Source organism: Moraxella sp. CTOTU47915, from assembly GCF_031986685.1.
Taxonomy (GTDB): domain Bacteria; phylum Pseudomonadota; class Gammaproteobacteria; order Pseudomonadales; family Moraxellaceae; genus Faucicola; species Faucicola tetraodonis.
This window is the reverse complement of sequence record NZ_DAMAAE010000009.1, coordinates 57,672-110,735: the sequence shown is the minus strand read 5'-3', so window position 1 is coordinate 110,735 and position 53,064 is coordinate 57,672. Positions and strand designations below refer to the sequence as shown.

General features: G+C 42.6%; 52 protein-coding genes and 1 tRNA gene (1 of these 53 cut by a window edge). 34 read left to right on the top strand and 19 right to left on the bottom strand.

Going from position 1 to position 53,064, the window contains the following annotated elements:
* Nucleotides 1–268 precede the first annotated feature (268 nt).
* Nucleotides 269–2,365 carry a catalase gene (locus RTL34_RS08730; RefSeq protein ID WP_312116247.1) on the top strand — a complete coding sequence of 699 codons (2,097 nt, stop codon included), beginning with the start codon at nt 269–271 and terminating at the stop codon, nt 2,363–2,365.
* A 57-nt stretch (nt 2,366–2,422) separates the two neighbouring features.
* Here RTL34_RS08730 and RTL34_RS08725 read toward each other — a convergent pair.
* A tRNA-Ser gene (locus RTL34_RS08725) sits at nt 2,423–2,513 on the bottom strand.
* Between the two features lie 126 nt (nt 2,514–2,639).
* Here RTL34_RS08725 and RTL34_RS08720 point away from each other — a divergent pair.
* Nucleotides 2,640–3,575: a DNA/RNA non-specific endonuclease gene (locus RTL34_RS08720; protein ID WP_312116245.1), complete on the top strand. Its 936-nt coding sequence runs from the start codon at nt 2,640–2,642 to the stop codon at nt 3,573–3,575.
* Between the two features lie 200 nt (nt 3,576–3,775).
* Nucleotides 3,776–4,207: a DUF2147 domain-containing protein gene (locus tag RTL34_RS08715; RefSeq protein WP_253852211.1), complete on the top strand. Its 432-nt coding sequence runs from the start codon at nt 3,776–3,778 to the stop codon at nt 4,205–4,207.
* 144 nt (nt 4,208–4,351) lie between these two features.
* On the opposite strand, the gene RTL34_RS08710 is transcribed toward RTL34_RS08715, so the two are convergent.
* Nucleotides 4,352–5,677: an ammonium transporter gene (locus RTL34_RS08710; RefSeq protein ID WP_076775469.1), complete on the bottom strand. Its 1,326-nt coding sequence runs from the start codon at nt 5,675–5,677 to the stop codon at nt 4,352–4,354.
* 122 nt (nt 5,678–5,799) lie between these two features.
* Nucleotides 5,800–6,138 carry a P-II family nitrogen regulator gene (locus RTL34_RS08705; RefSeq protein WP_007115809.1) on the bottom strand — a complete coding sequence of 113 codons (339 nt, stop codon included), beginning with the start codon at nt 6,136–6,138 and terminating at the stop codon, nt 5,800–5,802.
* Between the two features lie 727 nt (nt 6,139–6,865).
* Between RTL34_RS08705 and murD the strand changes: the two genes are divergently transcribed.
* Both murD and ftsW read left to right on the top strand, forming a co-directional pair.
* Nucleotides 6,866–8,251 carry a UDP-N-acetylmuramoyl-L-alanine--D-glutamate ligase gene (gene murD, locus RTL34_RS08700; RefSeq protein WP_312116250.1) on the top strand — a complete coding sequence of 462 codons (1,386 nt, stop codon included), beginning with the start codon at nt 6,866–6,868 and terminating at the stop codon, nt 8,249–8,251.
* Between the two features lie 37 nt (nt 8,252–8,288).
* The gene (gene ftsW, locus RTL34_RS08695) at nt 8,289–9,497 is read left to right on the top strand and encodes a putative lipid II flippase FtsW (RefSeq protein WP_203171267.1); all 1,209 of its coding nucleotides are present in this window, start codon (nt 8,289–8,291) and stop codon (nt 9,495–9,497) included.
* Here ftsW and gluQRS read toward each other — a convergent pair.
* The 4 genes from gluQRS to RTL34_RS08675 form a co-directional block, all read right to left on the bottom strand.
* Nucleotides 9,494–10,456 (bottom strand): tRNA glutamyl-Q(34) synthetase GluQRS, encoded by a 963-nt coding sequence (gluQRS, locus tag RTL34_RS08690; protein ID WP_312116239.1) that lies wholly within the window; start codon nt 10,454–10,456, stop codon nt 9,494–9,496. The genes ftsW and gluQRS overlap by 4 nt on opposite strands.
* Complete coding sequence (gene dksA / locus RTL34_RS08685) at nt 10,449–10,886, bottom strand: RNA polymerase-binding protein DksA (RefSeq protein WP_007115815.1); 438 nt, start codon at nt 10,884–10,886, stop codon at nt 10,449–10,451. The genes gluQRS and dksA overlap by 8 nt, the downstream gene beginning before the upstream one ends.
* A 225-nt stretch (nt 10,887–11,111) precedes the next feature.
* Nucleotides 11,112–11,939, bottom strand: coding sequence for a metallophosphoesterase (locus RTL34_RS08680; protein WP_312116237.1), 828 nt, complete (start codon nt 11,937–11,939; stop codon nt 11,112–11,114).
* A 181-nt stretch (nt 11,940–12,120) separates the two neighbouring features.
* On the bottom strand, nt 12,121–12,660 hold the full coding sequence (locus RTL34_RS08675) for a Fur family transcriptional regulator (protein ID WP_312116235.1): 540 nt from the start codon (nt 12,658–12,660) through the stop codon (nt 12,121–12,123).
* Between the two features lie 244 nt (nt 12,661–12,904).
* Between RTL34_RS08675 and RTL34_RS08670 the strand changes: the two genes are divergently transcribed.
* From RTL34_RS08670 to RTL34_RS08615, 12 genes are all read left to right on the top strand, one after another.
* Entirely contained in the window at nt 12,905–13,306 is a 402-nt protein-coding gene (locus RTL34_RS08670) for an ATP synthase subunit I (RefSeq protein ID WP_312116233.1), read from the top strand.
* Between the two features lie 467 nt (nt 13,307–13,773).
* Entirely contained in the window at nt 13,774–14,649 is an 876-nt protein-coding gene (gene atpB / locus RTL34_RS08665) for a F0F1 ATP synthase subunit A (protein ID WP_007115819.1), read from the top strand.
* A 27-nt stretch (nt 14,650–14,676) separates the two neighbouring features.
* Nucleotides 14,677–14,919, top strand: a complete 243-nt coding sequence (gene atpE, locus RTL34_RS08660) for a F0F1 ATP synthase subunit C (protein ID WP_007115820.1) — start codon at nt 14,677–14,679, stop codon at nt 14,917–14,919.
* 79 nt (nt 14,920–14,998) lie between these two features.
* On the top strand, nt 14,999–15,469 hold the full coding sequence (locus tag RTL34_RS08655) for a F0F1 ATP synthase subunit B (protein WP_036594652.1): 471 nt from the start codon (nt 14,999–15,001) through the stop codon (nt 15,467–15,469).
* Between the two features lie 25 nt (nt 15,470–15,494).
* Nucleotides 15,495–16,097, top strand: coding sequence for a F0F1 ATP synthase subunit delta (locus RTL34_RS08650; RefSeq protein ID WP_076775457.1), 603 nt, complete (start codon nt 15,495–15,497; stop codon nt 16,095–16,097).
* 47 nt (nt 16,098–16,144) lie between these two features.
* Nucleotides 16,145–17,689 (top strand): F0F1 ATP synthase subunit alpha, encoded by a 1,545-nt coding sequence (atpA, locus tag RTL34_RS08645; protein WP_144918688.1) that lies wholly within the window; start codon nt 16,145–16,147, stop codon nt 17,687–17,689.
* 141 nt (nt 17,690–17,830) lie between these two features.
* Entirely contained in the window at nt 17,831–18,709 is an 879-nt protein-coding gene (gene atpG, locus RTL34_RS08640) for a F0F1 ATP synthase subunit gamma (protein WP_284034977.1), read from the top strand.
* A 25-nt stretch (nt 18,710–18,734) separates the two neighbouring features.
* Nucleotides 18,735–20,135 carry a F0F1 ATP synthase subunit beta gene (atpD, locus tag RTL34_RS08635; RefSeq protein WP_007115825.1) on the top strand — a complete coding sequence of 467 codons (1,401 nt, stop codon included), beginning with the start codon at nt 18,735–18,737 and terminating at the stop codon, nt 20,133–20,135.
* An 81-nt stretch (nt 20,136–20,216) separates the two neighbouring features.
* Entirely contained in the window at nt 20,217–20,633 is a 417-nt protein-coding gene (locus RTL34_RS08630; RefSeq protein WP_065253551.1) for a F0F1 ATP synthase subunit epsilon, read from the top strand.
* Nucleotides 20,634–21,018: 385 nt separating this feature from the next.
* A complete protein-coding gene (locus tag RTL34_RS08625) occupies nt 21,019–21,726 on the top strand; it encodes a response regulator (RefSeq protein WP_007115827.1) in 708 nt (235 codons plus the stop codon).
* 208 nt (nt 21,727–21,934) lie between these two features.
* Nucleotides 21,935–23,629: an ATP-binding protein gene (locus tag RTL34_RS08620; RefSeq protein WP_312116223.1), complete on the top strand. Its 1,695-nt coding sequence runs from the start codon at nt 21,935–21,937 to the stop codon at nt 23,627–23,629.
* A gap of 97 nt (nt 23,630–23,726) precedes the next feature.
* Nucleotides 23,727–23,936, top strand: coding sequence for a hypothetical protein (locus RTL34_RS08615; RefSeq protein WP_312116221.1), 210 nt, complete (start codon nt 23,727–23,729; stop codon nt 23,934–23,936).
* 110 nt (nt 23,937–24,046) lie between these two features.
* On the opposite strand, the gene RTL34_RS08610 is transcribed toward RTL34_RS08615, so the two are convergent.
* Nucleotides 24,047–25,423 (bottom strand): ATP-binding protein, encoded by a 1,377-nt coding sequence (locus RTL34_RS08610; RefSeq protein ID WP_312116219.1) that lies wholly within the window; start codon nt 25,421–25,423, stop codon nt 24,047–24,049.
* A gap of 104 nt (nt 25,424–25,527) precedes the next feature.
* Between RTL34_RS08610 and RTL34_RS08605 the strand changes: the two genes are divergently transcribed.
* From RTL34_RS08605 to RTL34_RS08595, 3 genes are read left to right on the top strand one after another with little or no spacing between them, the layout of a single operon-like run.
* Nucleotides 25,528–26,862: a valine--pyruvate transaminase gene (locus RTL34_RS08605; RefSeq protein WP_312116217.1), complete on the top strand. Its 1,335-nt coding sequence runs from the start codon at nt 25,528–25,530 to the stop codon at nt 26,860–26,862.
* Nucleotides 26,863–26,922: 60 nt separating this feature from the next.
* Complete coding sequence (locus RTL34_RS08600; protein WP_203171275.1) at nt 26,923–27,939, top strand: AAA family ATPase; 1,017 nt, start codon at nt 26,923–26,925, stop codon at nt 27,937–27,939.
* A gap of 6 nt (nt 27,940–27,945) precedes the next feature.
* Nucleotides 27,946–28,449: a hypothetical protein gene (locus RTL34_RS08595; protein ID WP_282842149.1), complete on the top strand. Its 504-nt coding sequence runs from the start codon at nt 27,946–27,948 to the stop codon at nt 28,447–28,449.
* Between the two features lie 22 nt (nt 28,450–28,471).
* On the opposite strand, the gene hisH is transcribed toward RTL34_RS08595, so the two are convergent.
* Nucleotides 28,472–29,107, bottom strand: coding sequence for an imidazole glycerol phosphate synthase subunit HisH (gene hisH, locus RTL34_RS08590; protein WP_312116214.1), 636 nt, complete (start codon nt 29,105–29,107; stop codon nt 28,472–28,474).
* Between the two features lie 175 nt (nt 29,108–29,282).
* Here hisH and RTL34_RS08585 point away from each other — a divergent pair, with 175 nt between their 5' ends.
* On the top strand, nt 29,283–30,299 hold the full coding sequence (locus RTL34_RS08585) for a DnaJ C-terminal domain-containing protein (protein WP_312116212.1): 1,017 nt from the start codon (nt 29,283–29,285) through the stop codon (nt 30,297–30,299).
* A gap of 112 nt (nt 30,300–30,411) precedes the next feature.
* A complete protein-coding gene (locus RTL34_RS08580) occupies nt 30,412–30,738 on the top strand; it encodes a chaperone modulator CbpM (RefSeq protein ID WP_007115835.1) in 327 nt (108 codons plus the stop codon).
* 100 nt (nt 30,739–30,838) lie between these two features.
* On the opposite strand, the gene RTL34_RS08575 is transcribed toward RTL34_RS08580, so the two are convergent.
* The 4 genes from RTL34_RS08575 to lptF all read right to left on the bottom strand — a co-directional run bounded on the left by RTL34_RS08575 (nt 30,839) and on the right by lptF (nt 34,717).
* Nucleotides 30,839–31,660 carry a DUF305 domain-containing protein gene (locus RTL34_RS08575; RefSeq protein ID WP_138017841.1) on the bottom strand — a complete coding sequence of 274 codons (822 nt, stop codon included), beginning with the start codon at nt 31,658–31,660 and terminating at the stop codon, nt 30,839–30,841.
* Between the two features lie 204 nt (nt 31,661–31,864).
* On the bottom strand, nt 31,865–32,530 hold the full coding sequence (locus RTL34_RS08570; protein ID WP_312116207.1) for a DNA glycosylase: 666 nt from the start codon (nt 32,528–32,530) through the stop codon (nt 31,865–31,867).
* Nucleotide 32,531: 1 nt separating this feature from the next.
* Nucleotides 32,532–33,605, bottom strand: a complete 1,074-nt coding sequence (lptG, locus tag RTL34_RS08565) for an LPS export ABC transporter permease LptG (RefSeq protein ID WP_312116205.1) — start codon at nt 33,603–33,605, stop codon at nt 32,532–32,534.
* Nucleotides 33,602–34,717, bottom strand: a complete 1,116-nt coding sequence (gene lptF, locus RTL34_RS08560; RefSeq protein WP_409455451.1) for an LPS export ABC transporter permease LptF — start codon at nt 34,715–34,717, stop codon at nt 33,602–33,604. The genes lptG and lptF overlap by 4 nt, the downstream gene beginning before the upstream one ends.
* Nucleotides 34,718–35,085: 368 nt before the next feature.
* On the opposite strand from lptF, the gene RTL34_RS08555 reads away from it, so the two are divergent.
* The 3 genes from RTL34_RS08555 (at nt 35,086) to sstT (ending at nt 38,453) form a co-directional block, all read left to right on the top strand.
* Entirely contained in the window at nt 35,086–36,600 is a 1,515-nt protein-coding gene (locus RTL34_RS08555) for a leucyl aminopeptidase (RefSeq protein WP_007115840.1), read from the top strand.
* A 21-nt stretch (nt 36,601–36,621) separates the two neighbouring features.
* Entirely contained in the window at nt 36,622–37,089 is a 468-nt protein-coding gene (locus RTL34_RS08550) for a DNA polymerase III subunit chi (RefSeq protein WP_312116198.1), read from the top strand.
* Between the two features lie 125 nt (nt 37,090–37,214).
* Complete coding sequence (gene sstT, locus RTL34_RS08545) at nt 37,215–38,453, top strand: serine/threonine transporter SstT (protein ID WP_312116196.1); 1,239 nt, start codon at nt 37,215–37,217, stop codon at nt 38,451–38,453.
* A 307-nt stretch (nt 38,454–38,760) separates the two neighbouring features.
* Here sstT and RTL34_RS08540 read toward each other — a convergent pair whose 3' ends face one another.
* Nucleotides 38,761–39,114: a hypothetical protein gene (locus tag RTL34_RS08540; RefSeq protein WP_065253561.1), complete on the bottom strand. Its 354-nt coding sequence runs from the start codon at nt 39,112–39,114 to the stop codon at nt 38,761–38,763.
* Between the two features lie 566 nt (nt 39,115–39,680).
* On the opposite strand from RTL34_RS08540, the gene RTL34_RS08535 reads away from it, so the two are divergent.
* Nucleotides 39,681–39,836, top strand: coding sequence for a DUF1328 domain-containing protein (locus RTL34_RS08535; RefSeq protein WP_309593769.1), 156 nt, complete (start codon nt 39,681–39,683; stop codon nt 39,834–39,836).
* 119 nt (nt 39,837–39,955) lie between these two features.
* On the opposite strand, the gene RTL34_RS08530 is transcribed toward RTL34_RS08535, so the two are convergent.
* Both RTL34_RS08530 and RTL34_RS08525 read right to left on the bottom strand, forming a co-directional pair.
* Entirely contained in the window at nt 39,956–40,942 is a 987-nt protein-coding gene (locus tag RTL34_RS08530; protein ID WP_095356450.1) for a putative bifunctional lysylphosphatidylglycerol flippase/synthetase, read from the bottom strand.
* A gap of 39 nt (nt 40,943–40,981) precedes the next feature.
* Nucleotides 40,982–41,287 carry a DUF1289 domain-containing protein gene (locus tag RTL34_RS08525; RefSeq protein ID WP_309593768.1) on the bottom strand — a complete coding sequence of 102 codons (306 nt, stop codon included), beginning with the start codon at nt 41,285–41,287 and terminating at the stop codon, nt 40,982–40,984.
* A gap of 234 nt (nt 41,288–41,521) precedes the next feature.
* Here RTL34_RS08525 and RTL34_RS08520 point away from each other — a divergent pair, with 234 nt between their 5' ends.
* From RTL34_RS08520 to RTL34_RS08495, 6 genes are all read left to right on the top strand, one after another.
* Nucleotides 41,522–42,151, top strand: a complete 630-nt coding sequence (locus RTL34_RS08520) for a YqiA/YcfP family alpha/beta fold hydrolase (protein WP_312116191.1) — start codon at nt 41,522–41,524, stop codon at nt 42,149–42,151.
* A 120-nt stretch (nt 42,152–42,271) separates the two neighbouring features.
* Nucleotides 42,272–44,161 (top strand): DNA topoisomerase IV subunit B, encoded by a 1,890-nt coding sequence (gene parE, locus RTL34_RS08515; RefSeq protein ID WP_312116190.1) that lies wholly within the window; start codon nt 42,272–42,274, stop codon nt 44,159–44,161.
* Nucleotides 44,162–44,363: 202 nt separating this feature from the next.
* Nucleotides 44,364–44,702 carry a YnfA family protein gene (locus RTL34_RS08510; protein ID WP_065253566.1) on the top strand — a complete coding sequence of 113 codons (339 nt, stop codon included), beginning with the start codon at nt 44,364–44,366 and terminating at the stop codon, nt 44,700–44,702.
* 101 nt (nt 44,703–44,803) lie between these two features.
* Nucleotides 44,804–45,439, top strand: a complete 636-nt coding sequence (locus RTL34_RS08505; RefSeq protein ID WP_312116187.1) for a lysophospholipid acyltransferase family protein — start codon at nt 44,804–44,806, stop codon at nt 45,437–45,439.
* A gap of 362 nt (nt 45,440–45,801) precedes the next feature.
* Nucleotides 45,802–46,647 carry a BamJ family beta-barrel-assembly machinery protein gene (locus tag RTL34_RS08500; RefSeq protein WP_309596472.1) on the top strand — a complete coding sequence of 282 codons (846 nt, stop codon included), beginning with the start codon at nt 45,802–45,804 and terminating at the stop codon, nt 46,645–46,647.
* 100 nt (nt 46,648–46,747) lie between these two features.
* Nucleotides 46,748–47,542, top strand: a complete 795-nt coding sequence (locus tag RTL34_RS08495) for a BamJ family beta-barrel-assembly machinery protein (protein WP_135889361.1) — start codon at nt 46,748–46,750, stop codon at nt 47,540–47,542.
* 97 nt (nt 47,543–47,639) lie between these two features.
* Here RTL34_RS08495 and argA read toward each other — a convergent pair whose 3' ends face one another.
* Nucleotides 47,640–48,998, bottom strand: a complete 1,359-nt coding sequence (argA, locus tag RTL34_RS08490; RefSeq protein WP_065253583.1) for an amino-acid N-acetyltransferase — start codon at nt 48,996–48,998, stop codon at nt 47,640–47,642.
* A 516-nt stretch (nt 48,999–49,514) separates the two neighbouring features.
* Here argA and RTL34_RS08485 point away from each other — a divergent pair.
* Nucleotides 49,515–50,048 (top strand): hypothetical protein, encoded by a 534-nt coding sequence (locus tag RTL34_RS08485; protein WP_065253570.1) that lies wholly within the window; start codon nt 49,515–49,517, stop codon nt 50,046–50,048.
* A gap of 49 nt (nt 50,049–50,097) precedes the next feature.
* Here RTL34_RS08485 and RTL34_RS08480 read toward each other — a convergent pair whose 3' ends face one another.
* Both RTL34_RS08480 and RTL34_RS08475 read right to left on the bottom strand, forming a co-directional pair.
* Nucleotides 50,098–50,994, bottom strand: a complete 897-nt coding sequence (locus tag RTL34_RS08480; protein ID WP_099807409.1) for a patatin-like phospholipase family protein — start codon at nt 50,992–50,994, stop codon at nt 50,098–50,100.
* A 7-nt stretch (nt 50,995–51,001) separates the two neighbouring features.
* Nucleotides 51,002–52,087: an NYN domain-containing protein gene (locus RTL34_RS08475; RefSeq protein ID WP_007115858.1), complete on the bottom strand. Its 1,086-nt coding sequence runs from the start codon at nt 52,085–52,087 to the stop codon at nt 51,002–51,004.
* Nucleotides 52,088–52,184: 97 nt separating this feature from the next.
* On the opposite strand from RTL34_RS08475, the gene recG reads away from it, so the two are divergent.
* Nucleotides 52,185–53,064, top strand: partial view of an ATP-dependent DNA helicase RecG gene (gene recG, locus RTL34_RS08470; RefSeq protein WP_312116179.1) — the beginning only. The gene runs 1,274 nt beyond the window's last position; 880 of the gene's 2,154 nt are visible here — the first part of the coding sequence; its start codon is at nt 52,185–52,187; the stop codon falls past the right edge of the window.

Genomic DNA, 53,064 nt, shown 5'->3' with positions numbered 1-53,064 from the left:
TCAGCTCCCTATTCCAAACCACCCTCTTTATTCGTTTAAAGGGGGTGTTTTTTTGTCAAAATAACATGCAGTATTAAGATGTTAATTTTATTCTTTTTATATATGCTGCATTAATAACCTACTTGTTACATAGCTTTACGCATTTTCACACTGTAAATTTTTGAATCCTATATACTAATTACATCAATGTCGATCCTTTTTTAACCTTAGGCGAACATTTGATGTTTTCTAAAAAATTACAAATATAATTAAATATCTAGGATAAAAAATGACACAAAAGCCCGTTAAACCAGAGCCAAATATGAATATTCAGCAAGGCAATGCTGGTGAAACTCATCAGCAGGCTGATAATAATTCAACCAATTTGACTACGCAGCAAGGTATTGTTATTGCAGATAATCAGAATTCGCTAAAGGCAGGTCGCCGGGGTCCTGCATTGCTGGAAGATTTTATTTTACGTGAGAAAATTACCCATTTTGACCATGAACGTATTCCTGAGCGTGTTGTACATGCTCGTGGTACGGCAGCCCATGGTTATTTTGAATTAACCAAATCATTAGAGCAATTTACCACAGCTAAGGTATTAACAGAGGTGGGCAAGCAAATCCCATTATTTGCTCGTTTTTCAACGGTAGCCGGTGGTGCGGGATCGATTGATACGCCGCGTGATATTCGCGGTTTTGCCGTCAAAATCTATACAGAGGAAGGTAACTGGGATTTAGTGGGTAACAACACCCCTGTGTTCTTTATCCAAGATGCGATTAAATTTCCCGATATTATTCATGCTGTAAAAATGGAGCCTGATCGTGGTTTCCCACAAGCGGCATCAGCGCATGATACCTTTTATGATTTTATCTCGTTAAACCCTGAAACCTTACATAACTACCTATGGGCGATGAGTGATCGCGCTATTCCTCGCAGTTTACGCATGATTGAGGGCTTTGGTATCCATAGCTATCGCTTTATTAATACCCAAGGCGAAAGTGTGTTCTTCCGTTATCACTGGCGTCCACGTTTGCAGCTTCAATCACATGTGTGGGATGAAGCTGTGAAAGTTGCCGGTGCTGATCCAGACTATCATCGTCGTGATTTATTTGAAACCTTGTTTGAAAATGGTGACGAAGTTGTTTGGGACTTTGGTGTGCAGATCTTTACCCAAGAACAAGCAGAAAAATTCCCATTTGATCATTTGGATGCAACCAAATTAATTCCAGAAGAATTAGTCCCTGTTGAAATCGTGGGTAAAATGGTATTAAACCGTTATCCCGATAACTTCTTTGCGGAAACAGAGCAAGTGGCTTTCTGCCCAGCGAACATCGTCCCAGGTATTGACTTTAGTAATGACCCATTATTACAAGGCCGTTTATTTAGTTACCTAGATACCCAGTTGTCACGTTTGGGCTCACCAAATTTTGCCCAGCTGCCAATTAATGCGCCAAAATGTCCATTCCATAATATGCAACGTGATGGCCATATGCAGATGCAAATTCCTAAAGGTCGGGTCGCTTATGAACCACAAAGTTTAGAATCAGAAAAACCGCGTGAAAATCCGTCAATTGGGTTTAAATCATTTACAGATGATTTAACTCAAAATAACGATGCGGTTAAAGGTCGTATCCGTGCAGAAAGCTTTGCAGACTTTTATAGTCAGCCGCGTATGTTCTATCGTAGTCAAGCCCCTATTGAGCAGGCGCATATCGCTTCAGCGATTGTGTTTGAGCTTTCAAAAGTTGAAACACCCTATATCCGTGAACGCATGGTTGCGCAGTTGTTAACGGTTGATGAAACATTGGGTAAACGCGTGGTCGATGGTTTAGGCATGAAACCAGTGCCAAAACCGATTGAGCCGACGGTTCCGGTGCAAGATTTGCCATTATCGCCGGCTTTGCAGTTGATTGGCAAAGCCAAGCCAACGCTTGAAGGTCGTAAAGTCGCTATTTTAGTCGCAGATGATTCAAATGCAGAAATGCTTGAAAAATATAAAGCAGCGATTACCGCAGCAAAGGCAACACCCTTTATAGTAGCGCCAAAAATTAATATTACGTTAAACAATGGTGAAACCATTGCAGCTGACGGTCAATTGGCGGGTTCGCCTTCTGTCTTGTTTGATGCAATCGTTAGTATCATTATGCCGGAGCAAGCGAAAAAGTTAGCCAAAGTGAGTGAGGCGATTGCGTGGTTTAAAGACGCGCATGCCCATCTAAAAGCGATTGCTTATTGTGGTGCGACGGATGAATTTATCCTGATTCCCCAGCACATTGAGAAAGATGCCAGTGTGGTGGCTTTAAAGGAAATAGATACCTTTATCGAGAAGGCCAAATCGCGTGAATGGGATCGTGAACCTCATGTGCGTGATTTAGCATAACTCATCAACCTAGCAACAAAAAAGCTAGCTTAATAATAAGCTAGCTTTTTATTTGTTTGGCGGAAACGGAGGGATTCGAACCCTCGATACGCTATTAACGTATACACACTTTCCAGGCGTGCGCTTTCGACCACTCAGCCACGTTTCCAATCGAGTTGCAACTCCAAAATATAGGGAATCGCAAAACGGACGCCTATTTTACCCAAAATAATGCCAAATGTCATGTATAATTAATCAATTTTCATCGATGGCTAGAGTTGGTAAGTTATAGCGTATGAGTTGTTATCAGCGTTTTTCCCACAAATCACTGTCACAGAAACTAGTAGCGATGGGTTTATCCCTATTGCCGTTATGGGCACATTCAAGCACCGCTTTAGATTATCGCAAACAGCACCTCAATCAATGCGGCAATACCTATGCTAACCAACAAAGTCCGCAGCCACTCTCCAATCAACCACTTGAGATTTATTATCTATGTCTAAATGGCTTTGCTGTGGGCTATTCGTCACTGAGTAAAACCGCTTTATGGTCAGCGGAGTATTTGACGCGAGCGCGTATTGAAAAAGCGAGTGAACTAGCTAGGGTTGATAATTTTCACGAGGAAAGTCAGCTGCCTAATCGGGTTAAAGGCTATTTAGCTGATTATCGTAACGTACCTTATGATCGTGGGCATCTAGCGCCGAATGCAGATATGAGTACGCTTGAGTCACAATATGACAGTTTTAGCCTTGCCAACATTGTACCGCAAAATCCTGTTAATAATCGTAGCACTTGGCGAGACATTGAGTCCCGTACCCGTTATCTAGCAATCAAACACAACCGTATCTACGTGGTGACAGGGGTGGCTTTTATCAGTAATCGGGTTAAGAAAATCAATAACAATATATTAGTACCTAGTCATCTGTATAAAGCGATTTATATTCCAAGTCTACAACAAGCAGGGGTTTATTTTGTCCCTAATGATGATAGTCAGCGAGTGGAAATCATTAGTCTGGATGAACTTGCGGTAAGAATAGGCGTGGATGCCATGCCAGGGTTATCAGGGAAGGTACAAAAAACGGCAATGACGCTGCCTATTGATGATTATTCACCAGCTACAAAAAATAAAAACACGCCAAAATCAGAGCCCGATAACCAGCAAATTTTATTAGTCTTAGTTAATTTAGTCTTGACTATTTTTGAATGGATAATCAGCCTATTTAAGTCCTAAAAATGGCAATTATACACAAATGACTGATTAGTCATTTTGAGCTTTTGGAATTTTTTAAAAAAATAATTACTTAAAAATCAGTAACTTAAAATTAAAAAAATGGATAATTTTACCCTGTAAGGATGTAGAAAACTATTAGCAACTTTTGTGTATCAAAAAATATCTTTACCTCAAAACCATTTTGGCTATAATGATTGTCAATGGCACTGCATCTCACTTCCCTTACTTTTTTGCAGTGCGCTACAGAAGGAACTGTTATGAAAATTTCTCTTAAATCAATCAGCGTTGGTGTTGCTCTTTCTACTTTAAGTGTTGCTGCTATGGCTGCCGATCCAATCGTGGGTACCTGGCAAACTTATGAAGACAATCAACCAAAAGCGCAAGTTCAAATCTCACAAACAGGTGCTACTTTCACCGGTAAAATCGTTGCGGGCAATACTGAAAAAGCAAAATCTTTTGTTGGTAAAACTGTGTTAACAGGCGTTAAAGCAGCGGGTAATGGCAAATATTCAGGTAAAGCCAAAGACCCACGTTGGGGCTTTGGGTTAGGTGCAGATATTTCATTAAGCGGTTCAACCTTGACTTTATCTGTTCCAGTCAAAGGCAGCCAAACTTGGAAAAAAATTAAATAATCGTTACTGATTTGAAATCTCAAAAAAGCTAGATATGACTATCTAGCTTTTTTATTTGTCCAATCGCAAGTTTTGTAGAGTCTTTTAGTACGGTTAAATAAAAAAATAGGCTGATTGAATCAGCCTATTTTTATTATTGTTTATCTATTCGATACGTTCACCATGTACAGCCAAATCAAGACCTGTGTATTCATCTTCATCAGTGACACGTAAGCCCATGGTTAATTGAATCACTTTGGCAATAATGAAAGTCACAATCGCGCAGTAGATGATAACCGCGAACACGCCTTCTAATTGCACCCACACTTGACCCATAGTCGATAAAGCCAGTGGTTTGCCAGTGATAGCAGGACTCACAAAGACACCTGTCAATATGGCACCGACGATACCACCAACGCCATGCAATCCAAACGCATCCAAGCTATCGTCGATTTTTAACAGACGTTTGAGATAGTTGACTGCATAAAAGCAAACCAATGAGGTGATGATGCCAATCGCTAATGCGCCTGCTACCGTCACAAAACCTGCCGCTGGGGTAATACCGACTAAACCCGCCACTGCGCCTGATGCACCGCCTAATACAGAGGCTTTACCACGGACTAATTTTTCGATGGCAAACCAAGTCAATGCCCCTGCCGCTGCGGCTACTTGCGTGACGAGTAGGGCATTACCTGCCAATGCATTTGCCGCTAACGCACTACCGCCATTAAAGCCAAACCAACCTACCCAAATCAAACCCGTACCAATTAAGGTTAAAGCCAAGTTTGAAGGTGCCATTGGATCACGGTTATAGCCATTACGTTTACCTAAAACAGCCGCCAACACAATACCTGCTACACCTGCATTAATGTGCACGACCGTACCGCCTGCAAAGTCTAGCGCACCATCTGCCATCAACCAGCCGCCGCCCCAAACCCAGTGACAAATCGGTGCATACACCAATAATACCCAAAGGGCAGTAAACACCATGAAGCTACTAAATTTAATACGTTCAGCAATCGAGCCTGCTAAGATTGCCACAGTGATAATGGCAAAGGTCATTTGAAAAGTGACAAATAACAGGGTGGGTACGGTACCGGTTAAATCACCTAACCCAATATTAGATAACAGGGCATTATCAAAACCGCCAATAAATTGATTAAAATCGCTACTACCAAACGCCAGCGAATAACCCAACACAATCCAAATGATAGATACTAACGCCGTGGCACCATAGCTGTGTGCCATCGTCCCTAAAATATTCTTTTTGCGCACCATACCTGAGTAAAACAACGCCAACCCTGGAATAGTCATTAGGAGCACTAATGCAGTCGAAATTAATACCCAAGCCGTGTCGCCTGCATTTAGCGTAGGCGTGTCAGCAGCATGAGCCACCAATGGAGATAACAACAATAATGATAAAATTGATTTAGTAGATACTAGTGGCTGTGAAAATTTGGCAAAAGCTGCCCTTGTAATGACGGCATTCATCGTAACCCCCTTAAAATTATTTGAGATAGTCGTTAAGCTGCTTGATAGGTCTACGTTAATGTTTAAAGGATGGTCGACTTTAAAATTTAACAAGCGCTGCGGCAACGACAGTCATGATAGTGTTAGATAGCATTAGCGCCCGTTTCACCCGTACGGATACGAATCACTTGTTCTAATGGTGATACAAAGATTTTGCCATCACCGATTTTGCCCGTGCTAGCCACGCGAGTGATAGCTTCAATCGCTGCATCAACCATTTCGTCAGTCACTGCAATTTCTAACTTAACTTTGGGCAGGAAATCAACCACATACTCAGCGCCGCGGTACAATTCAGTATGACCTTTTTGACGACCAAAACCTTTTACTTCGGTAACTGTGATACCTTGAACGCCAATCTCAGAGAGTGACTCACGCACATCGTCTAGCTTGAACGGTTTTAAGATAGCCGTAATTAATTTCATAATAATTTCCTTTTAAGTGCCGCTTATGGTTGGGTTAGTTACTAGCTGCTGTAGTGGCTTAATAGCGGTTACCCTAAACAGCATTCGTAAAGCATGTTGAAAATGGTAGTTTCGATAATTCAAAAGCTATGCCAACTTTCATAAATGTCCTATTTTTAAGGGGGTAAAAAATACAACCTATTGAAAATAAAGCAAAAACTTTTTTGTGGTTTCAATGCGACCATCACACAGAAAACGTAATTTTATTATAACCAAAAAATAAAAATTCCTCTAATGTAAATCAGCTATTGCACCAAAAAGGTTATTTGGGTGCCATTAACGATTTTGTAGATAAATTTTAGAATTATTTTAATAATTAGCGATAAAAACAAAATAATTGCACCAAAAAAGTGCATTTTACTGCCTAAAATCGTTAAATTTGTTGGGTAATACAAATAAAAAGTATATCCGCATCGCAAAAATCATAGCATTTAAACTGCCTTTTATTGCAGCAACTACAAAACATGAAAACTCACATTTAATCGCAAAACTTTTTGTCATAAAATGGTATGATAGAAAACGTTTTTTAGCTTATGCGGCAAGTATGGTTATTGCCTTAGTTAGCGGTACCTTTATTTAAGTGTTACAAGTTTAAGTGTTACAAGGAATTCTCGTGAGCCAACTCTCTGCCACCCAATCACCCGTTTCACCTGCTTCAACCAACCAAAGCATGCCATCAGCATCAAGCATGATTCAACGTGGCAATGGATTACAAGTGGTGGTTGGACTTGGCAAATCAGGCTTGTCGGCAGTCAACTATTTACACGCGCTTGGCTACCCCGTAGCTGTCACCGATGCCGGTCTGCCCAAACTTGCCGAGCATTTGCCAACCGATATAGTGACCAAGTTTGGCGCATTAGATGGCGAGCTGTTGGCAGTGGCAGATCGCATTATTATCAGTCCTGGTATCGACCCTTATTTGCCGGTGTTTGATGGCGCACGTGCGAAAAAAATCGCGATTGTCAGTGATATTCAATTGTTCCATGAAGTAGCTAAACAGCGAGATATTCCGATTATTGCGATTACCGGCTCTAATGCCAAAAGCACCGTCACCACCCTAGTTGGCGAGATGGTCAAAAATGCGGGGTTAAAAGTCGGTGTCGGTGGTAACTTGGGAACGCCCGCGCTTGATTTGCTACTTGAGCCCATACAGATGGCGGTGCTTGAGTTATCCAGCTTTCAACTACAGACCACCACCAATTTGGCCGCTAAAGTAGCCACTGTGCTTAACATGTCGCCTGACCATCTAGATCGCCATGGCAATATGCTTGGCTATCACCAAGCCAAACACCGAATCTTCCAAGGCGTGCAATCCATTGTGGTCAACCGCGAGGACTTGCTTAGTCGCCCGTTGGTAGCCGATGATATGCCCACCCTTACCTTTGGTAGTAACGCACCGGATATGAATCAGTACGGATTGATAAAAGATAGCGATGGTGAAATCTGGTTAGCCCGGGGTCGTGAGCGGTTGCTCAATGAAAAAGACGTGCCGATCAAAGGTGAACATAATTTGGTGAATGCGCTGTCAGCCTTAGCAATTGGCGAGTTGGCGGGTCTGCCGTTAGAGAGTATGTTGACAACATTAAAAAACTTTGTCGGGCTGCCACATCGCTGTGAATTTATCACAACTACTCATCAGCTTGATTGTTTTGACGACTCTAAAGGCACTAACATTGGCTCGACCATCGCGGCAATTTTGGGGCTAGGTAAAGTATATGCACCCAAAGGCAAAAAACTTGCAGTGATTTTGGGCGGGCAAGGTAAAGGTCAAAACTTTGCTGAACTGGCAAAATCCCTGATGGCTTATGCGCAAGTGGTGTACTTTATCGGTGAAGATGCCGATAAAATCGCGGCTGATTTGGCATCAGCCGGTCTAGATACTCAAAATTCTGCAGGGATTGTGTTAACCAAATGCCAAACTATGGAACAAGCGGTCAAGCAAGCTTGGCAAGACCAGTCAACATTCCCCGCTTTAGGCGTATTATTGCTATCACCTGCTTGTGCAAGTTTTGATCAGTTTAGTGGCTATGTGGAACGTGGACAAGTTTTTCAACGCTTAGTCAAACCACAATAATCATTCGCTAGTGTATTTTTAATATTTAGGTTGTGTTATGCCCGCGCCCCATTCGACTTCTTCGTCACTTTCTTCATCCCTCTCAGCTAACATCGCTTCTACTAAGAAAAGCCGGCAGTGGATTCCGCCCATCAATTCGGTGCTATTAACCACGGTGGCAACCATTATGGTATTTAGTCTGTTGATGGTGGCGTCCGCATCAATACCTTTTGCACAAACCAAAAAACTGGGTGATTTTTACTTTTTTTATCACCAACTGGCGTATATGGGAATCGGTGCAGTTCTTGGTTTACTGGTATATTTTATCCCGCTTCGCAAGACGTTTCGCTTAGATTTTATTATGTACGCGCTGTTGGCTTGTCTGTTGCTGATTATTTATACTCTAATCGGTGGGTCAGTGATTAACGGTAGTAAACGTTGGATTGAATTGGGTGGTATCAATTTTCAGCCCTCTGAATTGGCAAAATTGTTGATGATTTTGTACACCTCAGATTATCTGGTGCGCCGATCGGAAGAGATTCGCAATCATTGGAAAGGCTTTTTGCGGCTAACACTGATAGCCATGGGGCTGATTTTATTTATCATGTTGCAGCCTGACTTTGGCTCGGTGGTGATTATTGCAACCTGTATTGCGGCGATGATTTTTGTCGGCGGCTTACCCATGCGCCAGTTTTTTATCATCATGGGTGCCATGTTTTTGGCAGGCACCATGGCGATTATGGGGGCAAGTTACCGACTAAAACGGGTAACCTCGTTTTTAGATCCGTTTGATGACTTAAAAAATAGTGACTATCAGCTAGGTCGCAGTATTGTAGCCTTTGCCCGAGGTGAATGGTTTGGTGTCGGCTATGGGGAAAGTATCCAAAAACTCTCCCATTTACCGGAGGCGCATACCGACTTTTTACTGGCGATTACTGGTGAAGAGTTAGGCTTAGTGGGTGTGTCGTTTTTACTGGTGTTACAAATTATTTTGGTCACCACGGTTATGCGCATTAGCTACCAAGCGCTAGCACGGCACCAAACACGCTTAAGCTATTTTGCGTTTGGGGTTGGGATTTTGTTCTTTGGGCAAATTTTTGTTAATGCCGGCATGACCATGGGGATGCTACCTACCAAAGGGTTGACCATGCCATTTTTTAGCTATGGTGGTTCTTCTATGGTGGTCAATCTGATTATCGTCGGATTGTTGATGCGAATTATCAAAGAAAGCCCAACGATTCCTGCCAATCAATGTCGTTATTATTAACAGGTTGCCAAAAGATTTTGTAAGCTATCGACTTCAATACGCTGTTTGCCTTGTAGCGGCGTATGATCCCATTGGCAAACCGCTTGTTCGAGCATTGTGGTCGGTTTATCCATATCAATCGGCGGCTGTTGCAATAATTGCAGTGCCGTTTTGATAAGTTGGGGTGCAGGGTAGGCGTGAATCGGCTCTGCTAGCGTTTGCTTAGACAGCTTTTGCCCTTGTGCATTCACCAAAATGGGTAAGTGGTAGTAGTATTGGTTAGGGGGAAAATTTAAATAATCCGCGATGACCATTTGCGGTATCGTCAATGGTAATATATCCAGACCCCGCACGATTTGATTGACGCTTTGTTGCGCGTCATCAATTACCACTGCAAGCATATAATTAATCATGCCTTTGCTGGCGGTTGGCGTATTTGAGAAAGACCGCCCAATGCACCGCCTTCTGACCACAATATCACCCTGTTCTCGTTGCGGATTGCCTGAAATTACCCCTTGCAGCTGATCGAAAAAAAGCATTGGGTTATTTGGCATCACTAAGCGAATGGCATGATCGCGCGATAGCCGCTTATGGACACAGATTCTAGGATAAGGGTATTGGGTATTGGGGTGGGCGAGTTGATAAGTTTGCAGGGATTTACGACTGCAATCACAGCCATAACTTACTGCTTTTAGTTGCTCATCCAATAGCGCGTGATACGTATCTAGGTGTTGCGACTGGTAACGAACGTTACCATCCCAGTGCAAGCCTAATCGATCCAAATCTGCTAAAATCAAATCGCTAAATTTTGGATGACAGCGCTCAGTATCAGTATCTTCAATGCGTACTAGCCACTTGCCTTGCGCTTGCTTAGCGATACAGTAACTGGCAATCGCAGTCACCAGTGACCCCAAATGCAAAGCTCCCGTCGGAGAGGGAGCAAAGCGACCAATAACAGGAGGCGTTGATAAATTAAGCATGACCCCATGCTTGTTTTTCTTTAATCTCTGATAAGGTTTTGCAATCGATACATTGGGTTGCCGTTGGACGGGCTTCTAAACGACGCACACCAATCTCCACACCGCAAGTCTCACAAAAACCGTAGTCGCCACTGTCAATCTCGGCAATCGATTTATCAATCTTGCGAATCAGTTTACGCTCACGGTCACGCGTGCGCAGTGCCAACGCAAACTCTTCTTCTTGGGTAGCGCGGTCATTAATATCAGGCATCGCTGTTGATTCATCTTGAATATAAGATTTGGTCGATTCAGCTTCGCTAATTAACTGCTCTTTCCAATCTAATAAAATTTTTCTAAAATGCGCAAGTTGTGCGTCATTCATATATTCTTCTTCAGCCGCTGGCTGATATGGGGTAAAGCTTAATTCACGTTCATTTTGGGCAGATGCCATAGCTAATTCCTTTAAAAACCGATAGTGATACAATTTTAAGTTTACAATTTCATTACGAGTTCAGCACTTAAGCCAATGACATCGCGTTATTAACGCTTTAAACACTGTAATTCGCCAGTATATGAAATCAAACTAAAATAAACGCTAAAACCTTAATAAACAAGCTAACCAAACTTTCACGACATTAAGTTTATGAACATAAGTTCAACAACCATGAAAAATTAGTCAGATAGTATCTGTTCTTTTGATACCAGTTGCAAGTAACCCATTGTTATATAAATTTATCCAACGTAAACCAGGCGCAATTTCGTCAATGGTATAATCTTTACACAAGGGTTTAAACTGTAGGCTAGTTGATGGGCAGCCAAACACAGATATCCCATAAGTAATCTTATGCATTTCTTGGTGAATATGACCGACAAATATAGCTTTAATGCGGTCTAGATACGGCATTACCACTTCCCAAAAACGGTCCGCATTGATTAGGGTGTACTCATCAAGCCATGTTGAATCGATTAATACCATCGGATGATGACAAAAAATTGCACAAGGACGATTGGCGTTCGCTAACTGTTGCGCCAGCCACAGCAATGACTGCTCGTCAATTTTGCCATGACTGTGTCCCTCACAAGAGGAGTCTAATAACAGTAAGTCCCAATAATCGGTGGCAATACTATAGCAGTTTTGCAGGCGAGTATCTGCTTTGACAGGCAAGTGACGGCGCTGGGCAAAAGGTAGATGATGATCAAGCTCTAGGGTCACATCATGATTGCCTGGGATGGCTATAAACGGAATGTTGACGTCGTCTAAGATTGCAAATAAACGGTCATAATTTTGCGGGGTAGGTTCATGGCATAAATCCCCCGTCAGTACCAACAAATCAACATCATCGCGCTGTTGTTTGACCAAGGATAATACCGACTCAAATGTATCTGCGGTATTAACGCCATTCATTAACTTATTAGGGTCATTAAAAAGATGCAGATCACTTAATTCAATAATTGAAAAATAATCAGCATGGTGTTGTGATATCGAACTTGGCAGTAACGTCACTCAGTTATCCTTAGAATAATGACGGTAATCGTGGCAGTACAACTTTATCAAACAACGGTTAATTGACTTAAGTCAATCAAATAAGGCATGTTTTATATCACAAATGCTCATAATTGACAAACACAATAGCAAAATAATTGTTTGCAGAGTCTCATTCTAAGCATTCGATAAAAAAAGGTGACTATTGGCAGCGCTGACAAACACCTGAAAGCTCAATAATGCTTGACTGAGTGGCAAAATTGGTCGATTGCTCAACCTCAGTTAGCATGGTCTGGATAGATGGGTGGCTAAACTCTTGCACCTCGCCACAGCATCGACAGACCAAAAAAGCGGCAACATGGCGATCGGTGGGCTGAGAACAAGCAAAAAATGCCTTACTGGAATTTAATTGATGAACCAAACCATGCCTGAGCAAAAACTCCAAACTACGATATACAGTTGGCGGTGCGACGACTTTTTCGCTCGCTGATTGTAGCAAATCCAATAATTCATACGCCCCAATAGGCTGCGCGGCAAGTAAAATCAAACGATACACTTGCTCTCGCAATGCCGTAAAACGTAAACCTTGCGCTTGGCAATCTTGTTTTATCTGAGCAATCTGAGCTTCAACCTGCTCAGGCGTCATTTGTGGCATAGACATAGATAGGTGGCGACAATTTGCGTCATAACTATTGGCTGATTGAATAGAACTTCCAGTTGATTGAATAGAACGTTGGGTCATATCACATAAAATCATCAATAACTATCAAATTACTTTAGCATGAAAACCGCATAATTTGTCTGAGAAATTAGCAGTTCGGCTATAAAACTACCCGACAATATAACAAGTCTAACAACACACTACCCATAATGACTGGCGATTAACGTCAGCGTAGATAAAACAACCTTTAGCCAAATTTTTAATCAAGATTCTGCTATACTAATTTCATCATTCCTGCCCACAATCAGCTAGCCCTTATTTTGCTATGTCAAAACCTGCCAAGCCATTTGACCCACAGTCTATCCAACAATCCATCAACAAGCAGTCGTGGCTGATACTTGGACTGGTTGCTATCGGTGTTGCGTTGGATGTTTGGCAAGGCAATAGCCAGTATGTGGTGAGTAAAAATCTGCTAGCAGGTAGTGTGCTAGGGTGGGTGAGTCAAATCATCTTTGCTAAAATTTCCCTGAGCAAATCGGGCTATCAGCAGCGTCGTCAAATTGTTCATCTTTTTTACCAAGCGCATATGGCAAAATGGGTGTTGACCATTGTTGGGTTTGCACTGATTTTTCTGCTGTTAAAACCGCTAAACGCCATTGCGGTATTCGCAGGATACTTAATTTTGCAAATGAGCTACCTCATTATCACTTACCGAAATCCTTGGTGAAAAAAGGCTATTTACAATTATTTGGTAATAAAAGAAATAACCTAAACTAAATCACAAATAAATCCATTTAATCCTTTACAAAAAGGTAACAGTTGAATTAATATAGTGAAAATTTTTTAAAGGTGCGATTGCTCAGCGCTAGTTGGCTAAAAAGAATTAGTTTTCAAGCAATTGCATATATGTTTTACTGATGACCCACTTATTTGAGTCAAGCAAAACACAGTAGGTCGATAGCCTATATTATTACGTTGATAAACAATTCGTTTATTCACGGTTCATCACCTTAGTTAAGCAGATTGCTTAAACGCCTCGATGTGCCTTTGACGTCATGTTTGCACTTCTCATTGAGTATCATCAGCTCAGTTAGATACGATTATAGTGTTAAGTTACAAATTTTTGTGATTAGACAAAATATCTGACGCTAACTCCCTCTATTATCGGCTCAATATAAAAAAGAAGTTAAGATTATGGCAGAAGCAAACGCAGAAATTACTTCAAATGAGTATATCAATCACCACTTGACAAACTGGACTTTCGGTAATCACCCAACAGAAGGTTGGATAGTTGCCGAAACCAAACAGCAAGCTTCTGAAATGGGTTTCAATGCGATTCATTTAGACTCAATGCTGTGGTCGATTGGTTTAGGGGTTCTTTTTTGTGCCATTTTTTATATGGTGGCAAAAAGAGCGACCTCGGGTGTACCCGGCAAAATGCAAGCTTTTATTGAAATGATTGTGGAGTTTGTTGATAGTAACGTTCGTGATACTTATCATGGCACATCAAAGGTTATTGCGCCATTAGCACTGACAATTTTTGTGTGGATTTTCTTGATGAACTTCATGGATCTTCTGCCAGTTGATTATTTGCCTGTCATTGCACAAAAAATTGGTGGTCTGCTAGGACATAACCCACACCATGTTTACATGAAAGTCGTACCAAGTACTGACCCAAATGTGACGCTTGGTATGTCGTTCTCAGTATTTGCACTGATCATTTTTTATAGTATTAAAGAAAAAGGTTTTGGCGGTTTTATTGGTGAATTAACCCTTCATCCATTTAGCGCAAAAAACCCAATCGCTAAAATCTTATTGATTCCAGTGAACTTTATCCTAGAGTTTGTAACTCTAATCGCAAAACCTATCTCACTTGGCTTACGACTTTTTGGTAACATGTATGCAGGTGAATTAATTTTTGTGTTAATCGCCCTTATGCCATTTTGGATTCAATGGGTGTTATCAGTACCGTGGGCAATCTTCCACATTTTAGTAATCACTTTGCAAGCGTTCGTTTTCATGATGCTAACCATTGTCTATCTTAGCCTTGCATCACAAACTGAACATTAATTTCAAAACAGTAATGAGGATACATCAATGACTCTAGAAGGTATGACCGTTCTTGCCGTTGCTTTGCTAATCGGTTTAGGTGCACTAGGCACAGGTATTGGCTTTGCAATCTTAGGTGGCAAATTCTTAGAGGGCGTCGCTCGTCAACCAGAACTAGGTTCACAATTGCAAACTCGTATGTTCATCGTGGCAGGTCTTCTTGACGCCGTACCGATGATCGGTGTTGGTATTGCAATGTTATTGTTATTCGCAAATCCTTTAGCAGGTTAATAGGTACACTATCAGTACAATGTCCACATCATCTTATGTGGACAAGGATTGAAGAAACTTAATTAACGAGGGATTCTAAGTGAATATCAATGCAACCCTAATTGGACAATCGATTGCATTCGCCATCTTCGTGATGTTTTGCATGAAGTTTGTGTGGCCGCCTTTGGTTGCTGCTATTTCGGATCGCCAACGTAAAATCGCAGATGGCCTAAATGCTGCCGAAAAAGCCAAAGCAGACTTAGCAACTGCATCACAAGCTGCAGAGCAAGAGCTTATTGCAGCAAAAGCAAAAGCCGCTTCACTCATTGACCAAGCGAACAAAAGCGCCAATCAAATGATTGAAGATGCCAGAGTGCAAGCACAAGTGGAAGGCGAACGTATTCGTCAACAAGCGCGTGAAGCAATTGATCAAGAAATTAATAAAGCCCGTGAAGGTTTACGCGCGCAGGTTGCAGAACTTGCCGTACTCGGTGCCGAAAAAATCTTACAAGAAAAGGTCAATCCAGAAACTCATGCCAATATGTTAAACCAATTGGCAGCCAAGTTATAAGTAGCAACCGTACAGTGAGGATATGATGGCTGATTTATCAACCTTAGCAAGACCCTATGCAAAAGCAGCATTTGATTATGCTAAAGAGCATCACGCTGTCAATGAGTGGCAAGATTACTTAAACGTGATGAATGCCATCGTTAGTGATAAAGCATTTGCCGATTATATCAATAATCCAGCAGTTGCTGCACAAGCTAAAGTCGCTACTTTAAAAGACCTTTATAACCAAAGTTCACCTGAAGATAGCAATACCGTGTTTAAAACTTTAAGCACCGCTATTGAGGGTGGGGCACAAGCAGATTCCAATGCTTTTGTTAATTTTTTGACGCAACTTGCAGAGCAAGATCGTTTGGCATTATTACCCAGTATCAATGAGCGTTTTGGTTTATTAAAAGCCGCTGATGCAAAAGAAGTTCATGCATATGTCACGTCGGCATATCCATTAACGCAAGTGCAAGAGCAACTCATTGAACACCGACTTGCTACCTCCCTAGGCGCGAAGGTCGTACTACATGTCAATGTAGACCCTGCCCTAATTGCAGGTGTGACGATTAAGGTCGGTGACAAAGTAATCGATGACTCTGTACGTGGCAAATTAAAACAGTTAAAAACACAGCTGACGGCATAAATTTCAACAAAATTGATTCTAGTCAGTAAAAATTAAGGAACAGTGCAATGCAACAATTGAATCCAGCGGAAATCAGTAATCTGATTAAGCAGCGAATTCAAGACCTGACTGCGGGTGCCACAGCAAAGAACGAAGGCACTATTGTCATGGTATCTGACGGTATCGTACAGATTCATGGTCTTGAAGATGCCATGTACGGCGAAATGATTGAGTTTGAAGGTGGCGTATATGGTATGGCGCTAAACCTTGAACAAGACTCAGTCGGCGCGGTTGTTCTAGGTGAATACTTGAATCTCCAAGAAGGACAAAAAGCTTACTGTACTGGTCGTATTTTAGAAGTACCAGTTGGACCCGAGCTTTTAGGTCGTGTGGTAGATGCACTGGGTAATCCTATCGATGGTAAAGGCCCAATTAACGCCAAATTAACGGATAAAGTTGAAAAAATCGCCCCAGGCGTTATCGACCGTCAATCAGTTGATGAGCCAGTAATGACAGGTTATAAAGCTGTTGATACCATGATTCCAATCGGACGTGGTCAACGTGAGCTTATTATTGGTGACCGCCAAACTGGTAAAACAGCCATGGCAATCGATGCGATCATCGCGCAAAAACACTCGGGCATTAAATGTGTATACGTAGCCGTTGGTCAAAAACGTTCAACAATCGCAAACGTGGTACGTAAACTAGAAGAAACGGGCGCATTAGCTTATACAACGGTTGTGGTTGCATCTGCTTCTGAACCTGCAGCGCTGCAGTACATCGCGCCATACTCTGGTTGTACTATGGGTGAATACTTCCGGGACCGCGGTGAAGATGCACTTATCATTTATGATGATTTATCAAAACAAGCCGTAGCCTATCGTCAAATTTCATTGCTTTTACGTCGTCCACCAGGACGTGAAGCTTACCCAGGTGACGTATTCTACCTTCACTCACGTCTATTAGAGCGCGCTTCACGTGTAAGCGCTGAGTATGTAGAAAAATTCACCAACGGTGCGGTAACAGGTAAAACAGGTTCGTTAACTGCCTTACCAATTATCGAAACCCAAGCAGGTGACGTATCAGCATTCGTACCAACCAACGTGATTTCAATCACCGACGGTCAGATATTCCTAGAGTCAAGCTTGTTTAACTCAGGTATCCGTCCAGCGGTGAATGCGGGTATTTCAGTTTCTCGTGTGGGTGGTGCAGCGCAAACTAAAATCATCAAAAAATTGTCAGGTGGTATCCGTACCGCATTGGCACAGTATCGTGAATTGGCAGCTTTTGCACAGTTTGCTTCTGACTTAGATGACGCGACCCGTAAACAGCTTGACCATGGTCAACGTGTGACTGAATTGATGAAACAAAATCAATACGCACCAATGAGCATCGCTGAACAAGCTGCGGTAATTTATGCTTCTAACGAAGGTTATCTAGCTGATGTCCCAGTGAACAAAGTGGGTGCATTTGAAGCAGGTTTGTTACGTTACCTACGTGACCAACATGGTGATTTTATGGCAGACATTGATAACACTGCCAACTATAATGATGATATCGCAAACCAATTCAAATCAGCGATTGAAAACTATAAGCAAAATCATTCATTCTAAGATTTACTGAAATTTTAGAACTGCATTGTCATAGAACAAATGAACAAAGGGGTTATGATTACTTTGTTCATTTTTCCAAATTTCGTCCATGTTACATCAATGGGCGTGGACTGAAACTAAACATGGCTGTATGGATTATTTATGGCAAGTTTAAAAGAAATTCGAGCAAAAGTTGCTAGTATTAAAAGTACCCAGAAAATTACTCGCGCCATGCAAATGGTTGCAGCGAGTAAGATGCGACGTGCCCAAGAACGTATGCAACTAGGTCGTCCTTATGCTGATAGCATGCGTCGAGTGGTTTCTCATCTAGTTAAAGCTTCACCAGACTACAAACATCCTTACCTAGTACCTCGTCCGGTTAATCGTGTTGGCTATATTGTAGTCAGTTCTGACCGTGGTCTTGCAGGTGGTTTGAATATCAACTTATTCAAAAGATTGATGCAGCACGTTAAACAACAAAAGAGCCAAGCGGTTGAAACGCGTTTTGCGGTGATTGGTCAAAAAGGCGTGAGCTTCTTTAAAACATTCGGTGGTACGGTGATTGCTGCGGAAACTCACTATGGTGATAACCCAAGCTTTGAGCAACTTAGTGTGCCAGTTCAAGTAATGCTTGATGCGTATAATCGTGGCGAAATTGATGAGATTTACCTGGTATATAACGAATTCGTTAATGCCATGACCCAAAATCCTAGTGTGCAACGCTTAGTACCGATTGCGGCTGAGTCTTTGGTTGATGAAACGATGGCAAATCGTGAACACAGCTGGGACTATATCTATGAGCCAACTACCAAAGAGCTGCTTGATGGTTTAATGGGACGTTATGTTGAATCAATCGTCTATCAAGGCGTGGTAGAAAATATTGCTTCTGAACAGTCTGCACGTATGGTTGCTATGAAAGCAGCAACGGATAACGCAGGTAACTTAATTAACGAATTACAATTGGTTTACAACAAGCTGCGTCAAGCGGCGATTACCCGAGAAATTTCGGAAATCGTTGGCGGTGCTGCTGCTGTTTCATAATTGACCTACATTCAAGGAGAGCGTAATGAGTAGCGGTCGTATTGTACAGATTATTGGCGCGGTTATTGACGTTGAATTTGACCGTCAAAGCGTACCAAGAATTTATGATGCCTTAAAAGTTGAAGGCACAGAAACTACATTAGAAGTACAACAACAATTGGGTGATGGTATCGTACGTACTATCGCCATGGGTTCTACTGAAGGTCTAAAACGTGGTCTACCAGTTAGTAATACTGGCGCACCAATCTCTGTACCTGTGGGTAAAGGCACCCTAGGTCGTATCATGGATGTTTTAGGACGCCCAATCGACGAAGCAGGTCCGGTAGAGCATAGCAACACTTGGGCGATTCACCGTGAAGCGCCAAGCTATGATGAACAATCGAATTCTACTGAGCTTTTAGAAACGGGTATTAAAGTAATTGACTTACTATGCCCATTTGCTAAAGGTGGTAAAGTCGGTCTGTTCGGTGGTGCGGGTGTTGGTAAAACCGTTAACATGATGGAACTTATCAACAACATCGCAAAAGCACACTCAGGTTTATCGGTATTTGCTGGTGTAGGTGAGCGTACCCGTGAAGGTAATGACTTCTACCACGAGATGAAAGACTCAAACGTACTTGATAAAGTGGCAATGGTGTATGGTCAGATGAATGAGCCACCAGGAAACCGTTTACGTGTTGCCTTGACAGGTTTGACCATGGCAGAATACTTCCGTGACGAAAAAGATGAAAACGGTAAAGGTCGTGACGTATTATTGTTCGTTGACAATATTTATCGTTACACGCTAGCGGGTACTGAAGTATCAGCATTATTAGGTCGTATGCCATCTGCGGTAGGGTATCAGCCAACGCTTGCAGAAGAGATGGGTGTATTACAAGAACGTATTACTTCAACCCAATCAGGTTCTATCACCTCGGTTCAAGCGGTATACGTTCCTGCGGATGACTTGACTGACCCATCACCCGCGACAACCTTTGCTCACTTAGACGCAACAGTTGTATTGAGCCGTGATATTGCCTCACAAGGTATTTACCCAGCGGTTGACCCACTAGACTCAACGTCACGTCAGTTAGACCCACTGGTCATTGGTGAAGAGCACTATGCTGTTGCTCGTGGCGTTCAAGAAGTATTACAACGCTTTAAAGAGTTGAAAGACATTATTGCGATTTTGGGTATGGACGAATTATCAGAAGATGATAAATTAGTAGTGTACCGTGCACGTAAAATCCAACGTTTCTTGTCACAACCTTTCCACGTTGCAGAGGTATTCACCGGCTCACCAGGTAAATACGTACCAATCCGTGAAACCATTCAAAGTTTTAAAGCAATCTTGAATGGTGAGTATGATGACTTGCCAGAACAAGCATTCTACATGAAAGGTGGTATTGAAGAAGTGGTTGCTGCAGCAGAAAAACTACGCGGCTAATTTCTCAATCAAACCCTGTTAATTTAAACTATATTAACAGGGTTTTATCAACCTAATTTTGCGATACCATAGGAGAGAACTGTGGCAACTTTACAATGTAATGTCGTCAGTGCGAAAGAAACTATCTACTCTGGTGAGATTAGCATGTTAATTGCTACTGGTGTAGAAGGTGAAGTCGGTATTTTGCCAGGACATATTCCTTTTATTACGCTATTAAAACCAGGTACTATGCAGATCAAAACCAGCAATGGTAATGATGAAATGGTGTATGTGTCAGGTGGTGTTTTAGAAGTACAACCGCATTTAGTGACGGTATTGGCAGATACGGCAGTACGTGCAAATGACTTAGATGAAGCCAAGATTTTGGAAGCACGTCGTCATGCAGAACAAACCTTGCAAAATCAAAAAGCAGATATTGACACTTCTGCGGCTTTGGCAGCATTAGCAGAATCTTTGGCACAATTGCAAACCTTACAAAAATTCAAAAACCGTGCCTAATTTTGATGCGAACGTGTTTAAAGACAGTGGCTATGACCACTGTTTTTTTATGGGTGGTTAAAGATATAAGTGCTTAAAACAAGAGTGCTTAAAAATCTGCTAATTATCTTTTAAACCAAAGCTAGCAAGAAAATTTTATCAGTTATTAAATAGACAACCTTATATGGTATGTTTTTAAAGCTTGTTATATGTGGTATTTATACTTTTTTTATGTTTAGTTACGTTTTAACAATATTAAATTGGCTATTTTTTCGCTAAATTAATTCAATTATATTGTAGTAGTACAGGTAATACGTAAACTTTCATTACCTATTGCTGATAGATAAATAAAGATATATTCTGATATAAGTATTAAGAGTATGTATAAAATTTTTTGGAGGAAATTATGTCAGAAGAAGAGTTGATACCCCGCGTATTGATTGTAGAGGATGATGAGCGTCTTGCCACCTTGACCCAAGATTATTTGCGTAAAAATGGTTTAGATGTGGCAATTGAAACTGATGGTAACCGTGCCATTCGTCGTATTGTGGCTGAGCAGCCTGACATGGTGGTGCTTGATGTGATGTTGCCAGGTAGTGACGGTTTGACGGTATGCCGTGAAGTGCGTCCTCATTTTCATAACCCTATCTTAATGTTAACCGCGCGTACCGAAGATATGGACCAAGTATTAGGTCTAGAAATGGGTGCGGATGACTATGTGGCAAAACCGGTTCAACCGCGTGTGTTATTAGCACGTATTCGTGCGCTATTGCGCCGCTCTGATACCGCGCCAACCGATGAAGTGCCGCAGCGTCTTGAATTTGGCGATTTGGTTATTGATAACGGCGGTCGTTCGGTTACTTTGAATGATGAGCTTGTTGACTTTACCAGTGCGGAATATGATTTGCTGTGGTTATTAGCATCCAATGCGGGTCGTATCTTATCGCGTGAAGATATTTTTGAACGTCTGCGTGGTATCGAGTATGATGGTCAAGACCGCTCGATTGATGTACGTATTTCTCGTATCCGTCCAAAAATTGGTGATGATCCAGAAAACCCAAAACGTATCAAAACCGTTCGCAGTAAAGGCTATCTGTTTGTCAAAGAAAACTAACATAGTATTGATAAACACAGTATCGATAAAAAAGTCAGCATCAAGCTGGCTTTTTTATTGCTGTTTATTTTGCTACCTAGTAATTGGTAGATTTAGCACAACAATTTGCTACGTTACTAGACAATCGCTTCATGAATTTTACATTGTAATATTAATTTTGCTAGGTAATAATACGGCTATTATCTTTCGACCTTAACCCTAGATTTTTATGCCACTATTATCGTCCTTAAACCAATCCATCTTTCTGCGGATTTATGCAGGTCTGTTACTTATCTGTTTGTTGGTTGCGTTGTTTGCGCAACTGCTTATCACCACTATTAATGCAGAGCGCGTACAGACTTATCGCGAGGATATGGCATCAGCGGCATTTTATCTCATTGACTCAGGATTGTCGCGCCAAGTAACGGCGCAAGAGCGTAATTTTTGGCTCTCTGATGTCAGTACTTTATTTGATACTAAGTTTGAAATCGAACCGACCTCAAAAGCGGATTTTAAAACCAGCGAAATTAATCGACTCAACAAACAACAAGCCGTAGTACGTTTTAATGGCGATACCAATACCGCAGAGATTTATCATAAAGTATCGGGTGAGAACAACGTCTTGCATGTCAGCGTCAATAAACTCAATGAGCAACAAATTAAAGGGATAGGCGTGTTGCTACTCGATGATTTGTCTTACTATCGCACCTTGGCAGAAAAACAGCAACGCTTGCAACAAATTCAAAAATTTTTCCCTTTTAAGCTCACTTTGCAATCTATTAATAAATTGCAGCTTGATACCGACCAAAAAGCGCGCCTGTATCGCAAAGATATCGTGATTATGTTCCGTGACAATACCAGTGTAGAGAATTCATCGATTAGGGTATTAGCACCGACTGAAATCCAAGATACCGTGGTGGATTTGGGACCTATTCCGCTATTTAACTGGTTTCCGCTTAATCTGATTATTAGTATCACGCTCATTAGTATGTTCTTGATTAGTTTAGGGGTGTATGCGCTAATTTTCCCATTAGAGCGTAAATTGCAGCTCATTCAAAGTGGTATCACTAAAGTGCGCGAAGGTAAGCTCAATACCAAAGTAAAAGTCGTGGGCGAAGATGAAATTGCCCATCTAGCCGCAACCTTTAATAGTATGACTGAGCACATCCGCCGTTTGATTGAATCACAGCGCGAGTTGACCCGTGCCGTATCTCATGAGCTGCGCACCCCAGTAGCACGTATTCGCTTTGCCGTGGATATGCTAGCTGATACGGATGATTATGAAGATCGGATGAGTCAGCGTGATTATATCGATCAGGATATTGAATCGCTCAATGGCTTAATTGATGAAATTTTGACCTATGCCAAGCTTGAGGAAGGCTCACCTAAAATGGACTGGGAAGATGTCGATTTGCAAGAACTCGTTTCGCAGATTGTCCGTGAGACCAATGCGCTTGGTAAATCTATCACCGTCAAAGTAGGCAACATGCAAAAAGGTGCGTTTGCACAAGCCGATAGACGCTATTTACACCGCGTGTTGCAAAACTTGGCAGGTAATGCCACCCGGTATGCCGAAAGCACTATTATCATCTCAGCAGGCTTAGAAAAAAATGAAGCCTTTATCAGTGTGGAAGATGATGGACAGGGTATTCCAGAAAAAGACCGTGAAAAAGTCTTTATCCCATTTGCGCGTTTGGATGATAGTCGTACCCGTGCCTCGGGTGGTTATGGTCTCGGCTTATCAATCGTGTCTCGAATTGCGTTTTGGTTTAATGGTCGCATGTCAGTAGATGAAAGCCCTACCTTGGGTGGGGCGCGATTTATCATGAAGTGGCCGAAAAGCCAGCTAGCTTCAAGTATTGAAGCCGATGAAATTACCCAAAAAAGTAGCGAGAAAAAATATACGCAAGCGCAAGGGTCATAAGCTCGTTACCAGTGACACTTGCAAATTAGCTCAGACTGGGCTAAATTTTAGTGAGTTATGCAATGGTTTAGCAAAATTTGCGCACATCAATTAACCGATGAGCGAAATCATCACAAGCGAGGATGGCATGCGTTACCTGTTTTTAGCCTTAGTGGTACTCAACATGGCGGTTTTTGGTTATTATAGTTTTTTGCGCAAACCTACTGAAAGCCAGTCCGTCTCGCAGGCGCGCGCAGCATTGATTCATCCTGTCACAGCCACCGATGTGTCAAGTGAACTACCCCCCATGATTGGTACTAAAAAGTAAAAATGGCTACCCAAACCAAAGTTATCAAAACCGAAGCTATCAACACCAAAGTTACTAAAGAATCATGATTAGCCTAACCTATTAAGCAACCAATTAGTCTTTTGTCATCTTTATTCTATAATCGGAATATTCACCACCACTACTAAACCGCCGCCATTGGGCTGATTACGAGCGATGACGCTACCATTGTGCAGGTGAGTAATGCGGCTTACAATCGCAAGCCCAAGTCCACTCCCTTGCGTGGTACGTGCCGTTTCGCCCCGCTCAAACGGCTGCATAATCCGCTCAAGCTGATCTTCGGCAACGCCTTGCCCTTCATCGCTAACTTTAATGGTTAAGTATTTTTGTCTAGAGGTTATCTCTGGCGTTAGATTTTCATCGGTGACCACTTGCTCGGTAGGCTGTAGAGCATTATCAATGCTAATCTCAATATGAATGGGCGGCTGACCATAGCGACAAGCATTATTGACCAAATTAACAATGAGACGTTTAATGGATAAAGGTCGCAATGGCACACTGGGCAGATCTTCTTGGATATCGATAATAAATGGGGTAGGGGCAAATTGCACCACAATCTCGTTAATGATGGGACGCATATTGGTCAATCGTACCGCTTCATCTGAGCCATCTTTCATAAATGAAATAAACTGCTCCAAAATCGCGTCCATGTCCTCAATATCATACACTAGCCCTTCACGCAAAAACTCATCGGGTAGCATCTCGGCTGTGAGTCGCATCCGCGTCAGTGGCGTGCGCAAATCATGGGAAATACCAGCGAGCATAATATTGCGTTCTTTTTGGGTTTGGGTCAGGTTATGAAACAGTCGGTTAAATGCCAAATTCACCTGACGAATCTCTGTTGAGCCTTCATTGGTCGCCAAATTGTTGGCGTGCCCAAGGGTGATGTAATCAATCGCCACTTTTTGTAGGCGTTTGAGCGGGCGATTTAATTGTCTGACCAAAAACAAAATGGTCAGCAACGTGGCAAGCGGAATCCCCAATAAGAAAAAATAAATCGACGTTGGGCTATATTTGGCATAAAACTTGACAGGCTCTTGCAGCCAAACATCCGGATGCGCGCTGTCTTGAATATACAAAATCGGTACGGGTTTGAATTTAAAATTGACCGATACAGGACGCTGCATCACGGTTTCCATCTGTGTTGCCATCTGCTGGGTAAAATAATCTACCAAGGTTTTTTCTTGAAAAGAGGGTATCTGTTGTGGGTCAGTAATCACGTTAATATGTGAGGCGTCAATAATCCAATTTTTAAGCTCGGGATTGTTTTTAAAATCTTTATCCGCTTTATCAATCATCAACAGCTGATGGGCAAGATAAGTCGCATGGTTTTGTAGCTCTGGTAAATACAGACTGCGCCAAAAAAACCACAGCGACAACGCCACGCTCACCAGTACCATCAACATCACCATCAAGGTGGTTTGCCAAGTGTGGCTATAGCCTTTAAGTTTGGGTAAATGCGGTTTCATGCTGGGGTATCCTGATGGTGGGTTTACAGCTTAGCCAAAACGGGCAACGGCACTGGCATCCTGTTATAATACGCAGATAGCTTGGCAAAATTAAAGGGGCAATCATGCAGTTTTCAAAGTTTGGTGAAAAGTTTACCAAAAACAGCGGTATTTTGCAGTTAATGGATGATTTGGGCAACGCGCTTAACAGTGAGCAACCGATTAATATGCTCGGCGGTGGCAATCCAGCACGTATTGATAAAGTTAACCAAACCTATTGGTCGGTGTTTAAAACCTTAGCTAAAGGTGATATGGGCTCAATGGCCATCGAAAATATCGGAAACTATTCAACGCCGCAGGGCGATGCCAAGTTTATTGCCGCATTGGTAGATTTTTTTAATCGCCATTATGATTGGGGACTTACCACAGACAATATCGCCCTGACCAATGGCTCACAAAACGCATTTTTTTATTTATTTAACTTGTTTGGTGGGCAGTTTGACGATCAAGCACAAGGCGGCATTGATAAAAAAATTCTATTACCACTTGCTCCAGAATATGTGGGTTATGCCGATGCCCATGTGGATGGGCAGCATTTTATCGCAGTGCCACCCAGCATCGAATTTGTGCAACATCAAGGTGAAGACGGCTTTTTTAAATACCGAGTCGATTTTGACACGCTAGAAAATTTGGCTGAATTGCACAACGGCGAAATCGGGGCAATTTGCTGCTCACGCCCGACCAACCCAACAGGCAACGTGCTGACCGATGACGAAATGGCACGCCTTGAAGCGATTGCCAAGCGCTTTGATATCCCCCTGATTATCGACAATGCGTATGGGATGCCGTTTCCCAATATCATCTATAGCCAAGCCACACTCAATTGGAATGAGCAAATTATTTTGTGCTTTAGCCTATCAAAAATCGGTTTGCCTGGGGTGCGTACAGGGATTGTGGTCGCCAATCCGCAGGTGGTCAAAGCGATTAGCAGCCTAAACGCCATTGTTAATCTAGCGCCGACCCGTTTTGGCGCGGCGATTGCGACGCCACTACTACAAGATGACCGGCTAAAAGATTTGTCAGACAATCATATTCGTCCGTTTTATCAAGGACAAGCCAAATTAGCGGTGCAGCTGCTAAAACAAGAACTGGGCGACTTGCCAAGCCCCTATAACAATGCGATGAAAATCCACAAGCCTGAAGGCGCGATTTTCCTGTGGGTATGGTTTAAAGATTTGCCGATAACCACGGTTGAGTTGTATGAGCGATTAAAAGCCAAAGGCACATTGATTATCCCTAGCGAGCATTTCTTTGTTGGCGTGGATACTGAAAACTTTAAACACGCCCATGAGTGTATCCGCCTAAGCATCGCCCAAGATGATGACACGCTGAAAAAAGGGATTGCTACGATTGGGGAAGTGGTGAGGGAAGTTTATAAAGTACAAAATCGATTTAATTGATTGATTTATTAAGTTATATTAGTTTATCAATTTCATAAAATTTAATGATGTGAGATCAGAATGCTTAAGGATTTTGAATTAAAAAATTATGGACCAATTAATGAAGTTCATGGAAAAAGACTAGGAAAAATTAATCTAATTCTTGGCAAAAATAGTACAGGTAAGACTTTTTTACTCAAGGCATTATATAGTGTACTTCGTAGCCATGAAGAATCTAACAGAGGTAATTCTAATCAAGATTTTTCTGAAGTTTTAAGTGATAAACTATATTGGACTTTTCAAACTGAAAAAATTGGTGATATCGTCACAAAAGGTGATGGTAAGAAACTGTCAACAACCATTACTTTAGAGGATGAAAGCTCGCTATTTTTCAGTTTTGGCAAAGATACTAGTGTAAAAGTAGCTAATATAGAGAATAATCTTACCAAAAGGGAATCTAATTCTATTTTTTTACCACCTAAAGAAGTTTTGTCATTGATAGATGTAATTTACAAATCTGCTGTTATTGATAAACTTTTTGGTTTTGATGCTACCTATGTTGATTTAGTTAAAGCACTAAAAATACCAACTCAAAAAGGGCGGAATTTAGATGCTTTTGCAAGCTCTCGTAAGCAACTGGAAAAAATGTTTTCAGGGAAGGTAGAGTTTGATGCTAAAGGTCAAAGTTGGATTTATAAAAAAGGAAATAGTAAGTTTTCCATAATGACAACTGCAGAAGGTATTAAAAAGGTTGCTATTCTTGATACACTTTTGGGAAATAGATATTTAGATAAAGATTCAATCGTATTTATTGATGAGCCTGAATCTGCTTTGCATCCTACTGCTATTGTTGAGTTGCTTGATATTATTTATGTACTGTCTCAAGCAGGGATTCAGTTTTTTTTAGCGACTCATTCTTATTATGTCATTAAAAAGCTATTGTTAATTGCTAATAAAAATCAAATGCATATTCCCACACTAATGGCCAATGAAAATGGTGAATGGGAGCAAACTTGTCTTCTTGAAGATGGATTACCAGAGACTGAAATTATCAATGAGTCTATTCGGTTATTTGAGCAAGAGTTTCAAGGAATTTAAGTTAGAATGATTACAATAAAAGAATCTGGCGTGACATTTGGACATTTTGATGAAAAAGATATTTATAAAATAGAGAATTCCGCAGGACATCAAGGATTGGGTGATGGTTTTAAAATTGTTGAATTTACTTATTTAAGAAGTAATGTATTATTTTTTATTGAAGCAAAGTCATCTATACCAAAACCAGAATCAACTTCAGATTATGAAGCTTTTTGGCAAGAAATTTTAGAGAAATTTGAAAATGCGTTACTATTGGAGTTAATGGGATGTTTGCGAAGGAATCAGCAAGTCTATAATGAATTAGCCGACAATCATAAAAATATTGATTGGGAAACTATAGATATTCATCTTAGACTCGTCATAAAACCTGTTCCAAAAAAACATTTACCACCTATTACCGATAAATTTAGAGCAAGATTTAAGAAAGTGTTAAAACTATGGGCTATAAATCCCAATAATCTTTTCGTAATTAATGAAGAATTAGCAATTCAAGAAAAGCTTGCGATTTAAAAAAGGGATACATGTCCCTTTTTTAAACGTTCCACTCCACAAAATTCTTCAATAGTTGCAACCCTGCGGTATGGCTTTTTTCGGGGTGGAATTGGGTCGCAAACAAATTATCTTTAATCACACTGGCACAAAACTCGATGCCATAATCACAGGTTGCCGCCACAATCGAAGTATCAGACGGCACACAATAAAAACTATGCACAAAATAAAAATGGGTATTATCTTCAATCCCTTGCCATAGCGGATGCGCCAAATCCATATGGGTGATAGTATTCCAGCCCATATGCGGCACTTTAATGCGTTCGTTTTTGTCATCTAGCCAATGATCATCAAAGCGTTTGACGTCACCACCCAGTACCCCTAGACAGTCTACCCCGTCATTTTCTTCTGAGCGCTCAAACAACGCCTGCATCCCGACACAAATCGCCATCACAGGCTTATTAAATACAGCCGTTTTGACAGCATCAGCAATACCTGCTGCCTGCATCTCTGCCATACAGTCGCGCATTGCCCCTACGCCAGGAAAGACAATTTTGTCCGCTGCCGCAATCACCGCCGGGTCACGCGTGATCGACACATCAGCGCCCACTGCCGTCAAGGCTTTACCTGCCGAATGTAAATTACCCATGCCATAATCTAACAATGCAACCTTTGTCATCTGTCATCCTGTTGTCAAAAAAAGCCCAAAACTGCGATTAAACGCTGATATCACTTGGCGCTCATCATCGTCAATTACCAAAGAAGTTTTGAAAAATGCCAAAATAGCCATTATATTAATATCATCACATTGCTGCGCGAATAGCATTATTCGCAAAATTGTAAGGACAATAATAATGGCAGAAAAAAACTATTATGACATTTTAGGCGTCGATAAAAAAGCCAGTGAAGCAGATATTAAAAAAGCCTATCGCAAACTGGTGCGACAATATCACCCTGATATCAACGACTCACCCGATGCCGACGCCAAAATGGGTGAAATCAATAACGCCTATGAAACGCTCAAGGACGCTGAAAAACGCGCCCAATACGACCTGATGCTCGACAACCCTTATATGGGTCAAGGCTTTGGCGGTATGGGGGGCGGCATGGGCGGCGGTCAGGGCTTTAATGCCAATATGAGCCAAGCGGATTTGGATGAAATCCTCCGTCAGTTTGGTGGTGCCGGTGGGTTTGGCGGTCGTCAATCGCAAGGCGGAGGTGCGGGTGGCTTTAGATTTGATGATATTTTCTCGACATTCGGGGGCGGGGCAGGCGGGTTTTCAGACGGATTTGGTGGCAGACAGTCGCAACGCTCGACCAAAGGCGACGATCAGCATGCCGAGTTATCAATTGATTTAAAAGCCACTTATGAAGGCGATACCCGTAAAATCAGCCTAAATTTACCCGTACAAACCGCGACAGGGCTGGATTATCAAACCAAAACCATTGAAGTCAAAATCCCCAAAGGTATTGCCGAAGGGCAACAAATTCGCTTGGTAAAACAAGGCAATCCAAGCCCGTATGGCGGTGATAATGGCGATTTGTACCTAAAAATTAAATTTAATCATTCAGACAATATCCGTGTAGAAGGCAAAGACGTTTTTCAAACGGTAGACGTTGCGCCTTGGGAAGCAGCCATGGGCGGTCAAATCACGGTCAACACGCCTGCTGGCAAGGTCAATGTCAATGTACCAAAAAATAGCCGCACCGGTACCAATCTTCGCCTTAAAGGTAAAGGTATCCCAGCCAAAGAAGCCGGTGATTTGTATTTAAGCTTAAATATCGTGTTGCCAAAAATCGATACAGACGCAGATGTCCAAGCGTTTGAAGCGTTCAAATCGGCATTTGCCTCATTTGCGCCAACGCGCTAATCTATTGATAACTAAGCTGTATTGATAACTAAGCAAAAAAAACAGGCAGTACAATAAAAAAAATGACAAATAGGCAACAAACATAACTATAACTAGACAAAAGGAGTGCAACATGGCTCAAACCACCCATATGGATTTATCGTTACGGTTAACCTTAGATGATTTGATTATGGCGAGTAGTTGGGATAAAAGCTGGGTATTAGCGCTAATGGATGAAGATATTATTTATGCTGAAACGCCTGCTATCGACAGCCAGCCCTATTTTAATAGCGCACAATTGACAACGGTGCGCCTTGCCTCACGCCTACGCCGTGATTTTGATGCTAGTCCGCAAGCGATTGGCTTGATACTATCGCTGCTTGACGAGTTAAGACCGCTTCGGCAGTTACAGCGGCAAATCACGCTCACGCGAATGGTTCATGATGTGGATGACAGCTAGCAAACATCAAGTTAGCCAACATCAATTAGGTGAATTTAATGCTAAAAAAGGGCGGGTTAGCGCGCGCTAACCCGCCCTTTTTATTTGCTACAGCAGACGATTATTGGGCATAACCGTGGTTACGGAGCCAATTTTGTAGAAGTTGAATTTCGGCTTGTTGGGTATCGATTAAGGTATTGGTAAGGCTACGCACTTTGTCATCGTTACCATATTTGGCAACCACTTGTGAGAACGCAATCGCGCCTTTATGATGAATCAGCACGGTTTGGGCAAATGCTTGGTCGGCATTTTTAGTCATGACCGTGTCCACCATTTCTTGCTGCATATCATCGATAATGCTATCGATTTCTTGCTGGGCTGCCACACTATCTGCCATCGGCTGATTAGGGTCCGCGGTGTTTTGAATCAGTTGCATGGCAAGCCAATTCTGTAATATTTGTGATTCATTTTGGCGTGAGCTGATAATGTCTCGGGCTAAACCTAGCAGTTCAGGATTTTTGCCATATCGCTGCTCAATACTGGCAAGCGCGATGGTTTCATCAAAATGACTCAGCATAGCTTTGACAAAAATCATATCAGGCGAGATGGGTATATAGTCAAATTGATTGAGGGCAGTTGGGTCACTCGCTGCAGCCGCATCGATACTCGGCTGTTTGATGACAGTAAAATACGCTTCTTGATAGTCATTGATGGTACTTGAGTCAGGCAACACATAACCTTGCGCCAATTGACTGACGGTAAGCATGTTTTTATTGATTGCCTGTGTGTCTAATACTTGGGGCAATGGTTTATCATCGAATTCTTGGGGCGCGCTCACGGTGGCAGCGGTAGGGGGTGCTGGCTGCTGAGAATCAGATTGCTCACAACCAATCATGCTGATAACTGCGATGACAAGCAAGATTGGTGGTGCGGTGTTGGCCATGTATCGGCTCCCATGCCTTGATTTTTTATACGGTTGGTTTTGAAATGGTAATTGTAAGCATTGACTGTATGCGTTGACTATCAGCATTGATTATCAGTCTTAAGCAAGAGTATAAAATAGGGCAAGTACAGTGACTATATCAATTGTGTCATGGCAGCTTGCTTATCATTTGCTAACTGCTGATTGTGCTAGCTGTCGATTATGCTAGCTGTCGCTTGCAGGCAATATCCCTGCCAAGGTAAAAAACGCGCGATAAGCGGCTACTTTTTTCTCCAAGCTTTGCGGGTAAGCGCGCGAGGTCGATGGCAACCGATAAATACCAAATGTTCGCCCAAAAGCGTTAACTTCAATGAACTGATTAGTTTTTGGCAGTTTATAGGGTGTTTGGCTGGGATTAAAATAGGGTGAAGCGGGGTCACTGATACTTTGGTTGACCAGCGCTATCAGCACTTCTGTGGCTTTGCCACCGGTGGTGTAAATCCACTTGACCTGCTCAAGCTGTGCCAAAACTTTACCCAAATCAACCGTCGCAACCACGGTCAAATGTTCGTCAGCCGCATTGCCTTTTTCGCGGATGACGTGAGTGACTGAAGGACATTCACCGATGTTATAAGCCTGTAAAAATGCTTTGATTTTTTCGGCATCAAAGCGTTTTTCATCACCGACTCGAAAATAATCAATATCATCAAAAAACACCTTACCCATGATACGCCACATATCATTATAAAAATTGGGATAATGAAATGCCATGCACCATTTATCAGGTGTGGGCGGCATTGTACCCATCATCAAGACTTTGGTATCAGCAAAAAAGAAGTTACCAAACGGATGGGCTTCGACACGCGGGTCAGTCAATAAATCAGCAGACATATCAGTTTTTATTTCTAATTAAATACACGCCAAGCGCGGCACTGGCAATAATCGGTAATAACACCATAAAAAAAGGTGAAAATCCCGTGCTTAGACTGACAAACCCGACCAAATCTTGCAGATAACTAAATACCAAGCCAAATAAAAGAGCGATCACAATACGATAGCCCAAGCTTTGGTTACGCAAGGAGCCAAATACAAATGAACAAGCAACCAACACTAGCGATAGCATGGCAAGAGGCGCCAATAGCTTTTTCCAAAAGGCAACTTCATGCTCCAGTGAGCGGCGTTTGTCTTTGGCTAAGAGCTGTTGGTGTTGCCATAATTCGGTCACTGACATGTTATCAGGGCTGCGTGTTAACAGATAAATCGCTGACGGCTCAATGGGTAATTGCAGCGTCATAGTCGGTATGGTAGTCAATTGACTGTGCCCATCGGCGGCGATGGTTAATTGTTTGATTTGTTGCAGCTGCCAGCCCGATGTCTTATCAGCGGTATTTTGACTGACAAAGCTGCCGGTATCGGCCTGCAGCACTTGTTGGATATGGGCGTTGTCGTCTAGCTGCCAAACTTTGATATTTTTGAGCTCGCCTTTGGTATTGGCATGGTCAATATTGATGATGCGGTTGGCTTGTTTGTCCCAATAACCGTTGATGGCACTTGATAGCAAAGGTTTGTCATGCTTGACTTGGTGCGCTAACTGATTGCTAGTTGGCACTACATACTGCCCAAGCAACAAACGGATAATGACAAAAATAATCGCTGGTTGCATCACCCAACCGACTATTTTAAAGCGGCTGATGCCTGCTGCTTGAATCACCGTAAGCTCACTGGTGTTGGCAAGCAAGCCTAGCCCTACCACTGCGCCTAATAGTGTGCCAAATGGCATATAGTCGAGTAAATCACGGGGTGCACTATAGGCAATAAAACGCAAGGCATCTAAATAATTGTAATGGTCATTGAGATCCTGCAACTCTGCCAGATAATCAAAGACGGCTTTAAGTAGCCAAAGACCAATGATAGCCCCTGTCATGGCAAAAAGCGCTTGTTTTTTAACGTAACGAGATAAAATCATGGCTGACCGCCTGCGGACAACTGACGGCTGTGGCGACGATAGCGGACACGATGTACCACGCGGCTTTGCCAATTTAACAACAATGCAAATGCGATAAAACCAACGATTAGCCAAATATACGCGTACTCACTAATGCGCTCTTTACCAATGGCAGTGCGTAGCGAAATGATACTAATCGCACAGCTAGCAAATATGAGCACTGAAGGTAACAGACGAAGCCAGCGTCCTTGACGGGGGCGTACTTGTGCAAGCGGGGTAGCAAGCATCGCCGCAATGATAATCAGCCACGGCATGGTAAAGCGATAGCCAAGCTCGGCTTTGACTTCGGGTTTTTGGGTATGGGCGAGCAGTTTGGCAGTGGTTTGGGTTTCAACATTGGTTTCGGTAATTGTTTCGCTGGCAGGTTTTTCTAGGGTAATGCGATATTTTTCAAAACTGGCTTGGTTGTATTTGGCGTTGTTGGTGCCAAGCTCATAGCGACGACCCTGAAACAAATCCAGCTGCATTGAGCTATCCGTGTCTTTACTGGGTACTTGATAGGCGCGCGTGGCGGTGATGATAACATCGTTTTTGGCGATTTTGCCGCTTTTGTCGGTTTGCTGTTGCACCACGTATAGGTTTTTGAGTTCACGTTTTTCTTTATTAAACTCATCGACATACAGGTGATAGTTGCCACTGCTGATAAAGGTTTTTGGACGCACTAAATCAAGCAAACTACCGAGCGACTGGGTTTGCCAAATCTGCTTACTGTTAGACAGTCCCCATGGTTTTGCCAAAAGACTAATTCCCATTTGAAATATAAATAACCCAGTAATCAGCGGAATCATCAAACGCGTCAGACGACCGCGACTGATACCACTGGCAAACAGGACGCTCATCTCCTGATCCACGTACATACGACCGAGCACGAGCATCAGTGCGATAAAAAATGACAGCGGTAAAATTAGCTCAAGAAAGGTTGGAATGTTATAGCCAATAATGGCAAATAGCAAACCCACATCCAGCCTGCCTTCTGCAGCGATACCAAAATAGCGTATTAAGCGACCGCCAAGCATCAGCGCCATCAGAAATAACAGCACAATCGCAGTATTAGCGGCGACTTGTTGCGTCATATAGCGTCGTAATATCACAAGTAACCACCTAATATTACTCAAAAATTAATCAATTCAAACAGCTAGGGAAGTAAATGCCAATATTGTACGACATCATACCATTGAGCGCATCTGTTAATCGGCTATTTTAGCGCGTCACCGACAGATTATGAATATGAATACTGTAAGGTAACATTTCACAATGACTTTTCACCACCACTTTTTACAGCGGCTTTATCAAAGCCACTTTTTACAAAGACTTTTCACAACCGCATTTTACCCTACGCAATGACGCCTGCTATCCCATCGCCCAAGGTGATAACCCAAATACGATAATAGGTATGCTATGATAACAGTTATTTCTTGATGACAATAATTAAGGAGCTTAAATGAGTTTGACATTGACACTAGCGACCGCGCTTAAAAAAACGGTCAAGAATAGCTATCACGTGGTATTGGTAGATGACAATAGCCAAACTATGGGGCAACTAACGAGTGAGCTACAAACCGCTGTCAGTAGCCTAATTGAAGCAAGTCGTTTTAAGGGTAAGCTTGCCGACACCGCAATCAGTTATGGCACAGACAACAATACGGGACTGTTATTGGTTGGCGTGGGCAGTCAAGACAAATTAAACGGCGGTAGCCTGCAAAAAATTGCCAAAGCGATTTATGCAAGTTTGAGTCGTCTTACCAAATCTGCGGTTATCAGTTTAGGTGATAGTATTGATGAAGTGAGTTTTGGTCAGTTGGCGTTAGCCCTGTTGAATCAAAGCTATACCTTTGATATTTATAAATCGCAAAAAGCGGATAAACCGACGCTAAAAGACGTGACCTTATTGGTCAGCGCAGACAACCAAGCCGCGTTTGACACCCTGCTACAGCTGCAGCAGGCGACTGCGCAGGGTCAATCACTCACCAAAGATTTGGCAAATCAGCCACCGAATGTGTGTTTCCCTGCCTATCTTGCAGAGCAAGCGCAAAACTTGGCCAATCAATACCCAGAGCTATTGACGGTCAAGGTATTGGGTGAAAAAGACATGCAGCAATTAGGGATGAACTGCTTTTTGGCAGTGGCTCGCGGCTCCGCGCATGAAGCTAAGCTGGTATTACTTGAGTACAATGGCAAAGCCGCCAAAAAAGACAAAAACAGCAAAACCAAAGGCAAAAAATCAAGCCTAGAGCAACCGATTGTACTGGTGGGCAAAGGCATCACCTTTGACAGTGGTGGTATCTCACTCAAACCAGGTCTGGGTATGGGTGAGATGAAATACGACATGGGCGGTGCGGCTGCAGTCATGGGCATGATTAAAGCGCTATGTGAAGCGCGTCTACCGCTGCAAGTCGTTGGCGCACTCGCTTGTGCAGAGAATATGCCTTCAGGAACAGCGACTCGCCCTGGCGATATCGTCACCGCCATGAATGGTAAAACCGTGGAAATCCTCAATACGGATGCCGAAGGTCGTTTGGTACTGTGTGACACCTTGGTGTATGTACAGCGCTATCAGCCAAAAGTGATTATCGACATGGCAACCTTGACTGGGGCGTGTATTGTGGCGCTGGGTTATGTGCGCTCAGGTCTATACAGTAACAATGAAGATGTGATTTTTGAGCTTGAACAAGCTAGCGAATCAGCGTATGACCGTGTTTGGCACATGCCACTGGATGATGACTACCAAGAGCAGCTTAAATCGAACATGGCAGATATGCAAAACATTGGCGGTATGCCAGCAGGGTCAGTCACAGCGGCGTGTTTTTTATCGAAGTTTGTTGAAGATATTCCTTGGGCGCACTTGGATATTGCAGGGACAGCGTGGCAGTCGGGCAAAGAGCCAACCGCAACGGGTCGTCCAGTACCGTTATTGATGCATTATCTTTATCGCCAAGCTGCCCAAGATGCAGTCTAGGTGATAGGACGCTGACCCCTAATGATGGCATCACAAATTAGTTTTTATATTTTATCCCCGCAAAAAAAACAGCTGGCGTTCGTCTGCCAGCTGATTTCAACCGTGCTAGCCAAAAGCGAGGATAGCATTATCGTGGTGGCAGCGTCCGAGATATTACCCTCACTTGATGACCGATTATGGTCATTGAGTGATGTGGCGTTTATTCCCCACCAAATTATCCAGCAACTTGATGACTTTTATCAACAAAAACTCCCTGCCAGTGTGGTACTTACTGATAATATCGAACTTGTCACCCAATTTGATGGCGTCGTCATCAATCTCACCAACGAAGCAATTGTAGATACCCAAGCTAGCCGCCTGCTAGAAGTCATCGACGCCGCCCCCGAACAGGTTGAAAGCGGTCGTCAAAAATACCGCGTTTATCAAGCACAATTACAAGCCCTAGCAACCAGCAGCCAGGCTACCATCCAAGTTTTTCAAATCCGATAACTTCTCTACCCAACACTTTGATAGCTTTAAATTAACAAGTTGACGATTTTAAAAATCATTTATGCAAATTGTTAAAAAATGTTAATATATCAGCCATTTTTGCGGTGAAATATTAAGAGGTTATTATGTTAAAACTTATCCAAGCGTATCAGCGCGTGGGGTTGGTGCCTTTGATTGTGATTGGATTGATACTTGGTATCTTAGTCGGTTCACTAGCCAATCCAACTATCATCGGCGGTTTATCGATGAGTGTGGCGCAAACCATCTCAATTTTGGGGGCATTATTTGTCGGTGCGTTAAAAGCGATTGCACCGTTGTTGGTGTTTATCTTAATCATTGCCGCTATCAGTCAGCATAAATCAGGCACTCAGGTCAATGTCCGCTCAACCTTGGTGCTGTATATGGCAGGTACGTTCTTGGCAGCTTTGACGGCCGTCGTGGCAAGTTTTTTATTCCCAACCGAATTGATTTTAAAAGCCGGTGAAGTCAGCCAAGCGCCACCGTCATCTTTAGCAGAAGTGATAAAAGCACTCTTGACCAACATGGTGGAAAATCCTATCAAATCGATCGTCAATGCCAACTACATGGGCGTGCTATCGTGGGCGGCGATTTTAGGTCTTGCCTTGCGCCATGCCTCAGACAATACCAAGCAAATGATTAACGATTTGGCGGAAGCGGTCTCAAGCGTGGTCAAATGGGTGATTTGGTTTGCGCCATTGGGTGTGTTTGGCTTGGTGACACAAACTATCGCTGAAACGGGTCTGTCGGTGTTATTAAGTTATGCCCGTTTGTTAGCGGTGTTGGTCGGCTCTATGGTGTTTATCGCTTTAGTTGTAAACCCATTAATTGTATTTGTCAAAACCCGCAAAAATCCTTATCCATTGGTGTTTACCTGCCTTAAAGAAAGTGGCATCACCGCCTTCTTTACTCGTAGTTCAGCTGCCAATATTCCTGTGAATCTAAACCTTGCGCATAAGTTGGGTTTGCATGAGGATACTTATTCAATCACTATTCCGTTAGGTGCCACCATTAATATGGCAGGGGCGGCGATTACCATCAATGTCATGACATTGGCAGCGGCACATACGTTAGGTATTCATGTGGACTTCGGGTCTGCGCTATTGTTAGCGGTGGTGTCTACCTTAGCTGCGGCGGGGGCATCAGGTGTTGCAGGGGGGTCATTGCTATTGATACCATTGGCCTGTAGTTTCTTTAATATTCCTGACACCATTGCCATGCAGGTAGTCGCGATTGGCTTTATTATTGGGGTAGTACAAGACTCGGTTGAGACAGCACTCAACTCATCAACGGACGTGTTATTCACCGCGGCAGCAGATCCCAAATATGCTGCTTATCACCGCTAAAAGTTGCTAAAGATTTTGAGTCATATAACGATAAAAAAGGAACAATAAAAAAGGGTATCAAGCGTGTCTTTTTTATTGTCCAAATAATCAATACACTAATTAGCTAATAATCCACAAAAAAAAAGATGCCACGTAGGCATCTTTTTTTATAAAAATCGTTTAACAATTAGCGATTATGGGTTTACTACAACAGGTACAGTTTGTATGTCAACGGGTACGGTTGTCGTTGTTGAGGCAATCGCTGTGTTATCATCAACCGGTTGCACGGTGACTGATTAAACCGCAGGACCTGTTTGGGTAACTTGCGCTACTGGTACCACCCAGGATTTGATTGGGCATTTCTAGGCGCGACTGGCGCAACAGATTTGTTGCTGCTTTCGTCGATTTTTAGGTCAGCTGGGATATCAATGTTTACTTCACTGGTTCTTGGAGCTACTTTGCTGCCTTTTTTAGCCTTGGCTGAAGCTTTGGTGCTGTGAGTATTTTTTGATGCTTTTGTGGATTTTTGGGTAGCTTTTTGCGGTTTTGCTTTTGCCGTTGCTACGTTTTTGTGTGTGGTAGTCGATTTGGTCGTAGTCGTTACTTTGGTCGCTGCTTGGGCACTCACGGTAAGACCTGTTGCTATGACTAATGCAGTAAGTGTTGTGGCTAACTTTTTCATAATTTTTTCCTCATTGTTGATTGCTATACTTGTGTCTATAGTTATTCTATAGTTATATAGGTAGTTAGTATAATTCCCAAATATGACAGTATTATAAAGAGAATCACTGTTAAGGGAATACTAAAAGCCTAGATGCCATTATAAAACAATCATCGGCAGCAACAATGTAAGGATTAGGGACAAAATGTTGAGAATACGTAAATAGATCCTAATGCCATTAAGGAAGTTATTCGGTGGCGTTAACAATCAGTGAGATTGTCAATGCAAGCTACAGCTACATTAACATAGCATTGCAATACTTACTAATGTTTACCAGAAACATGCACATCATTAACCATGCATGGTTTTTTTTTGCACTTTTTTATACACGGGCTATGAGAAAGCCACAAACCTTACAAAAGTGCTCGTTACAACGCTATAGAGTTATTTTAATATGTACTCATGCAATAAAGCATAGGTTAACAGGCTTTAATTAAAACTAAAATGTAAAGCGTTAAAGTATCTAAATGCAAAATGTCTAACTGCAGTGCATGACATTTAAAACAATAAAAAAAAGGAGAGTTATCATGTTTCGTTGGGCTATTATTTTTGCTGTAATCGCACTCATTGCGAGTTTCTTAGGTTTTAGTGGTGTCGCAGGTTTATCGGCAAACTTGGCATATGTGTTCTTGGCAGTAGCAGTGATTTTATTTATTATCGCCTTTATTAGCCGAAAAGTTTAAACACTAAAGTAATAAGATAGGTCTATTTAATTTGGTATGATCGTACTAAACACGCTTAAAATAACCTTTTAATATATGAAAACACGTTTGTTTGATGCAAAGTGTTAAAAATTAAAAGGTTATTTTTTTTTATCAGAATTTTCATTCAAATAGAGCTTTGCCTCGTACGCTAACAATGCTAATAAGGCAACCAAAAATGGCATGATGTAATACAGTAATCTAAAAATCAATAATACCGCCAGCATCTGCGTCCGATCGACTTTGGGCAAAGCCGTAATCATAACCACTTCAAACACCCCCAGACCGCCAGGGACATGACTTAAAATACCGATTGCCATTGATTGAATAAACGCAGAAAAGGTCGCCCAATAGCTAATATGCTCAGAAGGCGGCAACAGTAAGTACAGTACCAACGCCACGGTACTTAAATCTAAAATGGCAATCGCAATCTGTTGCAGCACAATTTTGGCGGGCGGTAAGTCAAAGCGCCAACCGCGAATCACCACATGTTTGCCTTGCCTGCCAGCATATACAATAATCGCAGCAATCATACTTAACATGGTGATGCCAAGCATCCGTACATATAAAGTATGATCAAAGATGCCGAGGGATTTATCCAGTTCAGATAATAGTTGAATGGTAATCTCAGGATGGCTAGTCAAAGATGCCCCAATCAACGTGGTAATGCCAAAGGTAAACGCCATCGACACCATCCAGACGATGTTGGCAATTTCATTATGAGTCAGATTAAAACGGCGATAGTTACGATAACGGATACCACTCGCGGTGACAAGATTGAGTCCAATGGTGTGACTAATGGCATAAGCGGTAAAAGAGGTGAGGGCGACATGGCGGTAATCAAGTTTTTTGCCAAGTTGGCGGAGCGCAATAAAATCATAAATAGTAAGTACTAAATAACCAAAAGCAACCACTATTGCGGCGATAAAAAGATGGAAGGTAGGAATATGCGCGATAGCGTCTAGAACGTCTTGATAGTGCACAGTTTTGGTCAAATGATAAAGCGCACGAATTGCCATAAAAAAAATCAATACCGTAATCGCTGTTAATGCAAGTCGCCAAACCTGCTTAAACCAAGAGCTATTCATGCATTCAACCTAATATTTTTTAGTAGACATTACAATCATTTAATCGTCAACATTACTTTCATTATCTTCAAACAATGTTAAATTCAGCTCGTCATCTTGCGCAGTAGGGGTTTGGTGCGCCAAACGCTGAGCACGCAGTCGTTTGAGTCTTCGAATAGTCAATAACTTAAGTACTTGCCGCTTTTGCGAGTCATTCATCATAAGCCAAAGGTCACGCTCGGTACGATTGCGCAAACAGCCTTTACAATACCCTTGTTTATCTAGCTCGCAGACTTGAATACAAGGACTGGCAATCTCAAATAACTCTTGCTGCTCCATCGCGGTGATAACTCCTGACGACGCCATGCAAATGGACGAGTAATCCACCTATGCAGAGATAGGGTTAACTGGGCTGAAAATCAAATAATAGCGGCAAAAACGTACCATCAACTACGGCTATCTAACTAACACGACAAATTTTAACGTGTTGAAACCTGGCATCATGGCTATTTTAGCCAAGCAATGCTAAGATTAAATGTTGGCCAAATCAACCACAGTCGATATGATAATTTACTATAATTAAAAAATAGCGAGAAAACCATGCAAATTGTGTATATTCACGGACTTGATAGCAACCCAAACGCCGAAAAAGCGCAAAAACTCAAAGATTTTTGTGCCAAAAATTTCCCACAAATCAAGGTTGTTGCGCCCGATTTGAATCGTTCACCCAACGAGTCGATTGCTTTAATCCAAGAAATTATTGCCAAAGACCCCAATACAGGTTTGGTCGGTAGTTCGCTCGGTGGATTTTATGGCAATATTTTGGCAAATTTGACAGGTAAAAAAACGGTATTGCTCAATCCAAGTGTCCACAGTGGCACAAGTCTCAAGCGTTTTTTTGGGGAAGATTTTGACGGTTTGCCCGATGATTATATCGGTCACGTGACCCCCGATGGTTGGCATATTAGTAAAAAAGATATTGAGTGGCTGGTAGCAAATCGCCCCGAACAATCGCTCAATCCGCAGAATTTATTGGTAATCTTGAAAAAAGGCGATGAGTTGCTCAATTTCCAAGATGCGGTCAATTATTTTAGTCAAAGCGCTTTGGAAAAAAGCAATGCCCAAAGTCATATCATCGTGGAAGACGGGGGCGACCATGTGATGAGTGATTTTGAAACCAAACTACCGCAAATTATACTGTTCTTGTTTGGCTTGCCGTTGATTAAATAAAAAATGTTGGTCAAAAGTTCAAGCATTAACCTAGAAAATGGGTTTGCGTCATATCACTAGCTATATCTACTATTTGTATTTGTTATGAATCATTTAAAATTTTAAAAAATTAAGGTTGTTATGAGTAGTTACACATCCACATCACTTGAAGTATTAGAAGGTCTTGACCCGGTACGCCGTCGTCCTGGTATGTACACTGATACCACACGCCCCAACCACCTGGCACAAGAAGTCATCGACAACTCGGTGGACGAAGCTCTTGCAGGTCACGCCAAAAACATTACTGTCATTCTACACACCGACGGTTCGTTGTCAGTCGAAGATGACGGACGCGGCATGCCCACCGATATTCACCCCGAATTTAACCAATCGGGCATTGAACTGATTTTGACACGCCTACACGCAGGCGGTAAATTTTCTACCGACAACTACCAAGTCTCAGGCGGTCTGCATGGCGTGGGGATTTCAGTCGTCAATGCCTTATCGCACAAAGTCGATGTTACGGTGTGGCGAAATGGCGAAGTATTTACCATGCAATTTGTCGATGGCAATGCCGTTGCTCCGCTGGCGGTTGCGCCGTCTTCTAACAAGAAAAAACGCGGTACGTTGGTGCGATTTTGGGTCAATGAAACATACTTTGATTCACCAAAATTTAACATTAAACAACTCAAACATCATCTTAAAGCCAAAGCCGTGTTATCGGCAGGGCTGACCATCACTTTTATCAATGACATTGACGGCGATAAAGACGTTTGGCAATTTACCGATGGGCTATCGCAATATCTCACCGAGCAACTGGTCGAAGAAATCATTCTCCCAGAACAGCCATTCGTGTTTAATTACGACGCCAAAAAAGGCGAACGAGCAGGGTTAAGCTTTGCCATTTGTTGGCTTAGCGAGGGTGGTACGCCTGTGCAAGAAAGCTACGTTAACTTGATTCCTACAGCACAAGGTGGCACCCACGTCAATGGACTACGCACAGGCATTACTGACGCGTTAAAAGAATTTTGTGAACTGCACAATCTACTGCCGCGCAACGTCAAACTCGCTCCTGAAGATGTGTGGGATGGGGTCAATTATATTTTATCGCTAAAATTCTCCGAACCGCAATTTAGCGGACAGACCAAAGAGCGCTTATCGAGCCGAGAAGCGGCGGGCGTGGTACAAGCCTTTGCCAAAGATGGCTTTAGCCTGTGGCTCAACCAACACTCGGAGATTGCCAAACAAATCGCTGAATTGGCGATTAATAAAGCAGGCAAACGGCTCAAATCTGCCAAAAAAGTTGAGCGTAAAAAAATCACCCAAGGACCTGCACTGCCAGGCAAATTGGCGGATTGTCGCGGTGATTTGCGAGATGGCGCAGAGCTTTTTTTGGTGGAAGGGGATTCGGCAGGTGGCTCGGCAAAACAGGCACGTGACCGTCACTTCCAAGCCATTATGCCCCTGCGAGGCAAGATTTTGAACACGTGGGAAGTGTCACCCGATACGGTGCTTGCCAGTGAAGAAATCCACAACATCGCCATTGCCATTGGCGTTGATCCTGATTCGGACGATTTGAGCGAACTGCGTTATGATAAAATCTGTATTCTGGCAGATGCCGATTCGGATGGACTGCATATTGCCACGCTGCTGTGTGCGTTGTTTGTCAAACACTTTAAAGCAGTCGTTGATGCTGGGCATTTGTATGTCGCTATGCCACCACTATACCGCATTGATATTGGTAAAGAGGTGGAGTACGCCCTTGATAATGACGAGCTTGAGCAAATCTTGAAAAAAGTGGCAAAAAATAAAAAGCCGCAAATTACCCGATTTAAAGGCTTGGGCGAGATGAGTGCCGAACAGCTACGTGAAACCACGATGAATCCTGATACGCGACGTTTGGTGCAGCTAGACCTTGATGACCCAACTGCAACCGATAGCGTGATGGATATGCTGCTTGCCAAAAAACGCGCCAGCGACCGTAAAACATGGCTTGAGCAAAAAGGCGATTTGGCGGAAATTGGGGTTTAATGGCTAGGCAAAAATGATTGACGTTAAGCCTACACTGATAGCGTGTACTTTTGAAAGTGCATGGCTATCTGATACATTTAAACATTATCAAGTAGATAAATCCTATGACGCGTTAGACTTTTCAAAAGAAAATGACGCTCGTGATGCGATTTATCAACTTTCTCCTTCAGCCTAACATCTAACATGGGGCAAATCCGCGAATATGACTAAACTGTTGATTACCCTGCTTTTATTCTTTATCACCGCCATTGCCGAGATTGTCAGTTGTTATCTTGGCTATCTGATGCTCAAACAGCACAAACCGCTTTGGCTCATTGTACCTATGACCATCACGCTCGCCGTGTTCGTATGGTTATTGACCCTTCATCCCACAGCGACAGGGCGAGTGTATGCCGCATATGGTGGCATATATATTGCGACGGCTTTGGTATGGCTAAAATTTGTCGATGGCGTTTCTCTGACGCACTGGGACAGCATTGGCGGTTTGGTAATATTGTTGGGTGCAAGTATTATCATCCTTCAGCCCAAAAGTTTGTTATAACTCTCTTCAATCAACAAATTTGCTAATTTCAGTGAACTAATGTAAACTGAAAATTTTAGCCTAGTATTTTAATTCAATCTAGTATCTCAAAGAGTATATTCATGGATATCAACCAAACGCCAGTAGACCCTAGCCAATTTGGGTCTAACGTGCCGCGCCGTCATGACCCAAAAATCGCCAAACTTGCCGCAAAATACTTAAAAATAACAGGTTGGCAAGTGGTCGGTGACGTACCTGATGTCAAACAACTAGTGATGCTCGCTGCCCCTCACACCTCCAATGAAGATGGCTGGAATGCGGTCATGGGCATTTTATCGGTTGGCATTGATTTTAAATTGATGGGTAAAAAAGAGCTGTTTCGTCTCCCGCTCATCGGGCCTTTTTTAAAGTGGGGCGGTATGATCTCAATTGACCGTCAGAAAAAAGGTTCGACTTTGCAGGCGGCCATTGAACAATTTAACCAACAAGAGCAGCTTTGGTTAGGGTTGGCACCTGAAGGGACACGCAGTTATACCGAAAAATGGAAAACAGGGTTTTATCATATTGCCGTAGGGGCAGGCGTACCCATTTTACCGATTGCGATGGACTATAAGACCAAACAAATGCGCTTTATGCCCTTGTTTTACCCAACAGGCGACTATGACGCCGATTTACCCAAAATTTTAGAAAACTATCGCGGCGTCAAAGGCAAATACTTTGAGAAAATGTCACAGCCGTTACAAGATTTGCATGGCTAACTGTCTTAGCTACCCCATAAATTTCTCATGCTGTTTTTATGTTGAGCTACTTTTAGTTAAGGTAGCTTTATGCCAACGGCTTAACAAGCCTGCTGTCACATTCATCCCATTTATCATTAGCGGGCTGATAGGGTAAAAAAAGGGTAAAAATGCGGTATGAAAGTCCTTCTGCTGCCGATACGGTCAATAAAAGGGTATCGAGGTAAAGACCGTTTTGCTATCGCCGCTATTTGCCCACAAAAAAACCTAAACCTGACGATGCCATAGGTTTTACAAACTATTTCTGCTATGATAGATACAATTTTGAGACGATTTTTTAATAGTTATTAGACCTTAATTGGACATATCAGATAGGAAATTTTATGAGCAATAATACAGTTCCCGTATTGGCAGCAGTTGTGTTAGGTGCTTTGGCATTATCACCCGTTTTTATCAAAAGTTTTGGCAACGACCCACAAGTAGCCGCCATCGGTAGCCGTCAGTTGGCGGGTAATTCAGCCGCTATCAATGCCCAAAGCAGTGAAGTGGCAAAAGTAGGTTATAGCCTAGGTTATATGATGGGTCAAAACGTCAAAAAAGACGCCAAAGACCTCAATCCTGCTGATATCAATCAAGGTATCAATGACGGTTTTAATGGTAAAGAATCGACCATGACCCGTGAAGAAATGATTAAAGCGGTACAAACCTATGAGCAAAACCAAATGCAAAAACGCCTAAAAGACAACCAAACCAAAGGCGAGGCTTTCTTAGCGCAAAATGCTAAAAAAGCGGGTGTTAAAACTACCGCGTCTGGCTTACAGTATGAAGTGCTCAAAGAAGGTACCGGCGCGCAGCCAAAAGCCACAGACATCGTAGCAGTACAATACGAAGGTAAATTGTTAGACGGTAAAGTGTTTGATAGCACCGCACAGCATGGCGGTCAACCTGCGGTATTCCCGCTTAACCAAGTTATCCCGGGTTGGACTGAAGGCTTACAATTGATGAAAGAAGGCGGCAAATATCGCTTCTACATTCCATCAAAACTTGCTTACGGTGAGCAAGGTGCCCCTCAAGGTGGGATTGAGCCAAATAGTGTGCTCATCTTTGATGTTGATTTGCTAAAAGTCAATCCACCGGCTGATGCCGCACAGCCTGCCGCAGCAGATATCCAAGCCCAACTACAACAACAAATTGAAGCCATGCAGTCAGCTTCTCAACCTGCCCAATAGGTTGGGTTGGCGTCAGATAGGTGATCTCAATCAGCTGGGCAAGCGCAACTATCGAATTCGCTCGCCCTACTCATCGACACGATGGCAAAGGAACATCCCAATGATTTTAGGATATAAAAAAGTAAGTTTAGTGACTGGCATCGCTACTGGCATGCTGTTAGCGGTTACGTCAATCAGTGCAAATGCCGCACCCGCCAGCACGGGCACAAACAAAGTTGCGTCCTCTGTTTATGTACCAAAATCCACAGTGACGGCAACTAGCCCAGCATTGGCACAAGTCGGCTATAGTTTTGGCTATCTGATGGGTGAGAGCAACAAAGACAGTATTGATGATTTAAATCTTGATGCGTTTTTTCAGGGATTTCGAGATGCATACTCAGCGCAGTCGCCCAATCTTGACAAAAAACAAATGCAAAAAGTATTGCTAGACTATCAAAAAAACAAAGAAATTGCCTATGCCAAAGAAGTACAAGCGTTAGCAGCTAGTAATGCAGCAAAAGGCAAACAGTTCTTGCTAGAAAACGGCAAAAAATCAGGCGTGAAGACTACCGCGTCGGGTCTACAATACCAAGTGCTAACACAAGGGAGAGGCAAATCGCCTAAAGCGACGGACAAAGTCAAAGTCCACTACGAAGGTCGCTTGATTGACGGTACCATTTTTGACAGCTCTTATAAACGTGGCGAACCTGTGACTTTCCCACTCAACCAAGTGATTAAAGGTTGGACAGAAGGGTTACAGTTGATGAAAGAAGGGGGTAAATACCGTTTGTTTGTCCCCGCTAATTTGGGGTATGGCGAAGCAGGCAATGCCGATATCGAACCCAATAGCGTGTTGATTTTTGATATTGAGCTGTTACAAGTCAACCCACCTGTGACCCAACCCGTCAAACTTTAAGTTTTCTCCTATCTTAAAGTTTTGTCCCGTTTGGCTATAAAAAAACGCTCATATTCCTATTGAGCGTTTTTTATATGATGGCTTGAAAAGCGTACCTTTAAAGCACCTTTTTTAATACTTTAGAGTTGCGAGTATTGTCATAAAAGGCATAGCGGTCAGCCGGTAGCGATTCAGCAGGGACTTCCATAAACCCATGCTCGACAAACCAATGCGCAGTGCGAGTAGTCAATACATAGAGTTCGTGGATGCCACGGCTACGCGCTTGTTGCTCTAAAAATGCCATCAAATCTGCGCCACGGCTACCATTGCGATAATCGGGATGAACAGCCACACAAGCCACTTCCGCGGCTTGGTCGTTGAGTGGGTATAAAGCCGCGCAGCCTAGCACCATGCCATCACGCTCAATCACGCTAAAGTTTTCGATATCGCTCTCTAAACGCTCACGCGAACGACGGACCAAAATACCTTGTTCTTCGAGTGGCTCTAGCAGTTCAATCAAACCTACCACATCGTCGATATCGGCACGGCGAATTTCTTCATACGGGTCATGGGAAATTAACGTCCCTGAGCCATCACGGGTAAATAACTCTTCAAGCAGTGCACCATCTTTGGCATAGGAGATGATATGGGTACGGTGGATACCGTATTGACAAGCATCGCTTGCCGCCCGTAAGAAACGCGCGATTTCTGAGCTTTCAGGAACATCACGTAAGAAGCGTGTCACTTCATGCGGAATCATTTCTTTAAGCAGGTGAGTGCCATCTTTATAGATACCTGTTTGCTCACCCAAGAAAATTAATTTATCCGCTTTTAGACTAATCGCGGCTTGTAGCGCCACATCTTCAGCCAGCAGGTTAAATACTTCGCCTGTCGCAGAATAGCCCATACTGCCCAAAATCACCACATGATCATGGATTAAATTGTTGTGGATGGCTTCGGCATCAATCGCGCGGACTTCTCCAGTAAATTGATAATCGATGCCATTACGGATACCGTAAGGACGGGCGGTGACGAAGTTGCCTGAGATGGCATCAATACGAGAGCCATACATCGGCGAGTTGGCAAGCCCCATGGATAGCTGCGCTTCAATTTGCAGGCGAATTGAGCCAACGGCTTTTAGGATGTACGGCATGGCTTCTTTTGTGGTGATGCGCACATCATCTGCCATCGGTGTTTCGATATGATTCTCGGCAAGATTGGCATCAATTTGCGGACGCGCACCGTGGACGAGTACGAGCTTAATACCAAGACTATGCAGCAGCGCAAAATCATGAATCAAATGGCTAAAATTGTCGTGATTGACTGCTTCGCCATTGAACATAATGACAAAGGTCTTGCCACGATGAGTGTTGATATAGGGCGCAAAGTTACGAAACCATAATACATAAGGCGGGGTAACATAAGCTGGGGTTGTGGCAGCGGCATTTTGTTGGGCAGTATTGGGTAAATCAATCATAGCGTGATAGGCAAGTATAGGGTTATTGTCAGTCATGGTTTCGCCATCGGCAAGTGGTGCATTGCCATGGGTAAAACTTGCTGAAGTATCGGTTGAAGTTGGCATGATAACAGTAGACATGATAAAAAAGTAGACGTACAAACAGCGCACGATAAAGTTTTTGTCTCTTTTAATTAAACATACATGTAATTAAACATACATGTATGTTTAACAGCGTGATTGCGATATGTCGCTAAGAGACTAACGATAAGGCTATCAATAAACCTTACAAAATACAATAGCTAATCTTACTGATTTTGGCTGCGCTGTTTGTATTTAGTAAATTCATCCCGCAACTTTCAACTTGATAGTGAGTTAAATTGTAAAGTTTGTTATGCTAATCTATAGTCGAGCCTTAACCTATTTGACCACCCAATCAGCGGTGTATGCCAACCTGCCAAAAAAAGAGAATACGCTAACACCCGCTGACACAACAATTTTGAACATTTGAAAATCATGATTTAATGGAGAATATTCATGCAAAAGCTTTCAGTATTCGCGCTAATGACCGCCTCACTTGGGGCATCAGCCGCCGCAATGGCTGTGCTACCAACGGTGGCATTAGACCCTGTTGATAATAATCAAGCAGCGCCTATCTCAGCACCCGCTGCTGGTCAAGTTCAAACCCGCATTTTAGCCTCTGTTGTTGGTCAGGATCCACAAGGTCAAGAAGTGTTAAGCCCCGTCAATGCACAAACGCGCCTTGCATCAGGCAACGTCGTAGAGTATCGCGGCTACTTAACCAATAACAGCCCCGACCGTATCCGCAACATGAAAGTGACCATGAACATTCCAGCCAATATGGAATTAGTGAGCACAAGCGATGTGGAGCCAACCCGCGCGTTTGGTAGTATGGACGGTGCCAATTTTCAATATATGCCGCTAAAGACCAACATGAATGGCGTGCTACAGAACCTACCGATGGCTTACTATAAAGCCATACAGTGGGATGTACCAGGTTTGGGTCTTAATGAAGTAGCGATGGTGAAATATCGTTTAAAAGTAAAATAATAAGCGCTCAACGCATAAAACCGCTCAATTGAATGAGCGGTTTTTTTAGTTACAATTTTTGAAACTTGCCGATTTTTTGCTCGATATCGCTGAGCTTTGCTAAGGTTGCAATTTCGCCTGCTTTTATCGTCGCCTCTCTGGCTACGGTATTGGTCGTGCCAATATCACCAACGGCCGGGCGTATCACCACGTCCGCTAATTTAATTTCAGCAGCATTTGCTTGATTGGGCATGACGGCAAATGTCTTATCCAGTAGCGCCCAAAAATCTTGTGGATGGCTATTTTTTGGCGGGCTTGAAACATCTACCGCGATGATAACGTCTGCGCCCATTTGTTTGGCAGTTTGCACAGGCACAAGGCTTGTCAGACCGCCATCGCCATAGCGTTTGTTGTTGATACGTGGCGGTACAAAAACGCCATACACGCTACTGGACGCACGCACCGCAAGACCAGTATTGCCTTTATCAAAGACGGCTTTTTGCTTGGTGGTTAAATCGGTGGCAACACTGGCAAAACGGATGGGGAGTTTTTCAATCGGTTGATTATCGACTTGAATATTTACCCAGTTTTGTAATTTGATGCCTTCGATAAAGCCTTGTTTGCTCCAGCTATAATCAAGCAATTCATTATTGCTAACATGGGTCGCGATGTCTTCAAGTTCGCTAGCGGACTTGCCACTGGCGTATAAACTACCGACTAGACTGCCGCTACTGGTACCGACGATTAAGTCAGGGGTGATGCCATTTTTTTCCAGTACCTTGATGACGCCGACATGGGCAAAGCCTTTGGCACCGCCCCCGCCTAATACAAGGGCGATTTTGGGTTTTGCTGATGGTTGAACGGATGGTTTAGTAGGTTGTGTGGGTATCAATGGCGTTTTAGTGCAAGCGGTAACCGTAAAAAAAATGCTAGTAGTTATCAGGGCAAAAAAAGAAAGCGGTTTCATAGCAAGCCTAAGTACGTAGAGCAATCATAATGACACTGGGTTGTCTTTTAACTTTTAAAATAGCAATATTTTCTGCCAATTTGGTAAAATTTTTAACCCCAAATTGGGTGGGGTTATAGCCTTTGTTCTTAAGCTCACTGCCAAACTGTCCAATATGTAGCCAACCTTGGTTTTTAGTCAACAATTTTTTGATTATGGGTTTGGCGAAAATCTCATAAATATCATCGAGCAATTTTTGCTCTTGAATGAGCGTAGTCGCATCGGTTAGCAGATTTTTTGTCTTATTTTTACTCGGTTTTTGTCGAATCATTAACAGATTGTTTTGCATTTGGGTTTCAAATAAATCTATCTGATTAAACAAGCTGCGCCACTTACTATAACCGTAATTTTTTGGCGAAATTTTCGGGTAATTGCTATTTAAGTGGCTGATAACTTTGGAAAAATTTGACCAACTATTATTTTGTCGATGATGTTGGATACTTTGCCGACAGGCATTTAATAAAGCTGTGTCTTGTTTTAGTTGCTGCGGCATTACGCGAGCGATAGGCGGCTCAGATACGCTTTCATTCATAGCCAACTTTTGAGTAAAAGATGTATCAGTTAACTGTTGACTTGGGGTTGGTTTGGTCGCGCTATTGCTTGGCTCTGGCGGTATTGTATCATCCATTACAAAATAATCATCGCAAGCGACTTTAAACGATTCTACAGTAGTCGATTTGCCAAAGCCAAAAACTTTCTTGCCTTTGGTACGTAAGTTTTTGGCTAATATGCTAAAGTCACTGTCTGATGAGATGATACAAAAACAGTCGTAATCAAGATAAGATAAGTCAACGGCATCAATAGCTAAAGCGATATCAGTCGCATTTTTACCTTTAACGTAGGCGGGAATATGCACTTGTTCAAGTAATAACTTCAGTGATATATCATCCCAAGTTGTTAGTTTGCCTTGTTTAAAGTCGCCATAAATTCGCTTGCAGGCGATTGTGCCAAGGGTACTGACTTTAGCTAGAATACTTTCAATATTTTTTGCATTGATATTATCGCCATCAATCAAAACAGCAATATTATTAAATGATAAATTTGTTGAGTTCATCGGTTATAAAGCGTAAATTGTGTCGCTATGTATTCTAACTTAATTTGGTGTTTTTTCATGCTATTTTTATTATAGGCAGATAAGCTAACTTTATAATATGACGCTAAAACCTGACATCTTTAACCTCCCTGTTACTGCGCTTGCTGGCGTGGGTAGCAAAATCGCTGAACAGCTTGACCAACTTGGTATTGAGCGCGTGTTTGATTTGTTGCTACATTTGCCGCGTGATTATGAAGATCGCAGCCGACTGGTCAACATGTGTGATGTCGTCGATGGACAATCGGCATTGCTACAAGGCACCGTTGTCCGCGTCGACAACAAAAAGATGGGCCTGAGCGTGACATTGCAAGATAGGACAGCGCAAACAACATTACGCTTTTTCAAAGTCTATCGTGGACTGACCGAAACCATGGCGGTGGGCAATACCTTGCGTGTCTTTGGTGAAATCAGTATCAGTAAGTATGGCACCCAAATCAGCCACCCTGAATATGAAATTATTACTGGACATCAACCCTTGACTAATACAGGGCTGATACCTGTTTATCCAACGGTCAAAAACTTGCATCAAAATAAACTGCGTAGCTTGATTCGACTTGCGCTGCAGACGGTTAAACAAGCCGATCCTGTGATGGCTACTATCAGTGATGCTGAGTGGCAAATCGTACAAAGTGCGCTGAGCCAACAGTTTCCGTTACTGGCAGGTAGCCACAACCCATTTGGGGAATTTAGCTTACTAGAAGCCATTAGCTTTATCCATCAGCCACCGATTTATACCGATTTGAACAAGCAAATTTTGGTATTAGAGGCGTTAAAAAATCGCAGTCATCCGACGTGTCAGCGGCTCATTATCGAAGAAATGCTCGCGCACCAGCTGAGTCTACTGTACCGCAAACAACAACTTTATCAGCACAAAGCACCGCGCTGCGATGCCACAAGCGTGCTTGCCAATCGGCTGTTAGCCAATTTACCTTTTACCC

What these genes read in the sequence shown, in the direction of transcription:
- RTL34_RS08730 (WP_312116247.1), top strand. Translation starts at nt 269, where the DNA reads ATGACACAAAAGCCCGTTAAACCAGAGCCAAATATGAATATTCAGCAA.
- RTL34_RS08720 (WP_312116245.1), top strand. Translation starts at nt 2,640, where the DNA reads ATGAGTTGTTATCAGCGTTTTTCCCACAAATCACTGTCACAGAAACTA.
- RTL34_RS08715 (WP_253852211.1), top strand. Translation starts at nt 3,776, where the DNA reads ATGGCACTGCATCTCACTTCCCTTACTTTTTTGCAGTGCGCTACAGAA.
- RTL34_RS08710 (WP_076775469.1), bottom strand. Translation starts at nt 5,677, where the DNA reads ATGAATGCCGTCATTACAAGGGCAGCTTTTGCCAAATTTTCACAGCCA.
- RTL34_RS08705 (WP_007115809.1), bottom strand. Translation starts at nt 6,138, where the DNA reads ATGAAATTAATTACGGCTATCTTAAAACCGTTCAAGCTAGACGATGTG.
- murD (WP_312116250.1), top strand. Translation starts at nt 6,866, where the DNA reads ATGATTCAACGTGGCAATGGATTACAAGTGGTGGTTGGACTTGGCAAA.
- ftsW (WP_203171267.1), top strand. Translation starts at nt 8,289, where the DNA reads ATGCCCGCGCCCCATTCGACTTCTTCGTCACTTTCTTCATCCCTCTCA.
- gluQRS (WP_312116239.1), bottom strand. Translation starts at nt 10,456, where the DNA reads ATGCTTAATTTATCAACGCCTCCTGTTATTGGTCGCTTTGCTCCCTCT.
- dksA (WP_007115815.1), bottom strand. Translation starts at nt 10,886, where the DNA reads ATGGCATCTGCCCAAAATGAACGTGAATTAAGCTTTACCCCATATCAG.
- RTL34_RS08675 (WP_312116235.1), bottom strand. Translation starts at nt 12,660, where the DNA reads ATGACCCAACGTTCTATTCAATCAACTGGAAGTTCTATTCAATCAGCC.
- RTL34_RS08670 (WP_312116233.1), top strand. Translation starts at nt 12,905, where the DNA reads ATGTCAAAACCTGCCAAGCCATTTGACCCACAGTCTATCCAACAATCC.
- atpB (WP_007115819.1), top strand. Translation starts at nt 13,774, where the DNA reads ATGGCAGAAGCAAACGCAGAAATTACTTCAAATGAGTATATCAATCAC.
- atpE (WP_007115820.1), top strand. Translation starts at nt 14,677, where the DNA reads ATGACTCTAGAAGGTATGACCGTTCTTGCCGTTGCTTTGCTAATCGGT.
- RTL34_RS08650 (WP_076775457.1), top strand. Translation starts at nt 15,495, where the DNA reads ATGGCTGATTTATCAACCTTAGCAAGACCCTATGCAAAAGCAGCATTT.
- atpA (WP_144918688.1), top strand. Translation starts at nt 16,145, where the DNA reads ATGCAACAATTGAATCCAGCGGAAATCAGTAATCTGATTAAGCAGCGA.
- atpG (WP_284034977.1), top strand. Translation starts at nt 17,831, where the DNA reads ATGGCAAGTTTAAAAGAAATTCGAGCAAAAGTTGCTAGTATTAAAAGT.
- atpD (WP_007115825.1), top strand. Translation starts at nt 18,735, where the DNA reads ATGAGTAGCGGTCGTATTGTACAGATTATTGGCGCGGTTATTGACGTT.
- RTL34_RS08625 (WP_007115827.1), top strand. Translation starts at nt 21,019, where the DNA reads ATGTCAGAAGAAGAGTTGATACCCCGCGTATTGATTGTAGAGGATGAT.
- RTL34_RS08620 (WP_312116223.1), top strand. Translation starts at nt 21,935, where the DNA reads ATGCCACTATTATCGTCCTTAAACCAATCCATCTTTCTGCGGATTTAT.
- RTL34_RS08615 (WP_312116221.1), top strand. Translation starts at nt 23,727, where the DNA reads ATGAGCGAAATCATCACAAGCGAGGATGGCATGCGTTACCTGTTTTTA.
- RTL34_RS08610 (WP_312116219.1), bottom strand. Translation starts at nt 25,423, where the DNA reads ATGAAACCGCATTTACCCAAACTTAAAGGCTATAGCCACACTTGGCAA.
- RTL34_RS08605 (WP_312116217.1), top strand. Translation starts at nt 25,528, where the DNA reads ATGCAGTTTTCAAAGTTTGGTGAAAAGTTTACCAAAAACAGCGGTATT.
- RTL34_RS08600 (WP_203171275.1), top strand. Translation starts at nt 26,923, where the DNA reads ATGCTTAAGGATTTTGAATTAAAAAATTATGGACCAATTAATGAAGTT.
- RTL34_RS08595 (WP_282842149.1), top strand. Translation starts at nt 27,946, where the DNA reads ATGATTACAATAAAAGAATCTGGCGTGACATTTGGACATTTTGATGAA.
- hisH (WP_312116214.1), bottom strand. Translation starts at nt 29,107, where the DNA reads ATGACAAAGGTTGCATTGTTAGATTATGGCATGGGTAATTTACATTCG.
- RTL34_RS08585 (WP_312116212.1), top strand. Translation starts at nt 29,283, where the DNA reads ATGGCAGAAAAAAACTATTATGACATTTTAGGCGTCGATAAAAAAGCC.
- RTL34_RS08580 (WP_007115835.1), top strand. Translation starts at nt 30,412, where the DNA reads ATGGCTCAAACCACCCATATGGATTTATCGTTACGGTTAACCTTAGAT.
- RTL34_RS08575 (WP_138017841.1), bottom strand. Translation starts at nt 31,660, where the DNA reads ATGGCCAACACCGCACCACCAATCTTGCTTGTCATCGCAGTTATCAGC.
- RTL34_RS08570 (WP_312116207.1), bottom strand. Translation starts at nt 32,530, where the DNA reads ATGTCTGCTGATTTATTGACTGACCCGCGTGTCGAAGCCCATCCGTTT.
- lptG (WP_312116205.1), bottom strand. Translation starts at nt 33,605, where the DNA reads ATGATTTTATCTCGTTACGTTAAAAAACAAGCGCTTTTTGCCATGACA.
- lptF (WP_409455451.1), bottom strand. Translation starts at nt 34,717, where the DNA reads ATGACGCAACAAGTCGCCGCTAATACTGCGATTGTGCTGTTATTTCTG.
- RTL34_RS08555 (WP_007115840.1), top strand. Translation starts at nt 35,086, where the DNA reads ATGAGTTTGACATTGACACTAGCGACCGCGCTTAAAAAAACGGTCAAG.
- RTL34_RS08550 (WP_312116198.1), top strand. Translation starts at nt 36,622, where the DNA reads ATGATGGCATCACAAATTAGTTTTTATATTTTATCCCCGCAAAAAAAA.
- sstT (WP_312116196.1), top strand. Translation starts at nt 37,215, where the DNA reads ATGTTAAAACTTATCCAAGCGTATCAGCGCGTGGGGTTGGTGCCTTTG.
- RTL34_RS08540 (WP_065253561.1), bottom strand. Translation starts at nt 39,114, where the DNA reads ATGAAAAAGTTAGCCACAACACTTACTGCATTAGTCATAGCAACAGGT.
- RTL34_RS08535 (WP_309593769.1), top strand. Translation starts at nt 39,681, where the DNA reads ATGTTTCGTTGGGCTATTATTTTTGCTGTAATCGCACTCATTGCGAGT.
- RTL34_RS08530 (WP_095356450.1), bottom strand. Translation starts at nt 40,942, where the DNA reads ATGAATAGCTCTTGGTTTAAGCAGGTTTGGCGACTTGCATTAACAGCG.
- RTL34_RS08525 (WP_309593768.1), bottom strand. Translation starts at nt 41,287, where the DNA reads ATGGCGTCGTCAGGAGTTATCACCGCGATGGAGCAGCAAGAGTTATTT.
- RTL34_RS08520 (WP_312116191.1), top strand. Translation starts at nt 41,522, where the DNA reads ATGCAAATTGTGTATATTCACGGACTTGATAGCAACCCAAACGCCGAA.
- parE (WP_312116190.1), top strand. Translation starts at nt 42,272, where the DNA reads ATGAGTAGTTACACATCCACATCACTTGAAGTATTAGAAGGTCTTGAC.
- RTL34_RS08510 (WP_065253566.1), top strand. Translation starts at nt 44,364, where the DNA reads ATGACTAAACTGTTGATTACCCTGCTTTTATTCTTTATCACCGCCATT.
- RTL34_RS08505 (WP_312116187.1), top strand. Translation starts at nt 44,804, where the DNA reads ATGGATATCAACCAAACGCCAGTAGACCCTAGCCAATTTGGGTCTAAC.
- RTL34_RS08500 (WP_309596472.1), top strand. Translation starts at nt 45,802, where the DNA reads ATGAGCAATAATACAGTTCCCGTATTGGCAGCAGTTGTGTTAGGTGCT.
- RTL34_RS08495 (WP_135889361.1), top strand. Translation starts at nt 46,748, where the DNA reads ATGATTTTAGGATATAAAAAAGTAAGTTTAGTGACTGGCATCGCTACT.
- argA (WP_065253583.1), bottom strand. Translation starts at nt 48,998, where the DNA reads ATGATTGATTTACCCAATACTGCCCAACAAAATGCCGCTGCCACAACC.
- RTL34_RS08485 (WP_065253570.1), top strand. Translation starts at nt 49,515, where the DNA reads ATGCAAAAGCTTTCAGTATTCGCGCTAATGACCGCCTCACTTGGGGCA.
- RTL34_RS08480 (WP_099807409.1), bottom strand. Translation starts at nt 50,994, where the DNA reads ATGAAACCGCTTTCTTTTTTTGCCCTGATAACTACTAGCATTTTTTTT.
- RTL34_RS08475 (WP_007115858.1), bottom strand. Translation starts at nt 52,087, where the DNA reads ATGAACTCAACAAATTTATCATTTAATAATATTGCTGTTTTGATTGAT.